Consider the following 56,116-nt stretch of genomic DNA (forward strand, 5'->3'; position numbering starts at 1 on the left):
CGCCGGCATCCTCTTCGCCGGATTGATGATCACCGATAAGGGGCCGAAGCTGATCGAATACAACACCCGCTTCGGCGATCCCGAATGCCAGGTGCTGATGATGCGGTTGAAGGACGATCTCCTGGTGCTGCTCAACGCCGCCGTCGACGGCCAGCTCGCGCATACCTCGATCCGCTGGCGCGACGAGGCGGCGCTGACCGTGGTGATGGCGGCGAGGGGCTATCCCGGCACCCCGGAAAAGGGTTCGGTCATTCGCGGTCTCGAGGAGGCCGCCAGCGACGGCGCCGAGATCTTCCATGCCGGCACCGCCATCAACGGCGGCGCGCTGGTCGCCAATGGCGGCCGCGTGCTCAATGTCACGGCGACCGGCGCCACCGTCGGCGAGGCGCAGCAACGCGCTTATGCCGCGCTCGATCGCATCGACTGGCCGCAGGGCTTTTGCCGCCGCGATATCGGCTGGCAGGCCGTGGCGCGCGAAAAGGCCGGCGCCTGATCCTAATCCCTGCCGCCAGCGCGATCAGGCGGCCTGTGTCTTGCGATCCGCACGCGCCCAGGCCGGCAGCCAGTCGCCGTGAGCGGCAAGCAGATCGTCGACAAGCGACCAGATCTGGTCGAGGTCGAGTTCGGCCGCGGTGTGCGGATCCATCATCGCCGCGTGGTAGATGTGCTCGCGGTTTTCCGTCATCAGCGCCCGCACCGTCAGCTCCTGCACGTTGATGTTGGTGCGGATCAGTGCAGTCAGCTGCGGCGGCAGGTCGCCGATATAGGTCGGCTGGATGCCGGAGGCGTCGACCAGGCATGGCACTTCGGCGGCGCAATCGAAGGGCAGCGAGGTGATGCAGCCATTGTTGCGGACATTGCCGTAGATCACCGAGGGCTCGCCGGTCCAGACCGAGTTCATGATCGAGGAGGCGTACTCCTTCGACTGCTCGACCTCGATCCGGTCGGCCGAGCGGTAGGCTTCGGCCTGCCCCTTCCAGCGCTCGATCTGTTCGATGCAGCGCTTCGGATACTCGTCGAGCGGGATGCCGAACTTCTCGATCAGGTCGGGGCGGCCATCCTTGATGAAATAGGGCGTGTATTCGGCGAAATGCTCCGAGCTTTCGGTGACGAAGTAGCCTAGCCGCGTCAGCATCTCGTAGCGCACCTTGTTCGGGCAGCGCGGGTTCCAGCCGGGCTTCGGCGCGCGGCCTTCGCGATAGGCGCGCACGAGATCGGGATAGAGGTCGCGGTAGGAACCGTCCGGCTGGCGATGCTCGAACTTCAGATAGAAGGCCATGTGGTTGATGCCGGCCGAGCGATAGCGGATCTCCTCGTAGGGAAGGTCGAGGTCGTGCGCCAGCTCCATCGCCGTGCCCTGCACCGAGTGGCAGAGGCCGACCTGCCTGATGGCGGGATATTTCTCCGATATCGCCCAGGTGTTGATCGCCATCGGGTTGACGTATTGCAGCATGATCGCCTCGGGGCAGACCGCGAGCATGTCCTCGCAGATCTGCCACAGATGCGGCACGGTCCGCAGGCCCCGCATGATGCCGCCAACGCCCAGCGTGTCGGCGATGGTCTGGCGCAGGCCGTATTTCCTTGGCACCTCGAAGTCGGTGACGGTGCAGGGTTCGTAGCCGCCGATCTGGAAGGCGACGACGACGAAATCGGCCCCGGCAAGCGCCTTGCGCTGGTCGGAATAGGTCTCGGCCTTCGCCTTGACGCCGAGCGTCGCGATCAGCTTGTTGACGACGACGGCGCTTTCTTCCAGCCGCTGCGGGTTGATGTCCATCAGCGCGATCGTCGCGCCGGACAGCGCCGGGCGCTGCAGCACGTCGCCGACGATGTTCTTCATGAACACTGTCGAACCGGCACCTATGAACGTGATCTTGGGATGTCTTGCCACTGAAACCTCCGGCACTTTGTCTAGGCCACCTCGAAAGCGGCCCGGACGAGCCGTTCGGTGTAGGCGGTCTTGGGATTGGTGAGGACCTCGTCGACAGGTCCCTGCTCGACGACCTTGCCGTGCTGCATGACGATGACGCGGTGGCACAGCGCGCGCACCACCTTGAGGTCGTGCGAGATGAAGAGGTAGCTCAGGCCGCGCTCGTCCTGCAGCTTCCGCAACAGGTCGATGATCTGCGCCTGGACGGAGAGGTCGAGCGCCGATGTCGGTTCGTCGAGCAGGATGAATTCGGGCTCCAGCGCGATCGCCCGGGCGATCGCGATGCGCTGCCGCTGGCCGCCGGAGAATTCATGCGGGAACCGCGAAAGGATGTCGCCCGGCATGCCGGCGCTGACCAGCGCCTCGCGCACCCGTTCGACCCGCTCGGGCCGTGTCGCCCCGATGCTGTTGACGACCAGCCCTTCCTCGATGATCTGCCCGATCGTCATGCGAGGATTGAGCGAGGAAAAAGGATCCTGGAAGACGATCTGCATGCGTGAGCGCAGCGGCCGCATTTCGTTGCGCGACAGGCCATGGATCGGCCGGCCGTCGAAACGAATCTCGCCGCGTTTCGGATCGAGCAATCTGAGCAGAGCCTGGCCGAAGGTGGTCTTGCCGGAGCCGGATTCGCCAACCAGCCCCAGCGTCTCGTGGCGGCAAAGCTTGAGGTCGAGGTCGTCGACGGCGACCAGTTCGCGCCAGTCCGGTTTCAGGAAGCTGCCATGGCGCAGCATGAAGCAGACGCGTACGCCGTTCGCTTCGAGAATGGTGCCGCAGCCCTCCGGCAGCGGTTGCGGTCGCCCGCGCGGCTCGGAGGCGAGCAGGCGCTGCGTATACGGGTGCTGCGGATCGGCGAAGAGCCGTTCGGTGACGTTGTGCTCGCGCATCTCGCCATGCTGCATCACATAGACGTAGTCGGAGAACTTGCGCACCACCGTGAGGTCGTGGGTGATCAGGATCACCGCCATCCGCAGTTCTTTCTGCAGATTGCGGATCAGGTTGAGGATTTGCGCCTGGACCGTGACGTCGAGTGCCGTCGTCGGCTCGTCTGCGATCAGCACGTCGGGATCGTTGGCCAAAGCCATGGCGATCATCACACGCTGGCGCTGCCCGCCGGAGAGCTGGTGCGGGTACTGCTTCAGCCGCGCCTCCGGCTCAGGAATCTGGACATGCCGCAACAATTCGAGCGCTCGCGCCCAGGCCTCCCTGCGGCCCACCTTGCGATGCACCCTGATTGCCTCGACGATCTGGCTGCCGACCGTGTAGATCGGGTTGAGCGAGCTCATCGGCTCTTGGAAGATCATCGAGATGCGGTTGCCGCGCAGCTTGCGCCGGGCGTGCTCGGGGAGTTTCAGGATGTTCTGCCCATCGTAAGAAACGCTCGACCTCGGCGACACCGTGGCCCGCCGCGACAGCAGCCCCATGACGGTGCGCGCCGTCACCGACTTGCCGGAGCCGGATTCCCCGACGATGGCGATCGTTTCGCCGCGATAGAGCTGGAACGAGACGTCCTTGACGGCTTCGACGACGCCGTGTTCGACCTTGAAGGCCACCTCGATGTTGCGGGCGTCGATGATTGGCTGGTCCGCGCGTCCGTCATGGTCGTGGCGGAAGGCTGGCGCGAAGGGCTCGGCGAGTGCGAGGGTCATCCCGGCCACCTCAATAGGGGTCTACGGCATCGCGCAGGCCGTCGCCCAGCGCGTTGAAGGCAAAGACGGTGATCAGCACGAAGCCGACCGGCGACAGGATCCATGGATAGGTGCCGATGACCGAATAGGTCGCCGTGTCCTGCAGCATCAGGCCCCATGAGATCAGCGGCGGCTTCACTGCGAAGCCCAGGAAGCCGAGGAAGGATTCCAAGAGCACCACTGTCGGGATCGCCAGCGTCACGGCGACGATCACATGGCTCATCACGTTGGGGAGGATGTGCTGCATGATGATGCGCCGGTCTGTGGCGCCGACTGCCATGGCGGCGCGCACATAGTCGACCCGCGCCAGCGCCAGGGTCTTGCCGCGCACCTCGCGCGACATCTGCGCCCAGCCGAGCGCCGACATGACGATGATGACAAAGGCGAGGAAAACGTTGGTCGGCGCGGTGACCGGGATCAGCGTCGTCAGCGCCAGGTACAGCGGCAGTTGCGGGAAAGCGAGCACCAGTTCGACGAAACGTTGCACCCACACGTCGAACCTGCCGCCGAAATAGCCGGAGACCATGCCGACCGTGGTGCCGATCATGGTGATGATGAAGACGACCGTCAGCGCGATCATCAGCGAGACGCGCGAGCCGTGGATGGCCCGCGAGAGCACGTCGCGACCGAACTTGTCGGTGCCGAGGAAATGCACCGGCTGGCCATCCATCGAGCCGAAGAAATGCCGGTCTGCCGGAAGGAGCCCGAAGAGCCTATAGGGCGAGCCCTCGACGAGGAACCCAAGCAGCCTTGGGTGTTCGTAGTCGGGGCCGACGATAGGCTGGAAGGTGATCGGATCGAGATCGGCCGAATCGGCCAGCGCATACACCCTCGGCCGCGCGACGAAGTTGCCGTCCTTGTCGTGGAAGCTTGGCAGTTGGGGCGGCGCGAAGGCGATATCGGTTGCCTTCGGGTCCATCGGCGCCAGGAATTCCGCGAACACGGCCATCAGGAGCAGCAGCACGACGAGCCAGAGCCCGGCCATCCCGGTCCACGAACGCTTGAGCCGCCGCCAGACCAGCGCGATGTAGCTCTCATTGCCGCGCGCGGGCTTCTCGATGGTTCCCTCGGCGGGCGGCGGTGGCAGTGATGTGTCGCGCGCCAGCATCTAGTTCTCTCCGAACTGGCGGATGCGCGGGTCGAGCAGGACGAGCAGCATGTCGGCGATGATGTTGCCGACGATCAGCGTCGCCGACAGCACCATCATGAAGGTGGCGGTAACATAGACATCGCCTACCGCCATCGAGCCGACGATCGCCGGTCCGACGGTCGGCAGCGCGAAGATGATCGCCGTCTCGATCTCGCCGGTCAGCATGTAGGGCAGCACCACGCCCTGGTACATGACCAGCGGGTGCAGTGCGTTGGGCACGGCATGACGCAGGACCACGGCGCCGCCGGTCAGCCCCTTGGCCTTGGCCGTCTCGACATATTGGGCGTTCAGCGTGTCGAGCAGATTGCCGCGCATGACGCGCATGTTGTAGGCGAGCCCGCCGAAGGTCGCGATCGCCACCACCGGCCAGACATGCTTGACGAGGTCGACGAATTTTGCCCACGACCATGGCGCGCCGCCATATTGCGGCGAGAAGAAGCTGCCGATCTCCGACACGTTGAACTGGAAGACCAGCAGGTAGACGATGATCAGCGCCATCAGGAAGCGCGGCACCGTCATGCCGAGGAAGGAGATGGCCGAAAGTGTGGAGTCGATCCAGGAATACTGCCGGGTCGCCGCCCATATGCCGAACGTGATGCCGAGGACGGAAGCGAGCAGGTGGCAGACCAGTGCCAGAAGCAGCGTGCGCGGCAGGCGCTCGCCCACCACATCGGCAACCGGCTTGTTGTAGTAGAGGCTGTAGCCGAAATCGCCGCGCGTGACGATGCCGCCGATCCAGTTGAGATACTGGACGGGCAGCGGCTTATCCAGGCCGTGCTCGATCCGATAGGCCTTGGCCTGCGCGTCGGCCTGGGCGAAAGACGCGCCGCCCTGGTTGATCAGCTGCGAACGGATGTAGTCGGCATAGTCACCCGACGGCGCCTGGATGATGGCAAAGGTGACCAGGCTCAAGATGGCGAGGACCGGGATCGCCGACGCTATGCGCGTGAGCAGGAATCGCAACATCGAACGGCCCGTTTCCTTGTCTCGCCGGTTGCGCCCGCTCAGGGCCTGTCCGGAGGGTTTGCTTTGTCCGGCCGCGCCAGCGGCGCGGCCGGAGTTCTCTTCGTCAGGGAGGGTAAACCTTAGTTCATCGGCCCCTTGTCTCCGGGTTTGCCGGGAAGCTCGTCGGGGAACAATTCGTACTTGGCTTGTTTGTCGGCCGCGACAAACACCCGTTCGCGGACGATCGAATCCTCGGCCCAGTTGAACATGAAGATCGGCGTGCCTTGCGGAATGTTGGAGAAGCGCTTGTTGATGATCAGCGCGCCGGGATATTCCGTCAGGCCGACATTGTAGACGTGCTCCGTCGAGATCTTCTGGAAGTCTCTCATCAGGCCGGCGCGCTGGTCGTTGTCCTGCGTCGAGACGAACTTGTTGACGATGTCGACGAGATCCTTCTCGAACGGCATCAGATCGACTTCGCCGCTTTCCGGTGCACGGTGGTTCCAACTGGTCTTGGGGCCAACCGGCGCAAGCTGCTCGGTGTTCTGCACGACGGAGGTCAGTTCCTGGTCGTTGCGCCTGATCAGCCAGTCGAAGCGGCCGGAATATTGCGAGGCGTCGCGCTGGGTACCGTTGAGGCCGTTGAGCACGACCCTGAGCCCCAGCTTTTCCATCTGGGCGACGACGCCTTCGGCAAGGCTCTTGTCCGTGGTGTAGTCATTGTTGACCAGCATCACGATCTCGACGTCCTTGCCGCCGGCGGTGCCGGCTGGGAAGTTCACGATGCCATCGCCGTCGGTGTCCTTGAGGCCAGCCTTGGCGAGCTCGGCCTTGGCGCCCTCGAGGTCGAAGGGATAATAGACGGTCGACTTGCGGTCGTAGAAGCTGGTGCCGGATGAGAAACCGCCGGCGTAGATGGCGGTGAACGGCCCCTTGACCAGGGAGTCGCCGAGCGCCTTGCGGTCGAACGCCATGGTGACGGCCTTGCGGAAGTCCTCGTTGCGGTTCAGCTCGCGGATGGCCTGGCCGCGCTCGTCGGGATTGCCCCAGCCATTGGCGGAAAAGTTCATGCGCAGATTGTAGCCGATGAGCCGGGGTCCGAAGGCAAGCCTGGCGGGCGCGTCCTTTTCCGCCGCGCGTTTCAGCGAGGCGACGAAGTTTTCCGGCTGTTCCAGGTTCGAGAAGTCGCCCGAGCCCGCCACCGCCTGGACGTCGCGGTCGGCCCAGGTCGAGAGCTTGTATTGCAGTTCGTTGAGGTAAGGCAGCTGGTTGCCCTTCTCGTCGACCTTCCAATAGTAAGGGTTGCGGCGCATGACGATGATGTCGTCAGGCCGGTACTCGACCGGCACCCAGGCGCCCATCACCGGCATGTTCATGTATTCCGGCGGAAAGGCGTTCTTGAACTGGTCGTAGGTGTTCTTCGAATATTTCGGATGCTGCGGCTTCAGAATGTGCGACGGGCCGGGGCAGAACGTGCCGTAGGCCATGGCGTAGAGATACTGTCTCGGGAAGGCTTCCTTGAAGGTCCATTCGACGGTGTAATCGTCGATTTTCTTCAGCGTCGTGCCGACGCCGAAGGTTTCCGGTGGCGCCATTGAGCGGCGAAACGTTCGGATCGACGACTTCGTCGTCCCAGTAGAACATGACGTCGTCGGCGTTGAAGGGCGCGCCGTCCGACCATTTGGCGCCTTCGACCAGGTGCATGGTCAGCTTGTGGCCGTCCTTCGACCACTCCCAGCCCTTGGCGAGGTTGGGCAGCGGCTCGGTGTCCTTGGCCTCGACCTGGAACAGCGGCGCGGTACGCGTCAGGCATTCTGAAAGGCCGATATCGATGCCGCCCCAGCCTTGCGTCTGGCCGGCGCCGTAGTTCCAGCCCTCCGGCCTGCCGCCGATGACATGGCGCATGGTGTCGCCGTAGACGCCGATGCCATCAGGCATGTTGCCCGTCTTGAAGACCAGTGGCTCCTTCGGCAGCCTGTCTTTCAGCGGCGGCAGCTTGCCAGTCTTGACGAATTTCTCGGTGACCCAGTCAGGCTCGTGATATTCCGGCAGCGCCTTGAACTCCAGGATGGAGTCGCGCGCCACATACTTGATCTTGCCCTCGGCCGGGAACGTTGCCGGCTCCGGTGGGATCGTCGGTTCGGAAGCGAAAGCATTGAGCGCGGGGATTGAAACGCTCAGCGCCAGTCCCGCCGCTATGCCAAGTCTGTGTAAGTTCCTCATAGTCTCCTCCCAGGTGTTGGACGTCTGCTGCCCGCCTTCTATGCAGTGCGGCTGAATTGGCGGACCGCCGTGCGGCGGATCCGCGTTGGTGCCTGACTGTCTCAGCCGGCCTGTTTCAGTGCCGCCTTCTCGGCGCGCAATTCCTCGATCGAGCGCACACTGCGGCGCGCGGCACCGGCCCATTCGCGGGTCTTGACCTTGGATTTCGAAAGCCGCTCCTTTGCTGCCGGAACCGCATGGGCATATTGCGGCAGCCAGGCGGCCTGGGCGACGACCATCTCGTCCACCATCTGCCAGACCTCCTCCGGCGTCGAAACCGCGCCGACCAGCGGGTCATGCAGTACGGCGAGCTTCAAGAGGTCGATGTCGCCTGATATCGCGGCATGCACCGACATGCGCTGGACGTTGATCGAGGAGATGCAGGTGGCGGCGCAGGCCTCCGGCAACGTGATGCCGGCGGCCATGTTGATGCCGAACCGATCGACGAAGCCGGGCGACTCGATGATGGCGTCCTGCGGCAGATTGGTGATCACGCCGTTGTTCTTGACGTTGAAATGGCCGCGATAGACGCGGTTCGTCTCCAGCGCCTCGAGGATGTGGCTGGCGTGCTCGTTGGAGCGCTTGGCCGGGTCGATCGGCTTCGACGCCGCTTCAAGGAATTGCGGATATTCCGTTTCGAACCAGTTGCGGGTCTCGGTCGAGTAGCGCAGGTAGCCGCCAGTCTCGCCGTGGATCCAGTCGGACATGTCGATCCAGCGCGTGATCTCGTCGGGGCGCTTGCGGTACCAGGGCAGATACTCGGAAAGATGCCCGTTGCTTTCGGTCGAATAGACGCCGAAGCGCTTCAGCACGTCGATGCGCAGCTTTTCCTGCTTCGAATAGACCGGGTGCGCCTCGAAGGCGGCGACCAGTTCGTCCTTGCCGATCGGGCGGCCGTTGAGGCGCAATTCGATGAACCAGGTCTGGTGGTTGATGCCAGAACAGACATAGTCGAGTTCCCCGGGCGATTTCGCTCCCAGCACCTCGGCAATCTGCTCGGCGCCGTGCTGCACGCCGTGGCAGAGCCCGACCGTGTCGACCTTGCCATACTCGATCGCGGCCCAGGTGTTCATCGCCATCGGATTGGCATAGTTGAGGAATTTGGCGTTCGTGTCGGCCACCTCGCTTATGTCCTTACAGAAATCGAGGATCACCGGGATGTTGCGCTGGCCGTAGAGGATGCCGCCGGCGCAGATCGTGTCGCCGACGCACTGGTCGATGCCATATTTAAGCGGAATGCGGATGTCGTCGGCATAGGCCTCCAGGCCGCCGACGCGCACGCAGCTGATAATGTAGCGCGCGCCCTCGATCGCCTTGCGCCGGTCGGTCGTTGCCGTCACCTTGGTCGGCAACCTGTTCGCTTCCACGATCCTGTCGAGGATAGCCTTGATCATGCCGAGATTGTGCTCGCTGACGTCGGTCAGCGCGAATTCGATGTCGCTGAATTCGGGGACACACAGAATGTCGGTGAACAGCTTCTTGGTGAATCCGACGCTGCCGGCGCCAATAATAGCGATTTTGAAGCTCATCACCTTCACCTTGGTCCAATCGAATGCTAGGCAAGGAGCAGCAAGGGAGGGTATGGCCGCACGCCATGGCGTGCATGCCACTCAGGCCGGAAATCCGGCCTTTTCTCCTCCCGCCCGCTCCTCGACCGCGGGTCATTCCCGTTCTCTGGAGCTGGATTATGCGCTTATTCGTAGGCACGAACAGAGAAGGATTATGCTTTCGAGGGTAATTTTGTGCTGCAGGACCTGATCGCCAACGGGCCATCGATGCGGACGGTCTCGCTGCCGCGTGGCCGCCAGCGCCTCCATGCCATGCCGACCAGCACCGGCTATGAGGTGCGCGAGGACGAAACCTATGACTGGGACGGGCGAAAGCGCGGCCAGACCCCGTTCACCGTCCTCCAGCACACGATCGGCGGCACCGGGCAATTGCGCTACGAGAGCCGCAACTACCGCCTGCAGGCGAACGACACGCTGCTGGTGCTGGTGCCGCACAACCATCGCTACTGGCTGGCCAAGGGTGATCGCTGGGAATATTTCTGGATCTCGATGAACGGCGAGGAGGCGCTGCGCATCCACAAATCGATCCTAAGCGTCTCGGGCCCTGTGTTTCGGCTGCAGCCAACGACGATCGACCATCTTGCCGACTGCAGCCTGCGCCTCATCACGGGGGCCGGTTCGCCGGGTGCCGCTTCCGCCGTCGCCTACGAAGCTGCCATGGCCCTTTACGACGATGTTTTCGGGTCGCACGCCTTCGCGGAAAAACAAAGCGCCATGCAGCCGGTGATCGACCACATCAACGCCAATCTCGACAAGCCGCTGCCGGTGGCGGACCTCGTCCACATCAGTGGCCTCAGCCGCGCGCACTTCTCGCGCTGCTTCGCCGAGAGCGAAGGCATCCCGCCCGCCGAATTCGTCTTGCAGCAGCGGTTGCAGCGCGCGGCAAAACTGCTGACCAAAGCGGATTTCCTGCCGGTCAAGGAGGTCGCCGTCCTGTGCGGCTTCGAGGACGCGAATTACTTCTCCAAGGTTTTTCGCCGTTCCTACGGCACGACCCCGACGCAATTTCGCACCACTGGCATGTATGCCAGCCTGGGAAATCATCGCTGACCCGGTTGCCGGTTGCTCAGCGCCGCCTGCGGTCGATCGCGGTCGAAGCGGTGCTCACGGGATCGGCCGCCGCGAAGGCGGCCTCGAGCTGCAAGGGCGAGCGCTGCTCGGTGCGCTTCCAGGCAACATATTCGGCAATGCCGAAGCGCGGCCGCCGTGGCACCGTCTTCACCACCGGCATGCTGAAGCCGTCGCGGAATTTCTCCCAGCGCTGGCCGAGCACCGAGACCATTTCCTCGAAGGTCGGCGGCGTCGCGACATCGGCATAGGTGATGGTGAATTTGCCGGCGAGCCCGGCCTCGCGCGAGACCGGCACCGGGATCGAGGCGAGATAGTCGGACGGCACGTCGATCAGGCCGCCAAAGGCCCATTGCTGGCGCAACCGGTCGGCATTCATCGGTGCGACGGAGACGTCGATGTCGTTGGGCGTGCCCGGCACGCGGTAGGGGCATTTGAAGCGGCCGCAATTGGTGTGTGCCGAAAACTGCCAGAGTGCGTAGCCCTGCCAGTTGCCCATCGGAAAATGCACCTCGATGTCGGGCTTGTAGCGCGCATACCAGAGCGGCAGCCGCGACAGGAGCCGGTACTGATAGCGGTTGTCGGCGATAAATTGCGCAGTCCTGCCGTTGGTGTAGAGCACCGGGAAGCGGCCAAGGCGCCGATGCACCTGGCGCACGAACTCCTCGGCATCCTCCAGCGACATCCACTGCGTCGGATCGTTGCCTTCGATATCGAGGGCAACGAGGTCGTCCGGCGCCGGTTCGGCGAAATCGATGAAGTTATTGGCCTGCTCGACCGGGTTGCCGGGGCGGGCAAGGTGATAGGCGCCCCATTTCAGGCCGAGCGCCTTGGCCACCACCTTGCGCGTCTGAAACAGTTCGCGCGTCACCGCGAAGCGCTTCCACAACGCCTTGCAGAGCCGGACCTCGGTCTCGTCGCCCGAACAGAAATAGGCCGGCGGCAGCCCGTCGGAGGCCTTGTTGATGAAACCGACGATGCGCTTGTCGGTGGCAAGCTCGGCCCAGTCGATGGAATTGTATTCGTAGGCGTCGATGACCAGCGCGCGGTCAGCGTTCTTCCACGGCTCGGAGAAATCCGAGGCCTGTGCCGCCGTGCCGAGCACCATCGCAGCCGCGAGAAGTGCCAGGCGGCGAAGAGGGCGCGCCGGCTCTTTCAATCAGGGTTGTCCCCACTGACCAGGCATCGATCCTGAACCGCTATGGTTAAGGAAGTGCTTTCAAAACCAATGAGACTCTTTGCGGCAAAAGAGCGACGAAACATCGAACCCATCGGGCCGCTGGGCTGCTGCGGGGTGTCGTTGCGATTGCAAAATCCACGTGACAAAGTTTGACGTTTACGTAAAAAGAAGATTGGAGGCCGCCCAAAGGCGGATGGTTTTGCATCGGCCAGAGTCCTACGATCAAGCGGCTGAGGCAGCGGAGGAGCAAGCGGCATGTATAAGGCACCCGTCAAGGACATTTCGTTCACGCTGAAGCATGTCGCCGGTCTCAAGCCTGCGCTGGACGCCGGCACGTTCGGCGATCTCGGCGAGGATATTGTCGACGCCATCCTGGCCGAAGCCGGCCGCTTCGCCAGCGAGGAGGTGGCGCCGCTCTACAAGATCGGCGACGAGCATGGCGCGGTGCTGCGGGACGCGGCCGTCACCATGCCCCCCGGCTGGAAGGAACTCTACCGGCGCTGGATCGACGGCGGCTGGAACGCGCTGTCAGGGCCGGAGGAATTCGGCGGCCAGGGCCTGCCGACCATGCTGGCCGTCGCCGCGCTCGAAATGTGGAACTCCGCCGCCATGGCTTTCGGCATCGGCCCGACGCTGAGCATGGGCGCGGTCGAGGCGCTCGACAAGCACGCCTCCGAGGCACTGAAGGAAAAATATCTGGCCAAGCTCGTTTCCGGCGAGTGGATGGGCACGATGAACCTGACCGAGCCGCAGGCGGGTTCCGACCTCGCCGCGCTGCGCACGCGCGCCGAACCTGCCGGTGACGGCACCTACCGCATCTTCGGCCAGAAGATCTTCATCACCTATGGCGAGCACGACTTCACCGACAACATCGTCCATCTGGTGCTGGCGCGGCTGTCCGACGCGCCGGCCGGCACGCGCGGCATTTCGCTGTTCCTGGTGCCGAAATTCCTGGTCGGCGACGATGGCGCTCTCGGCGCCCGCAACGACGTTTTCTGCTCCGGCCTCGAGCACAAGCTCGGCATCCACGCCTCGCCGACCTGCACCATGATCTATGGCGACGGTTTTCAGGGCACGACTCCCGGTGCCATCGGCTGGCTGATCGGCGAGGAGAACAAGGGCCTGGCCTGCATGTTCACCATGATGAACAATGCGAGGCTTGCCGTCGGCATGCAAGGCGTTGCGGTGGCCGAGACAGCGACGCAGAAAGCGATCGCCTACGCCAACGAGCGTCGCCAGGGCAAGGCGTCGGACTATTCAGGCTCCGGCATGGCGCCGATCGTCCATCACCCCGACGTGCAGCGCAATCTGCTCACCATGAAGGCGCTGACCCAGATCGCGCGCGCCATCAGCTATTCTTGCGCCCATGCCCTCGACCGCGCTCGCGTCGGCGAAGGTGAGCCCGCCGCCAATTGGCGCGATCGCGCCAATCTTTTGACGCCGCTGGCAAAAGCCTTTTCGACCGATGTCGGCGTCGAGGTCGCCTCCTTGGGCGTCCAGGTGCATGGCGGCATGGGCTTCATCGAGGAGACAGGCGCGGCCGCGCTCTACCGTGACGCTCGCATCGCGCCGATCTACGAAGGTACCAATGGCATCCAGGCGATCGACCTGGTGGCGCGCAAGCTGCCGCTCGGCGGCGGCGAACATGTGCATCAGTACATTGGCGAGTTGAAAGCGATGGCGGACGCGGTGCGTACGTCCAACATCGAAGGCTTCGGCCGCACCGCGGACAATCTCGATAGGGCGCTTACCGATCTCGACGAGGCGACACGCTTCCTGCAGACGCTGATGGCCGATGGCAAGGCTGATGCCGCCATGGCCGGGGCCACGCCTTATCTGCGTCTGATCTCGCTTGCCGCCGGCGGCGCCTATCTGGCGCAGGGTGGGCTTGCCGATCGCGGCCGCATCGCGCTCTGCCGCTTCTTTGCCGAAAACCTGCTCGGCGAGACGCGCGCCTTGAAGGAACGCGTCATCGACGGGTCCGAAAGCCTCGCCGCCGCAGGCAAGGCACTGATTTCCGCCTAGAGCATCCTGACATGCGAAGGAACTGACCGTGACAGACCACATCCTCGTCGAGCGCCAGAGCGCCGTGCAGATCATCCGCATGAACCGGCCTGACAAGAAGAACGCGCTGACCCGCGCCATGTATGCGAAGATGTCGGCAGCCCTGGCCGAGGGCGACGCCGATCCGGCGGTGCGCGTGCATGTCTTCCTCGGCGTCCCCGGCGCCTTTTCTTCCGGCAACGACCTTGCCGACTTCCTGGTCATCGCCACCGGCGGCGAAGGCGGCACCGAGGTCTGGGATTTCCTGATGGCGCTGGCCAAGGTTGAAAAGCCGATGGTGTCGGGCGTCGACGGCATCGCGGTCGGCATCGGCACGACGCTCAATCTTCATTGCGACCTGACCTTCGCCACACCGCGCACCATCTTCCGCACGCCTTTCGTCGACCTCGGCCTGGTGCCTGAGGCGGGCTCCAGCCTGCTCGCGCCGCGGATCCTCGGCCAGCAGGGCGCCTTCGCCCTGCTCGGTCTCGGCGAAGCTTTCTCAGCCGAGCGTGCGAAAGCCGCCGGCCTGATCTACGACGTCGTCGAGGAAGGCGCGCTGGAAGCCGCGGTTCTGGCCGCTGCCAACGAGATCGCCGCCAAGCCGCCGCAGGCGCTGAAGATCGCGCGCGACCTGATGCGCGGCTCGCGCGACGATCTCGTCGCCCGCATCAAGGTCGAAAGCGAGCATTTCCGCGAGCGCCTGAAATCCGAGGAAGCGCGCGCCGCGCTCACCGCCTTCATGACGCGCAAGAAAGCGAGCTGATCCACGACACTGTCAGGTTGTGGCGGCTTCACGCGAAACTCGCGTCAAACGCGATTTTTGATCTGTACACCGCGGTTCTCGCGTCCTATCCCACGAACCGACGGGGCGGGGGCCTGGTCGGTGGAGAGGACATGGCCCGCAACATCGCTGCCAAGACGCAACCTTCCGAAACGATCTGGGGCATGCATTTGACGGATTGAGCGTCCGACATGTTTGCCGATGCCGCAAAGCCGCTGGCGCTGACCCTAAAACTCTGGTGGCGCTTCTGGCCGCAACTGGTCGCCATGGTGCTGCTGGGCATCGTGTTCGGTGACCTGTTCATGCAGATCGCCGCCCGCGCCGCCTTCCTCAACCACATGGCGGGGCTTGCGCTGCTGACGTTGGTCGCCCTGACGCAGCTCACCGTCACCGTCGCCATGTTCCAGACGCTGCTGCCTGCCCTGCCGGCGACACGTGCCGCGCAGCAGGCGGCACGCAGCGAAGCTTCCGGCGAGGTGCCCAGCGGAGGCGCGCGGCTGGCGCGCATGGTCACCGTCGCGCTGCCGCCGTTCTTCGCCTACTACGCGGCCTGGGGGTTCCTGGGCGACACGGTGCGGCAATATTCGCGCGTCACGCTCGACATGGCGCCGTTCGGCGAAAGCGCGGGGAACGTGCTCGATGTGCTGGATTCGCGATGGCTTGTCCTGTCCGTCGCGATCTCATGGTTGATCCGGCGCTTCGCCAACGCAATGCAGAAGCGCGGCGAGGCGCGCTCCTTCTGGCAGATCGTCGTGGTGATCTGCGAGACAAACTGGATTTTCATCGGACTCTACGTCATCTCGCGCTGGAAGGACGACGTCGTCGGCTGGTTGATGAGCCGCAACATCTTTTCCGTCCTGCAGGCCGCGGCGGACGGCATGGCCGCTCCCATCGCAAGCGCCTTCGCCGATCCCATGGTTCCCGTCGAGGTCACGTCCGTCGACACGACGGCCAGGCTGGTGAACCTGTTCTTCTATATGCTGCTGCCGGTGATCTGGCTGGTGCTGGCCGCGCTCATCTACGGCTACGACGTGCGTGACGACAAGGAACTGATGCGCGCGCATCAGCGCGTCGAACGCCTGGGCGCGCGCTACAGCACCATTCCGAAATTCCTTCGCGATTTCGTCGAACACTTCATCAGCGGCTATCGCTCGCGCTATCTGCCGATCGCCAACGGTGTGCGCATCACGCTGAGCTCGGGCGTTGTGCTGGTCGTCACGCTGATCGTCGGCTACCGGCTGGTCGACTGGCTTGCCGCCTGGGCGTGGCTGGGCACGACGCGCCTCATCGGCCCGCATGAGCTCGACACCTGGCAGGTTCTCTCGCATGGCGTTTCCTTGCTGTTCGGCAGTCCGTTCCAGGACTCATCGACCGGCATCCTCGTCGAGCCGCTGCGCATCTGCTTCCTCGCCGCGATCCTCGAAACCGCATTCGCGTTGCCGAAGCGCCAGACCAGTGGAGGCGCGCAGCCCACCGGTCCGAAAGGCGCGGCGGAAGTCGAGGCGCAAAATGCTTGAGGCCGCCCGCTCGCGTCTGAAAGCCGGGATCGTTGCCGGTATCGGCACCGCGGCGGCGATTGCCGTTGCCGGTGTCCTGGGCGCCTTCGGCGCAAGGCACGAGCCGATGCCCGTTCTGGCGCAAACCAGTCGGATCGAAACCGGCCAGTGGCTGCTGCAACCATTGAAGGCCTACGTCACCGACGGGAAGCATGCTTATGGCGCGCCGCTCAAGCCTGGCGGGAAAGCGCTCGTCCTCGAAGTCGAAATGACCAACCGCACGGCAAAGTCCTCGAAGGATTATTTCGAGATCCTGCGAGCGAGCCAAACAGCGGTCGATGCCGCGACAAAGCCTTTCATCGTGCTGATGCGCGACTCGACGCTGTCGCCGGAACTGCATCCCGGCATGCCGGAGCGCATGGCCTACATCTGGGAAATGCAGCCTGGCGTGGTGTCGCCGACGAGCTTCGACCTGATGGTCATCGGCAAGACCTATAAGCAGCGTGACAACCTCTACGGGTTGCCCGGCTGGTTCAATCCGACGCCGATCGGCACGCTGACGCTTGCGGTCGGTGCCGGGCCGGACAAGGCGCAGGTCCAGCCATGATGCGGAAGATGGCCAACGTCATCCTGCTGCTCCTCGCGACCGCCCTCTGTTACGGCCTGCAAGTGTCGAAGCCGCACTATGCCGAACTGATCGGACCGATCCCGGCCTACGGCAAGCTGGGCGATGCGGTTGTCGGGCGCGGCTTCGAGGCGCGCGCCGCAAAGGTGGCCTTCTCGCGCAACCTGAAGGTCGACAGATATGGCCAGACCAAAGTGTTCACGACTGGCGGCATCTGGGCGGTGGTGACGGTCGAGTTTGCGGCAAGTGCGCAATCGACGACGGTAGCGGTCGCTTCCTGGCGCGGTCCTACGGGCCTCGCCTATGACCAGACCGAACGGCTGTCCTTTGCCGATGGCCTGCTTCCCGTGGCCATCGATCCCGGCCTGCCGAAAAAGGCGAGGCTGATCTTCGAAGTACGGCCGGACGAGGTGAGCAATGCCACATTGCTGATCTCCGAGAAACTGATGTCGGCGCTCGACTCGCAGGCCGAGATCTCGCTCGGGCCGGTTGCTGCCGGAGCTGACGGCTTGCCCGCCGAGACTGTCGACACGCTCGATCTGACGCAGCCGATCTGAAGGGGATGGCGCCAAATGACGGCAAGGAGTCTGGATTGGGAGAGCGGGCAGGGCGAACGGAAATGGCGTCGCCGCAGCCTTTGGGCTCTCCTCCTGCTCGTTCCGCTGGCACTGGCCGGGCAGGCCTATGACAGCGTCAAGACGCTGCTGGGCGGCGAGGATCTGTTTCCGCGCCAGGTCGCCTGGGGACAGAGCGCGCATTTCGGTGGCAGCGACTGGAAACTGACCGATCTGCGCGGCGCCTTCGGCATGTCGAGCCTGCCGCCGGATTCGGTGCCGGTGCTGGCCGACTTCTCCGTAAAGGTTGGCGATCCCGATCTCCAGAAACTCTGGCTTGGGTGCAAGGTGATGCTGATCGATGCCGAAGGCCGGCGCTGGTCGCCGACATCGGCGGTGTCGCTGAAAGCGCCGGGCGATGTCCACACCTGCGTGTCGGCGATCTTCTCCGGCGCCAGACGCGGCGATACGTTGAATTTGCGTGAGACGTTCCTGGTGCCGAGGCAGGCGACCAAGACGATACGCCCGGCGGTCGGCCTCGCCAGCGAGAGGCCGCATTTCCTGTTCTTCCAACTAGAGAAGGATTGATCTCCGGCGCATCCAGCTAGGGATAGAGCCGCGCCTTGTCCCAGCCGCCTTCCGCGTTGCGCGAGAAGACCAGCCGGTCATGCAGGCGGAACGGCCGGTCGTGCCAGAACTCGATCGACTGCGGCACGATGCGGAAGCCCGACCAGTGTTTTGGCCGAGGGATCTCGCCGATCGGGTAACGCGCGGTGTATTCGGCCACCGCCTTCTCCAGCGCGAAGCGGCTTTCCAGCGGCCGTGACTGTTTCGAGGCCCAGGCGCCGATGCGGCTGCCGCGCGGCCGCGTCGCGTAATAGGCGTCGGCCTCGGCGTCGCTGACGATCTCCACCGGGCCGCGCACGCGCACCTGCCGGCGCAGCGACTTCCAGTGGAAGCACATCGCCGCCTTCATGCTGCCAAGAATCTCGCGGCCCTTGGCGCTTTCGAAATTCGTGTAGAAGACGAAACCGCCTTCATCGAACCCTTTCAGCAGCACCATCCGCACGTCAGGCATGCCATCGGCATCGACGGTCGCCAGCGCCACGCCGTTGGGGTCGTTGGGCTCGCTCCTGGTCGCGTCCTCCAACCAGGCGGCAAACAGCCGGAACGGCTCGGCTGCTTCGGTAAAGTCACTCGTTGTTAACTCAGTTTCGCTCATAGTTTTCCAAATTCTTACCGTAGCCGGAGGACATTGCCTGTTGTCGCGCATCATGCAAGCTTTTGACAGCAGGCAAAGGGGCGTTATCGCTTCGGCCAGCGTCAGGCTGATGGTCGCGGCCATGGCCCTGCCGCTAGCCGCTTGCGGCGCCGGCGGCTTCAGTCTGGAGAAGGCGGAAATCGACCGCTCGATCGTCACCGCCAGCGCGCCTTCCTCGCCCGCCGCGCCGGCGAGCGGCGATGAGGACTCGGATCAGACCACCATCGGCAATGCCGTCTCATCGGCCGACATCCGGGAACTTGGCGGCCAGGGGGTGCCATGGGCGAATGTCGGCACCGGGTCGCGCGGCTCGATCACTGAAATGGTCGAACTGAAGGACGCCGGCCTGACCTGCCGCCGCTTCACCGCCTCGCGCGAGAGTTTCGACGGCGTGTCGCTGTTCAAGGGCCAGCTCTGCATGGCCGCCGCCGGCGGCTGGCACATGCAGGAATTCAAGGCGCTCTGAATTCAGTCGCCGATCGCGTCTTGCGCCACTGGAATTTCTTCCTATGCGAGCGCATATAGGAAGCGACCATGAACTCATTTTCTCTTGCAGGCAGGATTAATGCGCGACCCCTATGAGGTGCTGGGCGTTGCCAAAAACGCATCGGCGAAGGACATAAAATCGGCGTACCGCAAGCTCGCCAAGAAGCATCATCCGGACCAGAATCCGAATGATCCCAAGGCGAAGGACCGTTTTGCCGCCGCCAACCAGGCCTACGAGATCGTCGGCGACGAGAAAAACCGCGCCGCATTCGATCGCGGTGAGATCGACGCCGACGGCAAGCCGAAATTCCAGGGTTTCGAGGGCGCTGCCGGCGGTGGCGACCCGTTCGCAGGCTTTCGCCGACAGCAAGGCCCGGGCGGCGCGCATTTCGAATTCCGCTCGGGCAGGCCGGGCGGCGATCCGTTCGATGGCAACAGCGACATCTTCAGCCAAATCTTCGGCGACGCCTTCTCCGGCGCCCGCGGCGCCGGCAGGAGCGGCGACCGCCGTCAGCCGGTCCAGGCCGCCGACCTCAACGTCACGCTCGACGTCACCATCGAGGAGGCCGCCACCGCCGACAAGGTGACGGCGATGTTCCCCGACGGTCGCAAGATGGCGGTGAAGCTGCCGGCCTATGTCGAGGACGGCCAGACCATCCGTCTGAAGGGCCAGGGCGAGCAGGGACCGGGCCAGCCGGGCGACGCGCTGGTCAAGATCCATATCCGCCGCCATCCGCGCTACCGTGTCGAGGGTCGCGACCTGCATGCCGATCTGCCGGTGGCGCTGGCCGACGCGGTGCTGGGCGCCAAGGTGGCGGTCGAGACACCAACCGGCCGCCTCGCGGTCAATGTCCCGGCATGGTCGAGCTCCGACAAGGTGCTGCGGCTGAAAGGCAGGGGTTTGCCGGAGAAAACCGGCGGCCATGGCGATCTCTATGTCCATGTCAGGCTGATGCTGCCCGAGGGCGGCGACAGCGAGCTGGAAGCGCTGATGCGTCGCCAAAAGGGCTGAGCTTTGGAGTTTTCTCCCCCGGACAGTCCGCTTTGAGCGCTTGAAGGGGCTCTGTGCCTGTGCGATAGGCTCTCCACAAAGCAGACATTCTTGCGGAGAACGCTCACATGGCGGGTGGACAGGGCCTGATGGCCGGCAAGCGCGGGCTGATCCTCGGCGTTGCGAACAATCGGTCGATCGCCTTCGGCATCGCCAAGGCGTGCGTCGATCATGGCGCCGAGATCGCGCTGACCTATCAGGGCGAAGCCTTCAAGAAGCGCGTCGAGCCGCTGGCGGCGGAGCTCAACGCCCATGTCGCCGGTCATTGCGACGTCACCGACCCGGCAAGCCTTGATGCCGTCTTCGCAGACATCGCCAAACATTGGGGCAAGCTCGACTTCCTCGTCCACGCCATCGCGTTTTCCGACAAGGACGAATTGACCGGCCGTTATGTCGAGACGACGCGCGACAATTTCCTGCGCACCATGGACATCTCGGTGTTCTCTTTCACCACCATCGCCAAGCGCGCCGAGCCGCTGATGACCGATGGCGGCTCGCTGTTGACGCTGACCTATTACGGCGCCGAAAAGGTGATGCCGCACTACAACGTCATGGGTGTGGCAAAGGCGGCGCTGGAAGCGAGCGTGCGTTATCTCGCCGTCGATCTCGGCGCCAAGAAGATCCGCGTCAACGCCATCTCCGCCGGCCCGATCAAGACGCTTGCCGCCTCCGGCATCGGCGACTTCCGCTACATCCTGAAGTGGAACGAGTACAACGCGCCGCTGAAGCAGACGGTCACCCAGGAAGAGGTCGGCGATTCCGGCGTCTATTTCCTGTCGGATCTGTCGCGCGGCGTTACCGGCGAGGTCCATCACGTCGATTCTGGCTACCACGTCGTCGGCATGAAGGCGGTCGACGCGCCCGACATCTCGACCGTCAAGGAATAGTTCTCTCCGCCGGCCCTCCGCCCAGACCCTGGCCCGACCTCCGGAAGACCTGATGTATCCGCTCGTCTATCTCGTGCGCCACGGCCAGACGCAATGGAACACCGAGCGTCGCCTGCAGGGTCAGGCCGATACCGACATCAATGCACTTGGACGCCAGCAGGCGACTGGCAATGGCCGGCGCTTGGCCGCGATGATCGGCAAGGGTGAGGATTTCGACTTTGTCGCCAGCCCGATGCGGCGCACGTGCGAAACGATGGAACTGCTGCGGGCGGCAATGGGGCTCGACCCGCTCGCTTACCGGACAGAACCGCGTCTGGTGGAATTGAGCTTCGGCGACTGGCAGGGTTTTACGTTTCGTGAGCTCGAAGCCCGGCTTCCGGGATCGACCCGCGGGCGCCGCTCGGCCAAATGGGATTTCCAGCCGCCCGGAGAGGGCGCGGAAAGCTATGAGATGCTGCTCGAGCGGATCAAGCCATGGTTCGACGCGCTCGACCGGCAGACGGTCTGCGTCACCCATGGCGGCGTGATGCGCTGCCTTTTCCGCTTCGTCATGGGCGTGTCAAAACAGGAGGCGGCGGGCCTGGAAATCCCTCAGGACCGCCTGCTCCGGCTGCAAGGGCGGAGCCTGGAGTGGCTGTGAAGGCTGCAGCCTGTCGAATTCAGATCAGGCCGGCCTCATCTTAGATTTAGTTGGCGTCGCTATCCGGCAGCTGCATGTCGGTGACCACATTCTCGCCATTGGTCACGTCAAAGGCGATGACGATGTCCATGCCCGGCTGCAGCGCGTCGAGATCGGTTTCGGCGTTGAGCTTGTAGGACTTGCCGTCGTCCAGCGTCAGCGTCAGCGTGTCCTTGTCGACCTTCTTGATCAGGCCCTCGGTCTGGCCGGCGAACGCGGCGGCGGTGGAAATCATCAGCATGGCGGCAACAGCGCCAATCAGGGTACGCATCGTCGTCCTCATTATCATTGCGCCGGCATGGCTAGCGGCGGGTCCTCAACGGCGGATGGAAGAAAGCAGAAACCAAGCGAATGTGTCAAAAGTAAAACTGGCTTCGTCACGACCTATTTCGCTCAAGGTGCGATCGCGAGTTCCAACGACGGTTCCTTTCACGAGAAATGAGTGGCAGCCACTCGCGCGGCGTGCTCTTGATCATTGCGGCAGGGTGGGGCAGCAGCCCTGGCCGTTCGTGGCAGCGCAGGTCTCCCCGCACACACAGTTTGACCGCTTTGCAAAACGCCAATAGAAGGCAGCGTGCAGCGCTGCGCGTGTTTTTTGACGCGCAAGGGACGCCGCACCACTTTGGACTTCCGGCTCCGCCGCCGGGCAGGGCGTTTTCCATGTCTCACAACACTTTCGGCCACCTGTTCCGCGTCACCACATGGGGTGAGAGCCATGGGCCGGCGCTCGGCTGCGTCGTCGACGGCTGCCCGCCCGGCATCCGTTTCAAGCGTGAGGACATCCAGACCGAACTCGACAAGCGTCGCCCCGGCCAGTCGCGTTTCGTGACGCAGCGCCGCGAGCCGGACGAGGTCAAGATACTCTCCGGCTTCATCCTCGACGAGGACGGCGAGACGATGATCACCACCGGCACGCCGGTGTCGATGCTGATCGAGAATGTCGACCAGCGTTCCAAGGATTATGGCGAGATCGCCCGCCAGTACCGGCCGGGCCATGCCGACTACACCTATGAGGTCAAATACGGCCTGCGCGACTACCGCGGCGGCGGCCGTTCCTCGGCCCGCGAGACGGCAGCTAGAGTGGCGGCAGGCGCCTTGGCCCGCAAGGTAGTGCCCGGCATGGTGGTGCGCGGCGCGCTGGTCTCGATGGGCGAGAAATCCATCGATCGCGCCAATTGGAACTGGAACTTCATCGGCGATGCCGACAATCCGTTCTTCACGCCGGACCCGGCATCGGTCCCCGTCTTCACCCAATATCTCGACGCCATCCGCAAGGCGGGCTCGTCGGTCGGCGCCATCATCGAGATCGCCGCCGAAGGCGTGCCGGCCGGCCTCGGCGCGCCGATATATGCCAAGCTCGACCAGGACATCGCGTCCGGCCTGATGTCGATCAATGCCGTCAAGGGGGTCGAGATCGGCAACGGTTTCGAGGCAGCCCGCATCACCGGCGAACAGAATGCCGACGAGATGCGCATGGGCAATGACGGCAAGCCGGTGTTTTTGTCCAACCACGCCGGCGGCATCCTGGGCGGCATCTCGACCGGGCAGGCGATCGTCGCCCGTTTCGCCGTCAAGCCGACATCGTCGATCCTGACCCCGCGCAAATCGATCGACAAGGACGGCAACGACGTCGAGGTGATGACCAAGGGCCGCCACGACCCCTGCGTCGGCATCCGCGCCGTGCCGATCGGCGAGGCCATGGTTGCCTGCGCCATCGCCGATCACTATCTGCGGCACAGAGGACAGACGGGGAAGGGAATAGGGGAGTAAGGCAATAGGGGAATATGTTACGTCGCGTTTCGCCACGCCAAACATTTTCCTTTTCCATACTCCCTTACTGCCCTATCCCCTACTCCCTGGCGAGCGAAGCGAGCATTTCCATGCCATACGACCAGAAGAAGATCGTCGAAGCCATCCGCGCCTTCGAGCGCGGCGAGATCGTCGTCGTGATGGACGATGACGGGCGCGAGAACGAGGGCGACCTGATCGTCGCCGCCGTCCACTGCACGCCGGAGAAGATGGCCTTCATCGTCCGCAATACCTCCGGCATCGTCTGCACGCCGATGCCGCGCGAGGAGGCAAAGCGCCTCAACCTTGCGCCGATGGTGGCCGACAACGATTCCGCCCACACCACCGCCTTCACCGTCAGCGTCGATTTCAAGCACGGCACCACGACCGGCATCTCCGCCGACGATCGCACGCTCACCGTGCGCAACCTTGCCAACGGCAATGTCGGCGCCTCCGATTTCGTCCGTCCCGGACATATCTTCCCGCTGGTCGCCCGCGAGGGCGGGGTGCTGATGCGCTCCGGCCATACCGAAGCGGCCGTCGACCTCTGCAAGCTTGCCGGCCTGCCGCCGATCGGCGTCATTTCCGAACTGGTCAACGACGACGGCACCGTCAAGCGCGGGCCGGAGGTTCAGGCCTTTGCCGAGCAGCATGGCCTGAAACAGGTCTCGGTCGCCGATCTCATCGCCTACCGGCAGCGCAAGGAAACGCTGGTCGAGCGCGTCGCCTGTTCCGACATCGACACGCTTGGCGGCAAGGCGCAGGTCTTCACCTACACGCTGCCCTGGGATTCGATGCATCACGTCGCGATCGTCTTCGGCGATATCCGCGACGGCGAGGAGGTGCCGGTGCGCCTGCATTCGGAGGATGTCGTCACCGACGTGTTCGGCACCAGCCACCGGCTCGACGCCATCATGAAGGCGATGGGCGAGCGAAAGCGCGGCGTCATCGTCTATCTGCGCGAGGGTTCGGTCGGCGTCGCCCATCAGGAGCGCAAGCGGCCGGTGAGCGGCGAGCGCGAGGATCATGAGGAAGCCCGCCGGCGCGAAAGCGAATGGCGCGAAATTGGCCTCGGCGCGCAGATCCTGAAAGATTTGGGCATTTCGTCGATCAACCTGATCGCCTCGCGCGAGCGCCACTATGTCGGCCTCGAAGGTTTCGGCATCCATATCGCCAAGACCGAGATCCTCTAAGGCGCCCGGCCCCTTGCAGGACCGGACGCGCACGACATCACTCCGCGGGAACCGCCTCCGCCTCACATCCGGCAAGATCGCAATCCGGACCGGCCAGGCTGCGCTGGCCGATAAGAACCGTCGCCAGCGCGATCGCGCCCGCCGCCACCGACACAAGAAAGCCGTTCTGCGCGCCGAACGCGTCCACCACCGCGCCGGCGGCGAAGGAGCCGAGCGCCATGCCGATGCCGATTCCGGTCGTCACCCAGGTGATGCCCTCGGTCAGCATCGCTTCGGGCACGCGCCGCTCGATCAGGCCGAAGGCGGTGATGAAGGTCGGCGAGATCGCCACGCCGCTGACGAACACGGCAAGCGCCAGCAGCGGTACCGTGCCGGCGGCCAGCAGCGGCAGCGTGGTGAGCGCGATGACGGCGACGGCGACAGCCAGCTGGCGTTGCAGCGGCATTTTCAGGTTGAGCGCGCCGATGATGATGCCGAGCACGAACGAGCCGAGCGCGTAGACGCCGATGACCAGGCTTGCCGCTTCCGGTTGGCCGAGCTCCTTGGTGATCGCCACGGTGCTGACTTCCGTGGTGGCGAAAGTGGCGCCGATGAAGATCAGGGCGAACGTTATGACCTGAACCGGCCGCAGGCGGATCGCCGAGCCGCGTGAACCATGTTCCTGTGGCCGCACGTTGGGTTCGGTCGCGCGCTGCAGGATGAAGGCCGCCGAGCCGAATGCGAGGAACAGAGTGCTGGCAAGCATGCCCGCTTCCGGGAACAGCGCGGTGCTCAACCCGACCGACAGCGATGCGCCGGCGATATAGACCAGTTCATCCGCTGCAGACTCGAAGGCGAAAGCGGTATTCAGCTCCGGGCGGTCACGGAAGATCTCCGTCCAGCGGGCGCGCACCATCGCAGGTATGCTGGGCATGGCAGCGGCAAGCAGCGCCGAGGCGAACAGCGTCCATATCGGCCAGTCCTGGTTGGCCGCCGCGATCAGCACTGCGAAGGCGAGCACGGCGATCACCGTGGTCGGCACGACGATGCGCGTCTGACCGAGGCGATCCACCAGCCGCGATATTTGCGGCGCAATAAACGCGTTCACCAGCGCGAAACTCGCCGAAACGGCGCCGGCCAGCCAGTATTCGCCATGCGTCTGCGACAGCATGGCGACGATCCCGATCGGCGCCATGGCGATCGGCAGCCTGGCAACGAAGCCGGCCGCCGCGAAACCCTTGGTGCCGGGGGCTCGAAATATTTCCGTATAGGGATTTTGCATGCTCTGGCTCCTCGACAAGGGACGGATCGGCAATTACATACGTTGCGTATGAAATCAGATAGATCATACGCCGCGTATGTCAATTGGCATACGATGCGTATGTAAGTTGGGCCAGACCGTATGCACCGACCTCGCAAGGAGATGATTGCCGAGACGCGCGCCAAGCTGATCGCGGCCGCCCGCCACGCTTTCGGCACCATCGGCTATGCGGACGCCTCGATGGATGATTTCACCGCCTCGGCCGGGCTGACGCGCGGCGCGCTCTATCACCACTTCGGCGACAAGAGGGGATTGCTGCAGGCGGTCATCGCCGAGATCGACGGCGAGATGGCTGCCCGGGTGAACGAGGTGGCGGCGAGGGCGCCGACCCGCTGGCAGCATTTCGTCGACGAATGCACCACTTACATCGAACTGGCGCTGGAGCCGGAGATCCAGCGCATCATGTTCCGCGATGCTCCGGCGGTACTGGGTGATCCCGCGCAGTGGCCGAACGCCAGCGCATGCACGGCGTCGATGACCGATCACCTGACCAGGCTGCAGGAGGAGGGGGTGGTCGTGGCCGACCTCGATCCCGAGACCACGGCGCGGCTGATCAACGGCGCGAGCAGCCAGGCTGCGCAGCGGATCGCCAATTCGCAGGATCCGGAAGCGACGTCGAAAAAGGCGGTGGCTGCGTTCAAGCAACTGCTCGAGGGGCTGCGCAAGCAGCCCTGAGCACACGGTCAGCTAACCATGACGCGCGGTTTGTGCACCGGTTTTAGGTCGGCGCGGCGTCGCCAAGATTGACAATCGCCGGGGCGAGCGCATCCTCCTCAACCATCTCTGAGGCGGGAGAGTCGGGCCATGTGGGACTTCAGCATCGGCCGGTCGGTGTCCATCATGATCAGGACATGGCCTTTCATCGTCTTTCGCATGGTTGTCTATTTCGGCATCACGCTGGCCTACATCATGGCGACCGGGACCGGGGCCAGCGTCGGCTATGGCGTCGGCCACATCTCCACCGATCCCGATGGGCCGCTCTCCTTCGCGCTATGGGGTGGCGTGGTCGGCTTCGGCATCGTCTCGGTAGCCGTCTACTGGATCCGCGAATACATCCTCTACGTCCTCAAGGCCGGGCATATCGCCGTCATGGTCCATCTGATCGACGGCCAGGACGTTCCCGACGGCCAGAACCAGATCTCCTATGCCAGGGCCGTGGTGACCGAGCGTTTCGCCGAGGCCAATGTGCTGTTCGTGATCGACCAGCTGGTCAAGGGCGCCATCCGAGCCATCACCGGCCTCATCGGCGGCATCGCCGCCTTCCTGCCCATTCCCGGTCTCAACGGCCTTGTCAGCTTCATCAACACGGTGATCCGCATGTCGCTGACCTATGTCGACGAGATCATCCTCGGCTACAACATCCGCATCAATTCCACCTCGCCCTTCGAGACCGCCCGGCAAGGCGTTGTGCTCTATGCGCAGAACGGCAAGACCATGGTCAAGAACGCGGTCTGGCTGGCGGTGATCATGTGGGGCGTGTCCTTCGTCATCTTCCTGTTGATGCTGGCGCCGGCCGGCGCCATCCTCTGGGTCATGCCAGGCCAGCTTGCCGGCTGGGCCTTCGTCCTGGCCATCGTTTTTGCCTGGGCCTTCAAGGCCGCCTTCATCGAGCCCTTCGCCATCGCCTCGCTGATGCAGGTCTATTTCGCCACCATCGAGGGCCAGGCGCCCAATCCGGACTGGGACCGCCGGCTGGCGGAAGCCTCCTCGAAATTCCGCGAACTGAAGGACAAGGCGCTGGCCTCGTTCGGAGGCTCGCGCTGGACGCAGCCCGCACCCCAATAGCCGGGAAACCAGCCTAATCCCTGTTGAACGTTCCTCTTTGGCGGCGCGAAAACATGGCCAAACCGGTCTTGCGCGCCTATATCGGGGCATGGTCACCAGACTTTACACCCACCCGGTCTTCCTCGAACACCTGACCCCGCCCGGCCACCCCGAGCGGCCCGATCGCCTGCGCGCCATCGAGCGCGTGCTGGACGACGAGGCATTTTCGGCGCTCGACCGGGTCAAGGCGCCGGAAGGCGACCAGGCGACCATCCTCTATGCGCATCCCGAGAATCACGTCGCACGCGTGCGCGCCGCCATTCCGGAAACCGGCATCGCTTCGATCGATGCCGACACCAGCGCCAGCCCGAAGAGCTGGCAGGCGGCGGTGACGGCGATCGGCGCCGCCAATGCCGCTGTCGACGACGTTTTCGACGGCCGCGCCGCCAATGTCTTCGTCGCCGCCCGGCCGCCCGGCCACCATGCCGAGAAGACCACGGCCATGGGCTTTTGCCTGTTCAACACCGCGGCGATCGCCGCTCGCTACGCGCAGAAGAGGCACCAGGCCGAGCGCGTCGCCATCGTCGACTGGGACGTCCATCACGGCAACGGCACGCAGGATATCTTCTGGGATGACCCTTCGGTGCTCTATTGCTCGACGCACCAGATGCCGCTTTATCCGGGCACCGGCGCCAAGAGCGAGACCGGCGCCGGCAACATTGTCAACGCGCCGCTGGCGCCGCGCACCGGCAGCGAGACGTTCCGTGACGCCTTCCTGTCGCGCGTGCTGCCGTCGATCGACAATTTCGCGCCCGACCTGATCATCATTTCCGCCGGATTCGACGCGCACCATCGCGACCCGCTGGCCGAGATCAACCTGACCGAGGAGGATTTCGACTGGGCGACCGGCCAGCTGATGGAGCGCGCCGCGCGCCACAGCGGCAACCGGCTCGTCAGCCTGCTCGAGGGTGGCTACGATCTGCAGGGACTGGCATTTTCGGTCGCCGCCCATGTCGGGCGGCTGATGAAGGGATGAACTATGGCTGGTGAAGCTAACGAGGACGTCAAGGCGATGAGCTTCGAGCAGGCGCTCGACGCGCTGGAGAAGATCGTCGACGATCTTGAACGCGGTGACGTGCCGCTCGACCAGTCAATCAAGATCTATGAGCGCGGCGAGGCGCTGAAAGTCCATTGCGACCGGTTGCTGAAGGCGGCCGAGGACAAGGTCGAGAAGATCAGGCTGTCGCGCGACGGCAAGCCGGTTGGCACGGAGCCGCTCGACGCCGAGTAAGGTGTATTGATATTCAGCCGGCCTGCAAATGGCGGCTTCCTGAGCTTCCGGTGGTGCACAATCCGGGCAGGAGGGGATCGGGCAGCAGGTAAGGAGTTTAAGCTATGTGCCGCAACATCAAGACCCTGGCCAATTTCGAACCGCCGGCAACCAATGACGAAGTGCATGACGCGGCACTTCAGTTCGTGCGCAAGCTGAGCGGATCGACCAAACCCTCAAAGCGCAATGAGCACGCCTTCCATCACGCCGTCGAGGCGATCGCCGCCATCGCGCGTGAATTGATCGACTCGCTCGAGACCAACCAGGAGCCACGCAATCGCGAGGAAGAGGCGGCCAAGGCGAAGGCCAGGTCCGCCCTCCGTTTCGCCTGAGGTCGAGATGAGCTTCTTTCCGGGAAACGATCCTGAGCCTGGCGATGCGTTCGCCTGCGACCAGATCGAGCTGATGGTCGTACCCAACGCCAAGGACATTGGTGGCTTCGAGGTTCGCCGCGCGCTGCCCACCGCGAAGCGTCGTCTGGTCGGCCCGTTCATCTTCTTCGATCGCATGGGCCCGGCCATCCTGCGCGCCGGCCACGCGCTCGATGTGCGCCCGCATCCCCATATCGGCTTGTCGACGGTGACCTACCTTTTCGATGGCAAGATCAGGCATCGCGATTCGCTCGGCACCGAAATGGTGATCGCGCCGGGCGATGTGAACCTGATGACCGCCGGCCGCGGCATCGTCCATTCCGAGCGGACGCCGGAGGAACTGCGCGGCGCGCCGATGTCGATCTCCGGCCTGCAGACCTGGCTGGCGCTGCCGGACGGTAAGGAGGAGGTTGCTCCGGTCTTCGAGAACACGGCCGTGATCCGCTTGCCCGAGATCGATGCCGAGGGCATCAGCGGCCGCGTCATCATCGGCGCTTTTTCCGGTCTGCGCTCACCGGTAACCGCAGCCTCGGACACCCTTTATGCCGATCTGAGGCTGGCGCCCGGCGCCAGCGTCAAGATCCCGCCCGATGCCGAGGAGCGCGCCATCTACACGCTGGAAGGCGAGGTCTCGATTGCGGGCGACCGTTTCCCGGCCGAGCGGCTGCTGGTGTTCAAACCGGGCGACGAAATCGTCGTTTCGTCCGAGCGCGGCGCCCATTTCATGCTATTCGGCGGCGCCTCGCTCGGCTCCAGGCGCTACATCTGGTGGAACTTCGTTTCGTCGTCGAAGGAACGCATCGAACAGGCGAAAGAGGAATGGAAGACCGGCCGCTTCGATATCGTTCCTGGAGACGAGGAAGAGTTCATTCCGTTACCGGACAATTAACGCCAGAAGCATCCGCGTCATTGACACGCATTTACATTCGCCGGGCGGCGGCATATTTCGCCCATGATCAACGTGCATGAACGTCAGGTTTGACCAGGCCCTTAGCCGTGAACGCAAAGCCCGATACGCCGCTCCTCGACAAGGTCCGCATCCCCGCGGATCTGAGGACGCTTGACGAAAGCGAGCTGCCGCAGCTCGCTTCGGAGCTGCGCGCAGAGCTGATCGACGCCGTCTCGCACACCGGCGGCCATCTTGGCGCCGGGCTCGGCGTGGTCGAGCTGACCGTTGCGCTCCACTATGTCTTCAACACCCCGGACGACCGGCTGATCTGGGATGTCGGCCACCAGGCCTATCCGCACAAGATCCTGACCGGCCGGCGCGACCGCATCCGCACCCTGCGGCAGGAGGGCGGCCTTTCCGGCTTCACCCGGCGTGCCGAGAGCGAATACGACCCGTTCGGCGCCGCCCATTCCTCGACCTCGATTTCCGCCGGTCTCGGCATGGCGATGGGCCGCGACCTCTCCGGCGGCCGCAACAACGTCATTGCCGTCATCGGCGACGGCGCCATGTCGGCCGGCATGGCCTATGAGGCGATGAACAATGCCGGCGCGCTCGATGCCCGGCTGATCGTCATCCTCAACGACAACGACATGTCCATCGCGCCGCCGACCGGGGCGATGAGCGCCTATCTGGCGCGGCTCGCCTCCGGCAAGGCCTATCTCGGCCTGCGTGATTTCGGCAAGAAGCTGACCTCTTATCTCGGCAAGCGCGCCGATCGCGCCATCACACGAGCCGTCGAGCATGCGCGCGGCTACGTCACCGGCGGCACGCTGTTCGAGGAGCTCGGCTTCTATCACATCGGCCCGATCGACGGGCACAATCTCGAGCACCTGATCCCGGTGCTGAAGAACGTCCGCGACAATGGTGACGGCCCGGTGCTGATCCATGTCGTGACCCAGAAGGGCAAGGGCTACGCGCCGGCCGAAGCCGCCGCCGACAAATATCACGGCGTCAACAAGTTCGACGTCATCACCGGCGCGCAGGCCAAGGCGCCTGCCAACGCGCCGAGCTACACCAAGGTCTTCGCCGAAAGCCTGGTCCAGGAGGCGCGCGAGGACGACCGCATCGTCGCCATCACCGCCGCCATGCCGAGCGGCACCGGCCTCGATCTCTTCGGCGAGGCCTTCCCGGCCCGGACCTTCGATGTCGGCATCGCCGAGCAGCATGCCGTGACCTTCGCCGCCGGCCTCGCCACGGAAGGCTACAAGCCTTTCTGCGCCATCTATTCGACCTTCCTGCAGCGCGCTTACGACCAGGTCGTCCACGACGTGGCGATCCAGAAGCTGCCGGTGCGCTTCCCGATCGACCGCGCCGGCTTTGTCGGCGCCGACGGCGCCACCCATTGCGGCGCCTTCGACACCACCTTCCTCGCCTCGCTGCCGGGCTTCGTCGTCATGGCCGCCGCCGACGAGGCGGAACTTCGCCACATGGTGCGCACCGCCGCTCACTATGACGAGGGTCCGATCGCTTTCCGCTACCCGCGCGGCAACGGCGTCGGCGTCGACATGCCGGAGCGCGGCTCGGTGCTCGACATCGGCAAGGGCCGCATTCTCAAGGAAGGCACCAAGGTGGCGCTGCTTTCCTTCGGCACCCGCCTGCAGGATTGCCTGATCGCTGCCGAGGAACTCGGCGCCGCCGGGCTTTCCGCCACCGTCGCCGACGCCCGCTTCGCCAAGCCGCTGGACGAGGATCTCGTGCGCCGGCTCGCCCGCTCGCATGAAGTGCTGGTGACGGTGGAAGAGGGCGCGGTCGGCGGCTTTGCCAGCCAGGTGCTACAGTTCCTCGCTCATCAAGGCCTTCTGGAAGGCGGCCTCAAGGTGCGCCCGCTCGTGCTGCCGGACGCGTTCACCGATCACGCCAAGCCCGAGAAGATGTACGCCGATGCGGGCCTGGACGCGGCCGGCATCGTGCGCACGGTGTTCGCCGCCCTCGGCCACGCGGCCAGCGCCAGAAGCGCCTGACTCAAGATATCAGCATCCTGAATCGCTTTGCCGGCTTGCTGTCGTAATCGATTGTTTACGCTGCCATTTGGCGCTTTGCTTACCCTGTCTCTTGGCCGTTTCTCAACGGCGGCCTGCTAGAAGCCTGCCGAGGGATAGGGGCAACGACAATGAACAGGTTTCTGTGCGGCATCGCCTTTTTGGCGCTCGCCGCTGGACCGGCGAAGGCCGAGACGCGCTACGACCGCAATCTCGAAAAAGCGGCGATGGACATAGTCGCCGGCAAGATCGGCGACATCCGCGGCGGCTTCTCCTACAAGCAGGTTCCGCAGCTCGTCGTGCTGCCCGAGAACGCGCCGGCGGTGCCGGTCGAGCCGCAGCGCCGGCAAGCTTCCGGCGACGGGAATGACGGTCTGGCGCCCGCCGTCGAACGGCCGGATTCGCGGACCATCTTCTAATCCCCTTCTTGCCTTCGCGACCGGCTTTCGCCAAGGAAGGCCGATGAACTCCACTTTGCTAGCCAGCGCGCGCCTCAGGCTCGACGAACTGCTCGTCCAGCGCGGCCTGTTCGCCAGCCGCTCGCGCGCCCGCGACGCCGTCGAGCGCGGCACAGTGACGGTTGACGGCACCATCGGCCGCAAGCCCGGCCAGAGCGTCCAGGCCGATTGCCACCTCGCAATCGACGACCCAGCGCAGGCTTATGTCTCGCGCGCGGCGCTGAAGCTGATCGCCGGCCTTGACCGGTTCGGCCTCGACCCCACCGGCAGCGAAGCGCTCGACATCGGCGCCTCGACCGGCGGCTTCACCCAGGTGCTGCTCGAGCGCGGCGCCGCGCACGTCACCGCGATCGATGTCGGCCACGGCCAGATGCATCCGGGGATCTCAGGCGATCCGCGCGTGACAGTCATCGAGGGCCGCAATGCCCGCGATCTCTCGTCCGCCGACCTGGGCGGCGTTGTCCCCGATTTCATCGTCTGCGATGTCAGCTTCATCTCGCTGAAGCTGGCGCTGCCGCCGGCGCTTGCCATCGCCGGGGATGGCGCCAGGGCGCTGCTTCTGGTCAAGCCGCAATTCGAGGCCGGCCGCGAGGCGATCGGCAAGGGTGGCCTGATCAGGGATCAGGCTGACGCCGAACGCATCGCCGGCCTGCTCGGCGACTGGCTTGGCGGCATTCCCGGTTGGCGCGTGCTGGGGCGGCATCCTTCGCCGATCGAGGGCGGCGACGGCAACCGCGAGTTCCTGCTCGCCGCCATCAAGGATGAAAAATGAGCGCGCGTTTCACCATCGCCAGGCTTGGCTCGCAGGGCGACGGCATCGCCGAGGCCGACGGCGGCGAGGTCTTTGTCCCTTTCACGCTGCCGGGCGAGACGGTCACCGCCGCCCGCGAAAAGCACCGCGCCACGCTGATGTCGGTGCTGGAGGCATCGCCGCTCAGGATCGATCCGGCCTGCCGGCATTTCACCGAATGCGGCGGCTGCGCGCTGCAGCATTTCGAGGCTGAGGCCTACCGCCAGTGGAAGCGCGAAAAGGTTGAGCAGGCGTTGAAGGTCAAGGGTATCGCTTGCGATGTTGCCGCGCTGGTGCCATGCGCGCCCGAGACGCGTCGCCGGGTCGTCTTCAGCGCCCGGCGCACCGAGGCCGGCATGCTGCTCGGCTTCGTGCGCGCGCTTTCCTCGGAGATCATTCCGATCGAGGAATGCCCGATCTCGCTGCCGACGATCGTTGCCGCGCTGGGTCGCCTGCGGGCGTTGGCCGACCTGGTCTGCGCCACTTCGAAAGCCTTCCACATGACCGTCACCGTGACCGCATCCGGTCTGGATGTCGCGGTCCAGGACGGAGGCAAGCTGGGCGATCATCAGCGCCGCATCGCGTCGAATTTCGTCACCGCCGAGGGGTTGGCCAGACTATCGGTCGATGGTGAGATCGTCGTCGAGCCGAAGAAGCCTGTGGTGCAGTTTGGATCGGTCGCCGTAGCCGTGCCGCCCGGCGCTTTCATCCAGGCGACCGAAGCCGCCGAGCGGACCATGGCCGAGCTGGTCGGCCAGCACCTGTCGCGCGCAAAAAAGGTCGCCGACCTGTTCGCCGGCTGCGGCAGCTTCGCGCTGCGGCTTGCGGCGAAGTCGGAGGTTCATGCCGTCGAAGGCGACGCGCCGGCCCTTGCAGCGCTCGACCGCGCCTTCCGTTTTGCCAGCGGACTGAAGCGGGTGACGAGCGAGCGCCGCGACCTGTTCCGGCGGCCGCTGACGTTCAAGGAATTGAACGCCTTCGACGGCCTGGTCTTCGATCCGCCGCGCGCCGGAGCCGAGGACCAGTCGAAGCAGATCGCCCGCTCGGACGTGCCGCTGGTGGCCGCAGTGTCCTGCAACCCGGTGACGCTGGCGCGGGATCTGCGCATCCTGATCGATGGCGGTTACGCGCTGAAAAGTGTCGCTCCGATCGACCAGTTCCTGTGGTCGCCGCATGTCGAGGCCGTCGCACTGCTGGAGAAGCCGAAGCGAAGGCGGTAATCGCTCAAACCCTGGTGCCGCCGACCGTCATCTGGTTCATCCTCAGGTGCGGCTGGCCGACGCCCACCGGCACGCCCTGTCCGGCCTTGCCGCACATGCCGATGCCGTTGTCGAGCTTCATATCGTTGCCGACCATGGTGACGCGGTGCATGGCGTCCGGCCCGTTGCCGATCAGCATCGCGCCCTTGATCGGCTGCGTCACCTTGCCGTCCTCGATCATGTAGGCCTCGGTGCAGCCGAAGACGAATTTGCCCGACGTGATGTCGACCTGGCCACCGCCGAAGGAGACCGCGTAGATGCCGTTCTTGACCGAGGCGATGATCTCTTCCGGCTGCATGTCGCCGGCGGTCATGTAGGTGTTGGTCATGCGCGGCATCGGCTGGTGCGCATAGCCTTCGCGCCGTCCGTTGCCGGTCGCCTTCATGCCCATCAGCCTCGCGTTCTGGCGATCCTGCATGTAGCCGACCAGCTTGCCGTCCTCGATCAGCACGTTGCGCGCCGAGGGCGTGCCCTCGTCGTCGACGGTCAGCGAGCCGCGCCGTTCGGGTAGCGTGCCGTCGTCGACGACGGTGACGCCTTTCGCCGCCACCTGCTGGCCCATCAGCCCGGCGAAGGCCGAGGTCTTCTTGCGGTTGAAGTCGCCCTCCAGCCCGTGGCCGACGGCCTCGTGCAGCATGACGCCCGGCCAGCCACTGGAGAGCACGATGTCGAATGTGCCGGCCGGCGCCGGCACGGCCTCGAGATTGACCAGCGCCTGCCTCAGCGCCTCCTTGGCTGCGTGCTTCCAGCTCTCCTCGACCAGGAACTCGCCGAAGCTCTTGCGGCCGCCCATGCCGTAGGAGCCGTTTTCCTGGCGGTCGCCGCTGCCGACCACGACCGACACGTTGATCCTGACCATCGGGCGGATGTCGCGCACCATCTGGCCGTCGGCGCGCACGATCTCGACATGCTGCCAGGAAGCCGCCAGCGAAGCCGTCACCTGACGCACGCGCGGATCCTCCGCGCGCAGCCAGGCGTCGATCTCCTGCAGCAGCTTCGCCTTGGTCTCGAAGGAAGGCGAGGGGATCGGGTTTTCCTCGCCATAGAGATGGCGGTTGGTGCGGGCGGGCGGCGCGGCAAGCGTGCCGGAATAGCCGCCCTTGACAGCCGAGACGGCGTCGGCCGCGCGCAGCAGCGAGGCTTCGGAAAGATCGCTCGAATGCGCATAGCCGCTGGCCTCGCCGGCCACCGCGCGCAGTCCGAAACCCTGGTCTGTGTTGAAGTTGGCGGTCTTCAGCCGGCCATTGTCGAACATCAGCGCCTCGCTCTCGCTGTATTCGAGGAAAAGCTCGCCGTCGTCGGCGCCGCTGATGGTCTCGGCGACGATCTTCTTGATGCGATCGTCGGAAATGTCGAATTGGCCGATCAGGCTGTTCATGGCAGGTCCGTCCGCAGGATTGGTCGTTTCCCCCGATGTAGGGGCGAAGGCGCGCCGAGACAATCGGCAACAGCGCCGATCACCGGCGGTGTCAGGCCCCCGACGTCGTCGAAGCCTTGCCGGCCAGGATCAGGGGAGGGCGGCAAAACCGTCGGCGAAACCCTTGAGGTCGACGGGAATGCCGATGCCTTCTTCCGGCGTCTGGAAGACGATGAAGGTGGCCGAGGTGCCGGTCTTCAGCGTATCGAGCAGCGGCTTTTCGAGGATCACCTCGGCATAGCAGCCGTCCTGGAAGCAGCGCACGAAATAGGCCCGCCCGATGTCCTTGCCGTCGACGTTGAGGCCAAGCCCGTTGGGCAGGAGAACGCCGAGCGGCGCCAGCACGCGCAGGATCTCGGCCTTGTTGTCGGCGGTGCGCAGCACGACCACCGACAGCCCCATCTCCGGACGGTCCTCGGCGACGACGTTCTGCATCATCACGCATTGCTCGGAGGTCGCGCCGGCCGGCGTGTCGCAGATGATCGACCACGCGCCATGCGTCGAGCGCACCGTGCCGCTCGGTTGCTGCGCGGCATTGGCCTGGGCAGCATTCGACGCGCCAGTTCCGGACAGGCCGGCGCCAAGCACGGCGGCGAGAAAGATGACCTTCGCCAAGGTTCTCGAAAGCCAGGGTCTCATGACGGCTCCATTGCGAATCACGGCACTTTGAAGCCGCGCGACTGCCAAGTAAAGGACGGGACCGGGGCCGGCCCGCCCGGATATGGGCAATCAAGCGCTTTTCCAAGCCAATTTCGCCCGAATTGCGACCGTCCGGCGGACTGCCCCGGGGTGTTCGTCGCCGATCACGCGGCGGTGATCGGCAGAGGCCGCTTTGCCCTCTTCAAGGCGCGGCTGCACTTGCGCGCAAAAATGCCGCACGGTTTCCTCCGCTCCTTTCTTGCGGAGGCAATTAGAGTATGGTTTGAACCACCCTTGGGACTGTCCGGGATTCCCGTCCCGGCGCTATTCGATATTCTTGCGCGCACGGCCGCGAGGAAATGGGAGATGATGAGGGCGATGAGAAAATTCCTAGCAAGCGCCGCTGCCGCCGCCGCAGTCTTTGCCGGCGCATCCGCCCATGCGGCCCAGCCGCAGCCGTGGGAGATGACCTTCCAGCCCGCCGCCACCGACATCATGCGGCAGGTCACCTGGTTCGAGCACTACACGCTGTGGTTCATCGTGCCGATCACGCTGTTCGTGCTGTTTTTGCTCGCCTATTGCATCGTGAAGTTCCGCGCCAGCGTCAATCCGGTGCCCTCGCGCACCAGCCACAACACGCTGATCGAGGTGATCTGGACGGTCGGGCCGGTCGTCATCCTGCTTTGCCTTGCCATCCCTTCCTTCCAGCTGCTGACCGCGCAATACACGCCGCCGGAAGAAGCCAAGCTGACCCTGAAGGCGACCGCAAACCAGTGGAACTGGGACTATGAGTACCAGGTCGACAAGACGCTCACCTTCAACTCCGCGATCCTCCAGGACGCCGACCGCGCCGCCGCCGGCAAGGAAGACCGCAAGCTTTATCCGCGCCTGCTGGCCGTCGACAATGAGATGGTCGTGCCGGTCAACACCATGACCCGCGTCCTGGTGACGGCGACCGACGTGATCCACGCCTTCGCCATGCCGTCCTTCGGCGTCAAGACCGACGCCGTGCCCGGCCGCATTAACGAGATCTGGTTCAAGGCCGAGAAGGAAGGCCTCTACTACGGCCAGTGCTCGGAACTGTGCGGCAAGGATCACGCCTTCATGCCGATCGCCATCCGCGTCGTCTCCGACGCGCAATACAACACCTGGCTGGCCGCAGCCAGGACCGACCTGCCCGGCGCCAACAAGGCGCTGATGGCCGAGGTCGATGCTCAAGACAAGGTAGCGGCCGCCGGCAACTGATGCCGCGGCCAGGAAAGATCAGGGAACGGAGCGGAACATGGCAGAGGCTGCAGCTCACGACGATCACGACCACAAGCCCTATCATGGCTGGGTCCGCTGGGTCTATTCGACCAACCACAAGGACATCGGCACGCTCTATCTGATCTTCGCGATCTGCGCGGGCATCATCGGCGGCGCGCTCTCGGTCGTCATGCGCATGGAGCTGCAGGAGCCGGGCATCCAGATCTTCACCGGTCTGGCGCAGATGGTCTACGGCATGAGCGGTGACGCCGCCATCGAAGGCGGCAAGAGCATGTACAATGCCTTCACCACCGCGCATGCGCTGATCATGATCTTCTTCATGGTCATGCCGGCGCTGATCGGCGGCTTCGCCAACTGGATGGTGCCGATCATGATCGGCGCGCCGGACATGGCCTTCCCGCGCATGAACAACATCTCCTTCTGGCTTCTTCCGCCGGCCCTGATCCTGCTGCTCACCTCGATGTTCGTGCCGAGCGCGCCGGGCGCCTTCGGTGTCGGTGGCGGCTGGACGATCTATCCGCCGCTGTCGACATCCGGTCAGCCTGGGCCCGCCATGGACCTGGCGATCCTGTCGCTGCACATCGCCGGCGCTTCGTCGATCCTCGGCGCCATCAACTTCATCACCACCATCTTCAACATGCGCGCGCCGGGCATGACGCTGCACAAGATGCCGCTGTTTGCCTGGTCGGTGCTGATCACCGCCTTCCTGTTGCTGTTGTCGCTCCCGGTCCTGGCCGGCGGCATCACCATGCTGCTCACCGACCGCAATTTCGGCACCACCTTCTTCACGCCGGATGGCGGCGGTGACCCGATCCTGTTCCAGCACCTGTTCTGGTTCTTCGGTCACCCGGAAGTCTACATCCTGATCCTGCCGGGCTTCGGCATCGTCAGCCACATCGTCTCGACCTTCTCGAAGAAGCCGGTGTTCGGCTACCTCGGCATGGCTTACGCCATGGTCGCGATCGGCGCCGTCGGCTTCATCGTGTGGGCGCACCACATGTACACGACCGGCCTGTCGCTCGACACGCAGCGCTACTTCGTCTTCGCCACCATGGTCATCGCGGTGCCGACGGGCGTGAAGATCTTCTCCTGGGTCGCCACCATGTGGGGCGGGTCGATCTCGCTCAAGACCCCGATGCTGTGGGCGATCGGCTTCATCTTCCTGTTTACGCTGGGCGGCGTCACCGGCGTCCAGCTCGCCAATGCCGGCCTCGACCGGCCGCTGCATGACACCTATTACGTCGTCGCGCACTTCCACTACGTGCTGTCGCTCGGCGCCGTCTTCGCCATCTTCGCCGGCTGGTACTACTGGTTCCCGAAGATGACCGGCTACATGTACTCGCCCGTCATCGCCAACACCCATTTCTGGGTCACCTTCGTCGGCGTCAACCTGATCTTCTTCCCGCAGCACTTCCTCGGCCTGTCGGGCATGCCGCGCCGCTACATCGACTATCCGGATGCCTTCGCCGGCTGGAACATGGTCTCGTCCTACGGCTCCTACATCTCGGCTGTCGGCGTCGTGATCTTCCTCTACGGCGTGTTCGAAGCCTTCCAGAAGAAGCGGGTGGCCGGCGCCAATCCGTGGGGCGAGGGTGCGACCACGCTGGAATGGCAGCTGCCGTCGCCGCCGCCGTTCCACCAGTGGGAACAGCTGCCGAAGATCAAGTAGGCGGCAGCCTTGCTTGAATACGAGACCGCCGGCTCGTCCGGCGGTCTTGGCCAACGGAAATAGTGGACTTTAAGTACGCATGGCCCTTGTCGACGAGAGATTGATTGACGAAGCGGGCTTTCGCATGTCGGAAGCGACGGCGGGTGATTTCTTCGCCCTCCTGAAGCCGCGCGTCATGTCGCTGGTGGTGTTCACCGCCTTTGTCGGCCTGGTTGCGGCGCCCGTCACCATCAATCCGCTGCTGGCGGTGATCGCCATCCTGTCGATCGCTATCGGAGCGGGCGCCTCCGGCGCGCTCAACATGTGGTACGACGCCGACATCGATCGGGTGATGACCAGGACCAAGAGCCGTCCGGTTCCGGCTGGCCGCGTCACGCCCGGCGAGGCGCTGAGCTTCGGCCTGGTGCTGTCGGTGCTGTCGGTGATGACGCTGGGCGTGCTGGTCAACTGGCTATCGGCGTCGCTTCTTGCCTTCACCATTGTCTTCTACGCAGTCATCTACACGATGTGGCTGAAGCGCTGGACGCCGCAGAACATCGTCATCGGCGGTGCCGCCGGCGCCATCCCGCCCGTCATCGGCTGGGCGGCGGTGACCGGCAATGTCAGCCTGGAAAGCCTGATCCTGTTCCTGATCATCTTCCTGTGGACGCCGCCGCATTTCTGGGCGCTCGCGCTGTTCAAGTCCGAGGACTATCAGCGCGCCGGCATCCCGATGATGCCGAACGTCGCCGGGCAGGCCTCGACCCGCCGCCAGATCTTCGCCTATTCGGTCATCCTGGCGCCGGTTGGCGTGCTGCCCTGGGCGCTTGGTTTCACCACGGCAGCCTATGGCGCCGTTGCCGCCGTGCTTGGCGCCGGCTTCGTCTGGTACGCCTGGAAAGTGCTTGGCATGGCCGATGACGACAAGGAGATGAAGCCGGCCAAGGCGCTGTTCGGTTATTCGCTGCTCTATCTCTTCGCCATCTTCGCCGTCTACCTCGCCGACTGCGTGGTCGGGCGCGCGCTCGCCATGGGGGGGATGTGATCGTGGCCGACAAGAACCTCGAGCTCGTAACGCTGACCGAACGCCAGCAGAAGGCGCGGCGCAGCCGCTCGGTCGCCATCGGCGTGGCGCTGGCGGTGCTGGTCATCATCTTCTACATCGCGACCATCGTTAAGTTCGGCCACAATCTCTCCGGGACGATGTGAGGTCGATCATGGCGCGCGAAACGGTCACCGATCCCACCAAGAAGAACACCAACCGCGTCGTCGCCGGCGTCTGCATCGCCTTCTTCGGCGGCATGATCGGCATGGCCTATGCCGCTGTGCCGCTCTACACCATGTTCTGCCAGGCCACCGGCTATGGCGGCACGGTCAAGCGCGCCACCCAGCAATATGCCGACCGGGTGCTCGACCGCGACATCACCGTCCGCTTCGACGCCAACACCGCCGGGGTTCCTTGGGAGTTCCAGCCGGTCGCCCGCTCGGTCACCATCAAGATCGGCGAGACGGTGCAGGCGCATTTCAGCGCCACCAACAAGTTCGACCGCCCCTTCACCGGCCGCGCCACCTTCAACGTGCAGCCTGAACTGGCCGGTCCCTACTTCAACAAGGTGGAGTGCTTCTGCTTCACCGACACGACGCTGAAGCCCGGTGAATCGCTGGACATGCCGGTCGTGTTCTATGTAGATCCCGACATCGTCAACGTGCCGGAACTGAAGGACTTGAAGACCATCACCCTGTCCTACACCATGTTCCCGGTCGACAAGAACAAGCCCGTCGCATCGTCGGCGCCGGCCCAAAGCACCAACAAAGTTCCGAATACCGAAGCAAGCCTCGGGGGTTGATATGGCAGACGCACACGCAAAACCACAGCACGACTACCATCTCGTCGACCCCAGCCCGTGGCCGTTCCTGGGCTCCGTCGGCGCCCTGGTGACCGCCATCGGCGGCGTCTGCCTGATGCAGTATCTGAAGGCCGGCAGCTTCCCGATCTTCGGCCACAACATCGCCAATCCGTGGCTGTTCTTCATCGGCCTCCTGATCGTGATCTACACCATGTTCGCCTGGTGGTCCGACACCATCAAGGAAGCGCATGAGGGCCATCACACCCGCGTCGTGTCGCTGCATCTGCGCTACGGCATGATCATGTTCATCGCTTCCGAGGTGATGTTCTTCGTCGCCTGGTTCTGGGCCTTCTTCGACGCCAGCCTGTTTCCGGGCGAGACGCAGCAATATGCCCGCACCGCCTTTACCGGCGGCGTCTGGCCGCCGAAGGGCATGGAGGTCCTCGACCCCTTCCACCTGCCGCTCTACAACACCATCATCCTGCTTTTGTCGGGCACGACGGTGACCTGGGCGCACCATTCGCTCATCCATGGCGACCGCAAGGGCCTGATCAACGGCCTCGTGCTGACCGTCGGCCTCGGCATGCTGTTCACCATGGTGCAGGCCTACGAGTACATGCACGCGCCGTTCGGCTTCAAGGATTCCATCTACGGCGCCACCTTCTTCATGGCCACCGGGTTCCACGGCTTCCACGTCATCATCGGCACCATCTTCCTGCTGGTCTGCCTGGTGCGCGCGATGAAGGGCGACTTCACCCCGAAGCAGCATTTCGGCTTCGAGGCGGCTGCCTGGTACTGGCACTTCGTCGACGTGGTCTGGCTGTTCCTGTTCAGCGCCATCTACGTCTGGGCCTCGAACGGCGCGATGATCGAAGCCCACTGACAGCAGTCCGAGGAATGTGACGAGGCGGCTGCGGCGACGTGGCCGCCTTATCTTTTGCTCGTAATGATCTAGGATGCCTGCAATGAGCGAGGACAAGGCCATCTGGCCACCGATCGAGCCGATCTCGGCCGGCCTGCGCGGCCGCTGCCCGCGCTGCGGCGAGGGCCGGCTGTTTTCGGGCTTCCTCAGCGTTGGCAAGCGCTGCGTCAATTGCGGCCTCGACTATTCCTTCGCCGATGCCGGCGACGGGCCTGCCGTGTTCGTCATCCTGATCATCGGATTCATTGTCGTCGGCCTGGCGCTGTGGATGGAGGTGACGCTCGGGCCGCCGCTCTGGGTGCACCTGCTGCTTTGGATACCGCTGGCCCTGGCGCTGTGCCTGACGGCGCTCAGGCTGATCAAGGGCGTGCTCGTGACGCTGCAATACCGCAACAAGGCCGCCGAGGGCAGGCTGGACACCGACCAATGAGCGAGGCATCCGGCGTGGCGGCGGGCCGCTCGCGGCCGAAGCGGGCGTTGCTGCTCATCCTCGGCATGGCGCTGTTCGCCGTCCTGATCGGCCTTGGCACCTGGCAGGTCCAGCGCCTGCACTGGAAGGAAGGCCTGCTCCAGACCATCGAGCAGCGCACGCATTCGGCGCCACGCCCTCTGGCCGAGCTCGAAAAGCAGTTCGCAGCCACAGGCGACGTCGACTACACGCCGGTCACGGTGACCGGCACCTTCCTGCACCTGGGCGAGCGCCATTTCTTCGCCACCTGGGAAGGCGCCTCCGGCTTCGACGTCTTCACGCCCCTGCAGCTCGACGATGGCCGCTTCGTGCTCGTCAACCGCGGCTTCGTCCCCTACGACCTGAAGGATGCTGCCAAGCGGCCGCAAGGCGAGGTCGCCGGCAAGGTCACGATTACCGGGCTCGCCCGCAATCCGCTGGCGGGCAAGCCCTCGATGATGCTTCCCGACAATGATGTGCAAAAGAACATCTTCTACTGGAAGGACCGCGATGCGATGGCTGCGAGCGCCGGCCTGCCCGCCGGGGCCGGACTGGTGCCGTTCTTCATCGATGCCGACAAGACGCCGAATCCCGGCGGTCTGCCGGTCGGTGGCGTCACCATCATCGATCTGCCGAACAGCCACCTGCAATACGCCGTCACCTGGTACGGCCTTGCCGCCGCGCTTGCCGGCGTCCTGCTGTTCAGGCTTCGCCGCCCGGCGAAAGCAGGGTGATGGAGACGCTGCCCTTGACAGGGCAGGGGTGCGCGCCTCATTTCGCGCCCTAGGTATTCGCGCTTGAGTTAGTTCCGATCAACCGGTCCGCAATCATGCTTCAGACAAAGCCACCGCTGACGATCAGGCTCTGCCAGCCGCGCGGCTTCTGCGCCGGCGTCGACCGCGCGATCCAGATCGTCGTGCTGGCGCTGAAGAAGTATGGCGCGCCGGTCTATGTCCGCCACGAGATCGTGCACAACCGCTATGTCGTCGAGGGGCTGCAGAGCCTGGGCGCGGTGTTCATCGAGGAACTGTCCGAGATACCTGCGGAGCATCGCCAGAGCCCGGTCGTTTTTTCCGCGCATGGCGTGCCGAAATCGGTGCCGGCCGATGCCCAGGCGCGCAACCTCTTCTACCTCGACGCCACCTGCCCGCTGGTGTCCAAGGTGCACAAGCAGGCAATGCGTCACCAGCGCCTTGGCCGCCACGTGCTCCTGATCGGTCACGCCGGCCACCCGGAGGTGATCGGCACGATGGGCCAATTGTCGGACGGCGCCGTCACGCTGATCGAGACCGAGGCCGATGCCGCCGTCTTCGAGCCGGCCGACCCCGCAGCCCTCGGCTTCGTCACCCAGACGACGCTCTCGGTCGAGGACACCGCCGGCATCATCCGGGCGCTCGAGCAGCGCTTTCCAGAGCTGCACGCGCCGGCCGCCGAATCGATCTGCTACGCCACCACCAATCGCCAGGAAGCGGTGAAGGAGACCGCCGCCGGCGCCGATCTCTATCTCATCGTCGGCGCCCCCAACTCCTCCAACTCGCGGCGTCTTGTCGAGGTCGCCGAACGCGCCGGCGCCAAGATGTCGCTTCTCGTGCAGCGTGCCGCAGAGATTCCGTGGAATGACATCGCCAGTATCTCGACGCTCGGCCTGTCGGCGGGCGCCTCGGCGCCCGAGATCATCGTCGACGAGATCATCGATGCCTTCCGGCAGCGCTTCGACGTGACGATCGAACTGGCGGTGACGGCGACCGAAACGGAGGACTTTCCGGTGATGCGGGTTCTGCGCGATGTCGAACTGACGGCGGCCGACATGGCCTTCGTCAACGGAGCCGCGTGAACAGCCCATGGCCGTCTATACCGATGTCAACGAGGGCGAGCTCGGCGCGTTCCTGAAGGCCTATCCGGTCGGCGAATTGCTGTCCTATAAGGGCATCGCCGAAGGCACCGAGAATTCCAACTTCCTGCTGCACGCCACCAGCGGTTCCTACATCCTGACGCTCTACGAAAAGCGCGTCGACAAGGCCGACCTGCCGTTCTTCCTCGGCCTGATGGGCCATCTCGCAAGGAAAGGTATTTCCTGCCCGCTGCCGGTCACCGCGCATGACGGCACCGTCATCGGCCAGCTCGCCGGCCGGCCCGCCGTCATCATCACCTTTCTCGAAGGTCTGTCGCTGCGGCGGCCGACAGCGGCGCATTGCGGCGAGGTCGGCAAGGCGCTGGCCGAACTCCATCTTGCCGGCCGGGATTTTGCGATGCGGCGACCGAATGCGCTCGCCATCGATGGCTGGCGCAAATTGTGGGACGCTTCTCGCGACCGTGCCGACGAGGTTGAGCCGGGCTTGGCGGCCGAGGTCGATGCCGATTTCGCCGATTTTGAGCGCAACTGGCCGAAGGACCTGCCGCAAGGCATCATCCATGCCGACCTTTTCCCGGACAATGTCTTCTTTCTCGGCGAGAAACTGTCCGGCCTGATCGATTTCTATTTCGCCTGCGACGACCTCTACGCCTATGACGTTGCCACCTGCCTCAACGCCTGGTGCTTCGAGAAGGATTTTTCCTTCAATCTGACCAAGGGCACGGCGCTGCTCGCCGGTTACCAGAGCGTGCGGCAGCTTTCCGGCGACGAGAAGGCGGCGCTGCCGATGCTGGCGCGCGGCTCGGCGCTGCGCTTCATGTTGACCCGGCTCTACGACTGGCTGACCATTCCCAATGGCGGGCTGGTGATGAAGCGCGACCCGACCGAATACATCCGCCGCATGCGCTTCCATCGGGCGATCAGATCTCCTTCCGAATACGGATTGCTATGACCAAGCATGTTGAAATCTTCACCGACGGCGCCTGCTCGGGCAATCCGGGCCCTGGCGGCTGGGGCGCCATCCTTCGCTTCAACGGCAAGACCAAGGAACTGTCGGGCGGCGAGGCCGAGACCACCAACAACCGCATGGAACTGCTGGCCGCCATCTCCGCGCTTGAAGCGCTGAAGGAGCCCTGCGCGGTCGAGCTTCACACCGACAGCAAATACGTCATGGACGGCATTTCCAAGTGGATCCACGGCTGGAAGAAGAACGGCTGGAAGACCGCCGACAAGAAGCCGGTCAAGAACGGCGAGCTCTGGCAGGCCCTCGATGCTGCAAATAGACGCCATCAGGTGACCTGGAACTGGGTCAAGGGTCATGCCGGCCATGTCGAGAACGAGCGCGCCGACGAGCTCGCTCGCGAAGGCATGGCGCCATTCAAGAAGGGCCCGATCAGGCCTGCTGCCGCGCCGCAGCCGGCGGCACAGCCAACACGACCGACGGTCGCAAAAGCACGGCGCTCGACGCAGAGCTATTGATTGCGGGAGCGGTCCGCTCGCCGGCAGGAAGAACCTCTATCGTGCCGATCGCATACTACATCACGCATCCCCAGGTTCAGGTCGATGCCAACGTTCCGGTGCCGGAATGGGGGCTGTCCGACATCGGAAAGGCAAGGGCGGTCGCAATGCTCGATCAGCCCTGGATCGGGTCGATCCGGCGTATCGTGTCGTCGGCTGAACGCAAGGCGATAGAGACCGCCGAAATCCTCGCGACGCGTCTGCGCCTCGCGGTCGAGGTAAGGGAGCGGATGCATGAGAACGACCGGTCGGCGACGGGTTTCCTGCCGCCGCCGGAGTTCGAAGCCGTCGCCGACCAGTTCTTCGCCAATCCAAACGACAGCATTCGCGGATGGGAGCGGGCCATCGATGCCCAGCGCCGCATCGTGAGCGAGGTCGACGCGGTGCTCGGCAACGACGATCCCGGCGATACCGCTTTCGTCGGCCATGGAGGCGTGGGGACGCTCCTGCTGCTTTCTCTGACCGGGCGGGCAATCAGCCGCGAGGCGGATCAGCCGGCGGGCGGCGGCAACTATTTCGCCTACGATATCGGCGCTCACAGCCTCATCCACGGATGGCGGCCGATCGACAGGGCCTCACCGCGCCTCGATGATTGAGTTGGCCGGACCGGGACAAATCGAGGCTTCGGATTAAATTCAATTTTACGCGTGACGCGATAGACTGCCGCGATCGACCTGGCACGAGGTATTGCGAAGATGTTCGGGCGCAGGACCTTCGGCAAGCAAAAGCACAGCTTTGCCGACCTCAAGAAGATGATGCGTCCGACGCCCGATTCCGATGGCGTGACGCGCGTCTTCTCCAAGGAACTCTGGAACGATCCGAAAATCGGCTCGATGCTGCGCGAACTCGGCTTCGCGCCGGACGACCAGCGCAACATCATGCGCACGGCCGACGACTACATCGCCCTTTTTGCAGCTGCCCGGTACCGGCTTCAGCAGCGCACCGAAACCTTCAACAGCGAGATGACGGCACGCCACGGCTATTGCCGTGCCGCTCCCTTCCTGGTCATCGGCGACACGATCTGGGACGGCGAGCACGGGGCGTTCCTCTATGCCCAGATGGATCTGATCGGCTTCGACGACTGGAATGTCGTCATGCTGGCTGCGGATGCGCGGACCACGCAATTGTGCGGCCTGCCGGCGCATCCGGGCTCGGTGCCGGCGCACACCCAGGCGATGACCGGGCATGTGATCAGATGGAAGACGCGCTACGAATTCGCGCTGGAGGAATTCGGCGTCACCGCCACCGGCGGTCAGGGCGTCACGCGAGAGCAGTTCGAGGCGCAGAAGGGCGCGCTGCGCCAGGAAATCATCGACACTGTCGCCTCGATGAAGCCACGCGCCGCCAGCGGATCGTGACCATTCGCGCCGTCCCTCAGCGGATCAGCAGGGCGGTGCCGTAGAGCCCCAGCGCGAACACCGTGTGCGCGACGAGGTTGAGGGCGCGGATCTGCATTGGATTTGGCCGCTTCGAGGCGGCCCAGCCGGCGCCCATGCCAGGCGCAAGCAGGAACCAGCCGGCGCCGACGGTGACGATCCCCAGGATGAAGGCCGGCAGGAAAGTCGGCTGGGTGAGCCAGGCCGTTCCGGCCAGCACGACCAGGATGATGCCGTAGACGATGCCAACGAAATAATGGAAAGCCCAGCCCAACGCCGCTTCATGCCGGTAGGGCACGGCATCGCCGATGTCGTCGTGGAAGATTTTGCTCCTGAGGTGCCAGACCCAGCGGCCGACCGGCCCCCAGTTCGGCCGCGGCTGGGCAAAGGCCTTGTGGAGGAAAATGGCCCAGACATCCATCAACGCCGTGGCGCCAATGCCGATCGCCACGCTGCGCCAGATCACGTCGAGCATCGGTCAGGTCCCCCAATAGGCAAGAAACGCCAAGCGCTGTCGGGCGCGATCCTTGGCGGTGTGTGGCTCGTCCCGGCTGCGGGCTAGAGCTGTTCCAGGATGTGAGCAGCGCCCGACGTGTCGACACCGGGCTTGGTCTCGACGTTGAGAGCGGTGACCTTGCCGTCTTCGACGATCATCGAAAAGCGCTTCGAGCGCAGCCCCATGCCGCTTGCCGAAAGGTCGTTGTCGAGACCGACCGACTTGGCGAAGTCGCCACTGCCGTCGGCCAGATAGAGGATCTTGTCTTCGCCGCCGGTGAAGCGCGCCCAGGCGCCCATGACATGCGCGTCGTTGACAGAGACGACGGCGATCGTGTCGACGCCGCGCGCCAGAATGGCGTCACGGTTTTCCAGATAGCCGGGCAAATGGTTGTTGCTGCAGGTCGGCGTGAAGGCGCCGGGCACGCCGAACAGCACCACCTTCTTTCCTGCGAAGATCTCGGCCGCCGTGATCGGCTTGGCGCCGTCGGCGGTCATCGTCTTGAAGGTCGCTTCGGGCAGTTTGTCGCCAACGGAGATCATGGAATACCTCGTTCGATGATTGGGAGAGATGGAGGGCAGGACGTGCCCCTGCGATAGCGAAGTCGGATGCTGCCCGCAACTGCCGGGCCGCCTGGAGCAAGAGATGTTGCGATCTGCGTCACGGGAAAGGTAGCAGACCCTCGACCGCGCCGTCGGCGCTGGTCAGCGTGTAGTGCAGCCCGCCATCGGTTGGCGTCGTCGACGGCCGGTCGAGGATCGGCACCGTGAACACCAGCTTGCCGTCCTTCTGGCTGCGCAACGGGGCGCCGAACATATAGTCCCGCTCGCCGGCGACGAAGAAGTCGGCCGCTTCCGGATCGCCCGGGAAGCTCGCTTCGACGACCAGCGTCTCATGGTCGCCCGGCAGCACGTTGACGCCGAAATCGGGCCGTGGCGGCGCCGGCAGCGCCGCGAATGCCGCCTTCACCTGCGCCGCATCCTTGGCGTTGTCCGCGTCGGAAGCCGGGTCGATGGTCAGTCGCGTCTGCACAGGAATGCAGATCGTCTCGCAGATGCCGAGGAAGACATCGGCCACGATGATGGCCGGCTGGTCGGCGGCCGACAGCGTGAAGGTCACCGGCAGCGACACCGGATGGTCGTAGCCGGCCCATTTGCCGTAGCCGTCGTCATGGCGCTGCGGTGGCGGAAACGAGAAGGCGGCGCTCGCCACGTTGGTGCTCGGCGAAATGTCGATCTGCGGCGGCACGCCAGCATCGCCAGGGTCGCGCCAATAGGTTTTCCAGCCGGGCTTCAGCGCAATGTCGAGCACGCCCTGGACGCGCCCGGCCTCGTCGGGCTTGCCGCTGGTGACGAGCCGCACCTGGCCGCCTTCGCTGTTGTACCAGATCGAGGAGGAGGCCGAGGCGGGAACGCTCGTTCCCAATCCAAAGGCGGAGCAGAGCAGCAGGATCTTCAAGCTTTGCATGGCGGTGATTTGATCGTCAGTTCATGGCTGCGCAATGATTTCATCAGCCATTCGGTATCATATTTGCGTGACATCGTGCGCGTGCCAAAAAGCGCGCGGCGCAATCGGCAGCGGCACGCCGGCCGCAAATCGCGCGCGGCGCATCTTTCCGACGCCCGGGAAACGCGTTACCCTCCCATCCATGGACTTGTTGCGCCACAAGAAGACGGCCGCCGGACGCGGCTTTCTCGACGATCAGTTCCTGATTGCCATGCCCGGCATGAAGGACGACCGCTTCACGCGCTCCGTCATCTACATCTGCGCCCACAGCGACGAGGGCGCGATGGGCCTGATCATCAACCAGACGCAGCAGATGCTGTTTCCGGACCTCCTGGTGCAGCTCGGCATCATGAACGAGCAGGAGGCGATCCGCCTGCCGGCGCATGCGCGCGATTTCGTCGTGCGCAACGGCGGGCCGGTGGACCGCAGCCGCGGCTTCGTCCTGCATTCCGGCGACTACCGGGTGGAATCCTCGCTCAGCGTTTCCGACGACATCTGCCTGACCGCCACCGTCGACATATTGCGCGCCATCTCGTCCGGCCGCGGTCCCCGCCATGCGCTGATGGCGCTCGGCTATTCCGGCTGGGGCGCAGGCCAGCTCGAAAGCGAGATCGCCGAGAATGGCTGGCTGACCTGCCCGGCGACGCCGGAACTTCTGTTCGACGCCGACATCGAGCGCAAATACGACCGCATCCTCGCCTCGATCGGCATCGATCTCGCGCATCTCAGCCTGGCCGCCGGCCACGCCTGATCAGGCCTGCGTCAGCGGATACTGTTCCTTCAGCGTCTTCAGCACCTGGTCGCCGGGCATCGGCGCGCCGAACATGAAGCTCTGCACATATTCGCAGCCCATCTGGCGCAACTCCAGCGCATCGCTTTCGTCCGAGATGCCTTCCGCCACGACGGACAGGCCAAGCTCGTGCGCCATATTGACCATGGACTTGAGCAGCACGGCGCGTTTCGGCGTCGCGTCGTCGACGAAGCTCTTGTCGATCTTGATCGTGTCGAAGGGGAAGCGCGTCAGATAGGACAGCGACGAATAGCCGGTGCCGAAATCGTCGAGCGACAGCCCGATGCCGAGCTGCTTCAGCTTGGTCAGCACATGCGAGGTCTGCTCGGGGTTGTCCATCACCAGCGATTCGGTGAGCTCGAGGCGGAAGCAGCGCGGCTTCAGATTGGCGCGCGCGATGACCGAGCGCACGTCGCTGACCAGGTCGCGGCGGATCAGCTGGCGGCTGGAGAGGTTGACCGAAACCGACAGCGGCGCGTCGCCGATCTGCTTCTGCCAGGTCGCCAGGTCCTCGGCCGCCTGCTGCATGGCGAACAGGCCGAGCTGCACGATCAGCCCGCAATTCTCGGCGACGGGAATGAAATCCGCCGGCGGGATCATGCCGCGGCGCGGATGGTCCCACCTGAGCAGCGCCTCGAAGCCGGCGACGCTGCCGTCCTCCAGCCGCACGATCGGCTGGTAGGCGAGGGTGAACTCACGCCGTTCGATGGCGCGGCGCAGGTCGGATTCGAACTGCAGCCGGTCGGTGCCGACGGTGCGGAAGGCCGGCCGGAACGGTTCGATCCTGTCGCCGCCGAAGCGCTTGGCCTGGTGCATGGCAAGCTCGGCGTCCTTGACCATGTCCTCGGACGAGGTCTGCGCCGTCGTCCAGGTGATCAGCCCGATCGAGGCGGTCAGCACGATCTCGCGCTTGGCGAAGGTGATCGGGTTGTTGATTGCATGCTTGATGGCGTCCGCCACCGCGGCGATGCGGGCCGGATCCTGTTCCGACAGCAGCATCAGCGCGAACTGGTCGCCGGCAAAGCGCGACAGCGAATCCTTCGGCTTCAAGAGCCGGTGCAGACGGCGCGCGATGGTGAGCAGGATGGTGTCGCCGGCCGAGATGCCGAGGCCGTCATTGACCTGCTTGAAGCGGTCGATGTCGATGACGAAGACGGTCGGGCGCACCTTGTCTTCGGTGCGGGCGATCGAGATGATCGCCTCCAGCCGGTTCATGAACAGTTCGCGGTTCGGCAGGCCGGTCAGATTGTCGTGCACGGCATCGTGCAGCAGCCGTTCCTCGGATTTCTTCTGCTCGGTGACGTCGACCATGGTGCCGACGCAGCGGATCACCTCGCCGTCCGAGCCGATCACCGGGCGGGCGCGCAGCGCGAACCAGTGATAGTGGCCGTCGGCGCCGCGCAGGCGGAAATTCTGCGCCACCCGGCCGCGACGGTGCTCCAGCACAACGTCGAGCGTGGTGCGGAAGGTGTCGCGGTCGTCGGCGTGCAGTACCGGCAGCCAGTTGCGGGCCGCCCCGCCTAGGCTGTTGGGGGCAAGGCCAAGCTGCAGGCTGACATCCGGCTTGGTGACGACGCGGTCGCGCAGCACGTCCCAGTCCCAGACGATGTCGCCCGATCCGGCGACGGCGAGCGCCTGCCGTTCGAGATCGGAGAACAGGCCCTGATGGGCGCCACCGCCGGCGAAGGCGTGCTGCATGACGGTGAAGCCGATCAGAAGGATGATCAGGATCAGGCCGCCGCCCAGCGCTGGCTGGGCGATATCGTTGTCGAGCATGCCGGTGATCGCCATCCACGACCCGCATAGCCACAGCAAGACCATAACCCAACTCGGCACCAGCATGATCGCACGGTCATAGCCACGAATGCCGAGGAAGATGATCAGGCCGAGCCCGGTCAGCGCGGTTGCCGCGAACGAGATGCGGGCAATGCCGGCCGCCACCGCAGGATCGATGATGGCGACGCCGGCGATCAAGAGCAGGCCGAGGATCCAGACCAGCGCGCCGTAGCTGAAATGGCCGTGCCAGCGGTTGAGGTTGAGATAGGCGAACAGGAACACAACGAAGGTCGCCGCCAGCGCCACCTCCGTTCCGGCGCGCCACATCTGTTCATTGCCGGGCGATATCTCGATGATCTTGTTGAGGAAGCCGAAATCGACGCAGATATAGGCAAGCACCGCCCAGGCAAGCGCGGCCGTCGCCGGGAACATCGAGGTGCCCTTGACGACGAACAGGATGGTCAGGAACAGCGCCAGCAGGCCGGCGATGCCGATGACGATGCCGCGGAACAGCGTGTAGGAATTGACCGAGTCCTTGTAGGATTCCGGATCCCAGAGGTAGACCTGCGGCAGTTTCGGCGAGGCAAGCTCGGCGACAAAGGTGACCACAGTGCCGGGGTTCAGCGTCACCCGGAAGACGTCGGCATCGGGGCTGGTCTGGCGGTCGAGCGCGAAGCCTTCGCTGGGCGTGATCGCGGCGATACGTGTCGCGCCGAGATCGGGCCAGAAGATGCCGGAATTCACCAGCCGGAAATGCGGCGCCACGATCAGCCGGTCGAGTTGCTGGTCGGTGGTGTTGGCGAGCGCGAACACGGCCCAGTCGCCACTCGATCGCGAATCCTTCGCTTCCACCTCGATGCGCCTTACGATGCCGTCGGGGCCGGGGGCTGTCGAGACCTGGAAATTCTCGCCCTGATTCGGGTACAGATCGAAGGCGCGCGAGAGATCGAGCGCCACGTCGTCGCGGGCGATCTTGATCGGCTCGACGGCGAACGCCGGCGAGGCTGCGCAGAGCGCAACGACCATCGCCAGGACAAGGGCGAGCAGCGACGCGAATCGCAAAAAATTCGTCAACTATCAGCCCTTCGTTCCAGCGCCCGGCGGATCGTCCGCGATCCGGGCGTAGAGGTAATGATCCTGCCAGATACCATTGATCCTGAGGTAGGATCGCAGAAGTCCTTCGCGCCGGAATCCGGCTTTTTCAAGCACGCGGATCGACCGGGCGTTGTCGGGAATACAGGCCGCTTCGATCCGGTGCAACCTCAGCGTATCGAAGGCGAAGCGCGACACCAGCTTGACCGCCTCAGTCATCAGACCGCGGCCGCCATAGCGCTCGCCGATCCAGTAGCCGATATGGCCGCTTTGCGCGACGCCATGGCGGATGTTGCCGAGGGTGATGCCGCCGGCGAGCTTGCCGCTCGACTTCTCGAAGATGAAGAAGGCGATCGCGGTGCCTTGCGCGTAATCCTCGCGATAGCGGCTGATGCGCAGCCGCCATGCCGTGCGGTCGAGCTCATCCGGCGTCCAGCGCGGCTCCCACGGCTCCAGGAACGCGCGGCTTTCACCGCGCAGCGTCGACCAATCGCGATAGTCGTTGGTCAGCGGCACGCGCAGCGTGACCTTGTCGCCCTTCAGTGCCGGCAGGTCGCGGCGAAAGAAAGGGAGCGCGAACATGGCGCTTGAGCAGGACTAGACGGCGAGCTTGCGGGCCGTCGTCTGCGGACCCGAAAGCGAATCGAGAATCGCCTCATAGGGCGCCAGCGTCCCCACGGGTCCGACGGCGGTGAGCGTCGGCTTGGTCGAAAACAACCGCGACGAGAGATCGGTGAGCCGCTCGGTGGTGAGCGCCGCCAGCCGTTCCATCAGCTCTTCCTTGGCGATCGGCCGGCCGAACAGAAGCAACTGCCTGGCGATCTGCGAGGCGCGGCTGGCCGGGCTTTCGGCCGACATGATCAAACCGGCGCGGTATTGCGCGCGCGCCCGGTCGAGCTCCTCCTGCAGGATGTTCTCGCCGGCCTTCTGCAATTCGTCAATGATGACCGGCACCAGCTTGGCGATATCGCTCTGCCCGGTCGCGGCGTGCACGCCGAATATGCCGGTGTCGGAAAAGCCCCAGTGGAACGCGTAGACCGAGTAGCACAGGCCGCGTTTCTCGCGCACCTCCTGGAACAGCCTCGACGACATGCCGCCGCCAAGGATCATCGACAGCACCTGCGAGGCGTAGAAATCGCGCACATGATAGGCGCGGCCCTCGAAGCCGAGCACGATCTGCGCGTCCATCAGGTCGCGATCCTCGCGGAAGTCGCCGCCGACATATTGCGCGTATTGCGGAATGCTGCTCTCGGCCTTGGCGCGGAAGCCGCCGAGCCGCTTCTCCACCTCGCGCACGAAATTGTCGTGCTTGATGTCGCCGGCGGCCACGACCACCATGCGCTCGGCGCCGTACTGGCGCTCGATGAAATTGTGCAGCTGCTTGGAGGTGAAGGATTTGACCGTTTCCGGGGTGCCGAGGATCGAGCGGCCGATCGTCTGGTGGCGGAAGGCGGTTTCGGTGAAGCGATCGAAGACGATATCGTCGGGCGTGTCGTGCGCGGCGCCGATTTCCTGCAGGATCACATGCTGTTCGCGCTCGAGTTCTTCAGGGTCGAATTCGGACTCCTGCAGGATGTCTGCCAGGATGTCGACCGCCAGCGGCACGTCGTCGGAGAGCACCCTGGCGTAATAGGAGGTGGTCTCGACGCTGGTGGCGGCGTTGATCTCGCCGCCGACATTCTCGATTTCCGAGGCGATCTCGAAGGCGGTGCGCCTTTTCGTGCCCTTGAAGGCCATATGCTCGAGCAAATGGGCCATTCCGTGCTCTTCCTCACGCTCATTGCGTGCGCCCGACTTGACCCAGGCACCGAGGGCAACGGATTCGAGGCTTGGAAGGGTTTCGGTTGCGACTGTCAGGCCGTTCGACAGACGGCTTACCTCAACACCCATATGGCAAGTACTCCTTAACGCGCCGCCCGCGTGTGGCGTCCGACGTAATCTTCCACCATTTTCAGGTCGGAGGGAAGTACCGTGTATTTTTCGTCGGCTGTCATCAATGCGCCCAGCCATGCCGGCAGGGCCGGCGTGATGCCGCTGGCGGCCTCGACCGCGGCCGGGAACTTGGCTGGATGCGCGGTGCCCAGCACCACCATGGGGACTGCGCCATCGACCTTGCCGGCGGCAACGTGCACGGCCGCCGCCGTGTGCGGGTCGAGCAGATAGTTGCTCGCCGCGAGCGTCGAACGGATGGTGGCGGCGACCTCGTCGACGCTTGAGCGGCCGGCGTCGAATTCGGCGCGGATCTTCGCGATTTCGCCCGCCTCGATGGTGAAGGCGCCGGACTGCTTCAGCCCGTTCATGTAGCGCCGCACGGTCTCGGCATCGCGGTCGGCCGCCTCGAACAGCAGGCGCTCGAAGTTCGACGACACCTGGATGTCCATCGACGGCGAGGTCGTGGCGAACACGCCCTTGGTGTGGTATTCGCCGCTCGCCAGCGTGCGCGCCAATATGTCGTTGTCATTGGTGGCGATGATCAGCCGATCGATCGGCAATCCCATTCTTTTCGCGGCATAACCGGCGAAGATATCGCCGAAATTGCCGGTCGGCACGGTGAACGACACCGGCCGGTCGGGCGCGCCGAGCGACAGCGCCGAGGAGAAATAATAGACGATCTGGGCCATGATGCGTGCCCAGTTGATCGAATTGACGCCCGACAACGAGACCCGGTCGCGAAAACCGTGGTCGTTG

At 64.6% G+C, this 56,116-nt stretch carries 56 protein-coding genes and 1 pseudogene (2 of these 57 only partly in view); 38 read left to right on the top strand and 19 right to left on the bottom strand.

Annotated elements, in window-relative coordinates; translation table 11 throughout:
• Positions 1 to 493: the final stretch of a phosphoribosylamine--glycine ligase gene (purD, locus tag EN857_RS11120; protein ID WP_127392701.1), read on the top strand. It extends 788 nt beyond the left edge of the window; 493 of the gene's 1,281 nt are visible here — the last part of the coding sequence; its start codon lies off the left edge, out of view; the stop codon is at positions 491 to 493.
• A 24-nt stretch (positions 494 to 517) separates the two neighbouring features.
• Here purD and EN857_RS11125 read toward each other — a convergent pair whose 3' ends face one another.
• The 6 genes and pseudogenes from EN857_RS11125 to EN857_RS11150 form a co-directional block, all read right to left on the bottom strand.
• On the bottom strand, positions 518 to 1,888 hold the full coding sequence (locus tag EN857_RS11125; RefSeq protein WP_127392700.1) for an alpha-glucosidase/alpha-galactosidase: 1,371 nt from the start codon (positions 1,886 to 1,888) through the stop codon (positions 518 to 520).
• A gap of 20 nt (positions 1,889 to 1,908) precedes the next feature.
• On the bottom strand, positions 1,909 to 3,576 hold the full coding sequence (locus tag EN857_RS11130; protein ID WP_127392699.1) for an ABC transporter ATP-binding protein: 1,668 nt from the start codon (positions 3,574 to 3,576) through the stop codon (positions 1,909 to 1,911).
• Positions 3,577 to 3,586: 10 nt separating this feature from the next.
• Positions 3,587 to 4,723 carry an ABC transporter permease gene (locus tag EN857_RS11135; RefSeq protein WP_127392698.1) on the bottom strand — a complete coding sequence of 379 codons (1,137 nt, stop codon included), beginning with the start codon at positions 4,721 to 4,723 and terminating at the stop codon, positions 3,587 to 3,589.
• Complete coding sequence (locus EN857_RS11140; RefSeq protein ID WP_128346196.1) at positions 4,724 to 5,731, bottom strand: ABC transporter permease; 1,008 nt, start codon at positions 5,729 to 5,731, stop codon at positions 4,724 to 4,726.
• A 119-nt stretch (positions 5,732 to 5,850) separates the two neighbouring features.
• Positions 5,851 to 7,933: pseudogene (locus EN857_RS11145) on the bottom strand (ABC transporter substrate-binding protein).
• Positions 7,934 to 8,034: 101 nt separating this feature from the next.
• Positions 8,035 to 9,501: an alpha-glucosidase/alpha-galactosidase gene (locus EN857_RS11150; RefSeq protein WP_127283558.1), complete on the bottom strand. Its 1,467-nt coding sequence runs from the start codon at positions 9,499 to 9,501 to the stop codon at positions 8,035 to 8,037.
• 246 nt (positions 9,502 to 9,747) lie between these two features.
• Between EN857_RS11150 and EN857_RS11155 the strand changes: the two genes are divergently transcribed.
• The gene (locus tag EN857_RS11155; protein ID WP_127283568.1) at positions 9,748 to 10,590 is read left to right on the top strand and encodes an AraC family transcriptional regulator; all 843 of its coding nucleotides are present in this window, start codon (positions 9,748 to 9,750) and stop codon (positions 10,588 to 10,590) included.
• A gap of 16 nt (positions 10,591 to 10,606) precedes the next feature.
• Here EN857_RS11155 and EN857_RS11160 read toward each other — a convergent pair whose 3' ends face one another.
• On the bottom strand, positions 10,607 to 11,716 hold the full coding sequence (locus EN857_RS11160; RefSeq protein ID WP_127310181.1) for a glycoside hydrolase family 25 protein: 1,110 nt from the start codon (positions 11,714 to 11,716) through the stop codon (positions 10,607 to 10,609).
• A gap of 327 nt (positions 11,717 to 12,043) precedes the next feature.
• Between EN857_RS11160 and EN857_RS11165 the strand changes: the two genes are divergently transcribed.
• The 6 genes from EN857_RS11165 (at position 12,044) to EN857_RS11190 (ending at position 17,878) form a co-directional block, all read left to right on the top strand.
• Entirely contained in the window at positions 12,044 to 13,813 is a 1,770-nt protein-coding gene (locus EN857_RS11165; protein ID WP_127310176.1) for an acyl-CoA dehydrogenase, read from the top strand.
• A 28-nt stretch (positions 13,814 to 13,841) separates the two neighbouring features.
• The gene (locus EN857_RS11170; protein ID WP_127391322.1) at positions 13,842 to 14,597 is read left to right on the top strand and encodes a crotonase/enoyl-CoA hydratase family protein; all 756 of its coding nucleotides are present in this window, start codon (positions 13,842 to 13,844) and stop codon (positions 14,595 to 14,597) included.
• A 209-nt stretch (positions 14,598 to 14,806) separates the two neighbouring features.
• A complete protein-coding gene (locus EN857_RS11175; RefSeq protein WP_135858549.1) occupies positions 14,807 to 16,132 on the top strand; it encodes a hypothetical protein in 1,326 nt (441 codons plus the stop codon).
• Positions 16,125 to 16,718 carry a hypothetical protein gene (locus EN857_RS11180; RefSeq protein WP_127391320.1) on the top strand — a complete coding sequence of 198 codons (594 nt, stop codon included), beginning with the start codon at positions 16,125 to 16,127 and terminating at the stop codon, positions 16,716 to 16,718. The genes EN857_RS11175 and EN857_RS11180 overlap by 8 nt, the downstream gene beginning before the upstream one ends.
• The gene (locus tag EN857_RS11185) at positions 16,715 to 17,293 is read left to right on the top strand and encodes a hypothetical protein (RefSeq protein WP_127391319.1); all 579 of its coding nucleotides are present in this window, start codon (positions 16,715 to 16,717) and stop codon (positions 17,291 to 17,293) included. Before EN857_RS11180 ends, EN857_RS11185 begins: the two co-directional genes overlap by 4 nt.
• Positions 17,294 to 17,308: 15 nt before the next feature.
• A complete protein-coding gene (locus tag EN857_RS11190; RefSeq protein ID WP_127391318.1) occupies positions 17,309 to 17,878 on the top strand; it encodes a hypothetical protein in 570 nt (189 codons plus the stop codon).
• 16 nt (positions 17,879 to 17,894) lie between these two features.
• On the opposite strand, the gene pdxH is transcribed toward EN857_RS11190, so the two are convergent.
• Positions 17,895 to 18,512, bottom strand: coding sequence for a pyridoxamine 5'-phosphate oxidase (pdxH, locus tag EN857_RS11195; RefSeq protein WP_127283565.1), 618 nt, complete (start codon positions 18,510 to 18,512; stop codon positions 17,895 to 17,897).
• A gap of 40 nt (positions 18,513 to 18,552) precedes the next feature.
• Here pdxH and EN857_RS11200 point away from each other — a divergent pair, with 40 nt between their 5' ends.
• From EN857_RS11200 to EN857_RS11215, 4 genes are all read left to right on the top strand, one after another.
• Positions 18,553 to 19,017, top strand: a complete 465-nt coding sequence (locus EN857_RS11200; protein WP_127283566.1) for an RT0821/Lpp0805 family surface protein — start codon at positions 18,553 to 18,555, stop codon at positions 19,015 to 19,017.
• A 99-nt stretch (positions 19,018 to 19,116) separates the two neighbouring features.
• Positions 19,117 to 20,049 (top strand): J domain-containing protein, encoded by a 933-nt coding sequence (locus tag EN857_RS11205; RefSeq protein ID WP_127391317.1) that lies wholly within the window; start codon positions 19,117 to 19,119, stop codon positions 20,047 to 20,049.
• A gap of 107 nt (positions 20,050 to 20,156) precedes the next feature.
• Positions 20,157 to 20,975 (top strand): enoyl-ACP reductase FabI, encoded by an 819-nt coding sequence (gene fabI / locus EN857_RS11210; RefSeq protein ID WP_127282527.1) that lies wholly within the window; start codon positions 20,157 to 20,159, stop codon positions 20,973 to 20,975.
• 52 nt (positions 20,976 to 21,027) lie between these two features.
• Complete coding sequence (locus EN857_RS11215; protein WP_127282526.1) at positions 21,028 to 21,615, top strand: histidine phosphatase family protein; 588 nt, start codon at positions 21,028 to 21,030, stop codon at positions 21,613 to 21,615.
• A 46-nt stretch (positions 21,616 to 21,661) separates the two neighbouring features.
• Here EN857_RS11215 and EN857_RS11220 read toward each other — a convergent pair whose 3' ends face one another.
• On the bottom strand, positions 21,662 to 21,925 hold the full coding sequence (locus tag EN857_RS11220) for a DUF1344 domain-containing protein (protein WP_127282525.1): 264 nt from the start codon (positions 21,923 to 21,925) through the stop codon (positions 21,662 to 21,664).
• A 389-nt stretch (positions 21,926 to 22,314) separates the two neighbouring features.
• On the opposite strand from EN857_RS11220, the gene aroC reads away from it, so the two are divergent.
• Positions 22,315 to 23,424: a chorismate synthase gene (aroC, locus tag EN857_RS11225; protein ID WP_127282524.1), complete on the top strand. Its 1,110-nt coding sequence runs from the start codon at positions 22,315 to 22,317 to the stop codon at positions 23,422 to 23,424.
• Between the two features lie 110 nt (positions 23,425 to 23,534).
• Positions 23,535 to 24,635, top strand: coding sequence for a 3,4-dihydroxy-2-butanone-4-phosphate synthase (gene ribB / locus EN857_RS11230; protein WP_127310679.1), 1,101 nt, complete (start codon positions 23,535 to 23,537; stop codon positions 24,633 to 24,635).
• 37 nt (positions 24,636 to 24,672) lie between these two features.
• Here ribB and EN857_RS11235 read toward each other — a convergent pair whose 3' ends face one another.
• Positions 24,673 to 25,896, bottom strand: a complete 1,224-nt coding sequence (locus EN857_RS11235; protein WP_127310678.1) for an MFS transporter — start codon at positions 25,894 to 25,896, stop codon at positions 24,673 to 24,675.
• 120 nt (positions 25,897 to 26,016) lie between these two features.
• Between EN857_RS11235 and EN857_RS11240 the strand changes: the two genes are divergently transcribed.
• The 10 genes from EN857_RS11240 to EN857_RS11285 all read left to right on the top strand — a co-directional run bounded on the left by EN857_RS11240 (position 26,017) and on the right by EN857_RS11285 (position 34,796).
• Positions 26,017 to 26,610: a TetR/AcrR family transcriptional regulator gene (locus EN857_RS11240; RefSeq protein ID WP_126055934.1), complete on the top strand. Its 594-nt coding sequence runs from the start codon at positions 26,017 to 26,019 to the stop codon at positions 26,608 to 26,610.
• 129 nt (positions 26,611 to 26,739) lie between these two features.
• Positions 26,740 to 27,720, top strand: a complete 981-nt coding sequence (locus EN857_RS11245) for a hypothetical protein (RefSeq protein ID WP_127282521.1) — start codon at positions 26,740 to 26,742, stop codon at positions 27,718 to 27,720.
• Between the two features lie 88 nt (positions 27,721 to 27,808).
• On the top strand, positions 27,809 to 28,735 hold the full coding sequence (locus EN857_RS11250) for a histone deacetylase family protein (protein WP_127310677.1): 927 nt from the start codon (positions 27,809 to 27,811) through the stop codon (positions 28,733 to 28,735).
• A 3-nt stretch (positions 28,736 to 28,738) separates the two neighbouring features.
• Positions 28,739 to 28,990, top strand: coding sequence for an exodeoxyribonuclease VII small subunit (locus tag EN857_RS11255; RefSeq protein WP_127282519.1), 252 nt, complete (start codon positions 28,739 to 28,741; stop codon positions 28,988 to 28,990).
• A gap of 104 nt (positions 28,991 to 29,094) precedes the next feature.
• The gene (locus tag EN857_RS11260; RefSeq protein WP_127282518.1) at positions 29,095 to 29,361 is read left to right on the top strand and encodes a DUF2277 domain-containing protein; all 267 of its coding nucleotides are present in this window, start codon (positions 29,095 to 29,097) and stop codon (positions 29,359 to 29,361) included.
• Between the two features lie 7 nt (positions 29,362 to 29,368).
• Positions 29,369 to 30,289: a pirin family protein gene (locus tag EN857_RS11265; RefSeq protein WP_127391315.1), complete on the top strand. Its 921-nt coding sequence runs from the start codon at positions 29,369 to 29,371 to the stop codon at positions 30,287 to 30,289.
• 107 nt (positions 30,290 to 30,396) lie between these two features.
• A complete protein-coding gene (dxs, locus tag EN857_RS11270; RefSeq protein WP_127391314.1) occupies positions 30,397 to 32,310 on the top strand; it encodes a 1-deoxy-D-xylulose-5-phosphate synthase in 1,914 nt (637 codons plus the stop codon).
• Positions 32,311 to 32,459: 149 nt separating this feature from the next.
• Complete coding sequence (locus EN857_RS11275; RefSeq protein WP_127391313.1) at positions 32,460 to 32,747, top strand: hypothetical protein; 288 nt, start codon at positions 32,460 to 32,462, stop codon at positions 32,745 to 32,747.
• A 43-nt stretch (positions 32,748 to 32,790) separates the two neighbouring features.
• Positions 32,791 to 33,558, top strand: coding sequence for a TlyA family RNA methyltransferase (locus EN857_RS11280; protein ID WP_127391312.1), 768 nt, complete (start codon positions 32,791 to 32,793; stop codon positions 33,556 to 33,558).
• Entirely contained in the window at positions 33,555 to 34,796 is a 1,242-nt protein-coding gene (locus EN857_RS11285) for a class I SAM-dependent RNA methyltransferase (RefSeq protein WP_135858553.1), read from the top strand. The genes EN857_RS11280 and EN857_RS11285 overlap by 4 nt, the downstream gene beginning before the upstream one ends.
• A gap of 4 nt (positions 34,797 to 34,800) precedes the next feature.
• Here the strand turns inward: EN857_RS11285 and tldD are convergent, their stop codons facing one another.
• The gene (gene tldD / locus EN857_RS11290) at positions 34,801 to 36,213 is read right to left on the bottom strand and encodes a metalloprotease TldD (protein WP_127392057.1); all 1,413 of its coding nucleotides are present in this window, start codon (positions 36,211 to 36,213) and stop codon (positions 34,801 to 34,803) included.
• A 129-nt stretch (positions 36,214 to 36,342) separates the two neighbouring features.
• Positions 36,343 to 36,891 (bottom strand): invasion associated locus B family protein, encoded by a 549-nt coding sequence (locus EN857_RS11295; RefSeq protein WP_127282511.1) that lies wholly within the window; start codon positions 36,889 to 36,891, stop codon positions 36,343 to 36,345.
• Positions 36,892 to 37,269: 378 nt separating this feature from the next.
• Between EN857_RS11295 and coxB the strand changes: the two genes are divergently transcribed.
• The 13 genes from coxB (at position 37,270) to EN857_RS11360 (ending at position 47,750) form a co-directional block, all read left to right on the top strand.
• Complete coding sequence (gene coxB / locus EN857_RS11300; RefSeq protein WP_187331211.1) at positions 37,270 to 38,136, top strand: cytochrome c oxidase subunit II; 867 nt, start codon at positions 37,270 to 37,272, stop codon at positions 38,134 to 38,136.
• Between the two features lie 37 nt (positions 38,137 to 38,173).
• Positions 38,174 to 39,826: a cytochrome c oxidase subunit I gene (gene ctaD, locus EN857_RS11305; protein ID WP_135858555.1), complete on the top strand. Its 1,653-nt coding sequence runs from the start codon at positions 38,174 to 38,176 to the stop codon at positions 39,824 to 39,826.
• Positions 39,827 to 39,905: 79 nt separating this feature from the next.
• A complete protein-coding gene (locus EN857_RS11310) occupies positions 39,906 to 40,850 on the top strand; it encodes a heme o synthase (RefSeq protein ID WP_127392058.1) in 945 nt (314 codons plus the stop codon).
• A 2-nt stretch (positions 40,851 to 40,852) separates the two neighbouring features.
• The gene (locus EN857_RS11315; RefSeq protein WP_127282507.1) at positions 40,853 to 41,014 is read left to right on the top strand and encodes a hypothetical protein; all 162 of its coding nucleotides are present in this window, start codon (positions 40,853 to 40,855) and stop codon (positions 41,012 to 41,014) included.
• Positions 41,015 to 41,022: 8 nt separating this feature from the next.
• Positions 41,023 to 41,652 (top strand): cytochrome c oxidase assembly protein, encoded by a 630-nt coding sequence (locus EN857_RS11320; RefSeq protein WP_127392059.1) that lies wholly within the window; start codon positions 41,023 to 41,025, stop codon positions 41,650 to 41,652.
• 1 nt (position 41,653) lies between these two features.
• Entirely contained in the window at positions 41,654 to 42,535 is an 882-nt protein-coding gene (locus tag EN857_RS11325) for a cytochrome c oxidase subunit 3 (protein WP_127282505.1), read from the top strand.
• Positions 42,536 to 42,617: 82 nt separating this feature from the next.
• Positions 42,618 to 43,004, top strand: a complete 387-nt coding sequence (locus tag EN857_RS11330) for a DUF983 domain-containing protein (protein ID WP_127392060.1) — start codon at positions 42,618 to 42,620, stop codon at positions 43,002 to 43,004.
• Positions 43,001 to 43,756, top strand: coding sequence for an SURF1 family protein (locus EN857_RS11335; RefSeq protein ID WP_187331210.1), 756 nt, complete (start codon positions 43,001 to 43,003; stop codon positions 43,754 to 43,756). Before EN857_RS11330 ends, EN857_RS11335 begins: the two co-directional genes overlap by 4 nt.
• 95 nt (positions 43,757 to 43,851) lie before the next feature.
• The gene (gene ispH / locus EN857_RS11340) at positions 43,852 to 44,856 is read left to right on the top strand and encodes a 4-hydroxy-3-methylbut-2-enyl diphosphate reductase (RefSeq protein WP_127392061.1); all 1,005 of its coding nucleotides are present in this window, start codon (positions 43,852 to 43,854) and stop codon (positions 44,854 to 44,856) included.
• Between the two features lie 7 nt (positions 44,857 to 44,863).
• Complete coding sequence (locus tag EN857_RS11345; protein WP_127392062.1) at positions 44,864 to 45,826, top strand: homoserine kinase; 963 nt, start codon at positions 44,864 to 44,866, stop codon at positions 45,824 to 45,826.
• The gene (rnhA, locus tag EN857_RS11350; protein WP_127282501.1) at positions 45,823 to 46,353 is read left to right on the top strand and encodes a ribonuclease HI; all 531 of its coding nucleotides are present in this window, start codon (positions 45,823 to 45,825) and stop codon (positions 46,351 to 46,353) included. The genes EN857_RS11345 and rnhA overlap by 4 nt, the downstream gene beginning before the upstream one ends.
• 41 nt (positions 46,354 to 46,394) lie before the next feature.
• On the top strand, positions 46,395 to 46,988 hold the full coding sequence (locus tag EN857_RS11355; RefSeq protein ID WP_127282500.1) for a histidine phosphatase family protein: 594 nt from the start codon (positions 46,395 to 46,397) through the stop codon (positions 46,986 to 46,988).
• A 99-nt stretch (positions 46,989 to 47,087) separates the two neighbouring features.
• Entirely contained in the window at positions 47,088 to 47,750 is a 663-nt protein-coding gene (locus EN857_RS11360) for a hypothetical protein (protein WP_127282499.1), read from the top strand.
• A 16-nt stretch (positions 47,751 to 47,766) separates the two neighbouring features.
• On the opposite strand, the gene EN857_RS11365 is transcribed toward EN857_RS11360, so the two are convergent.
• The 3 genes from EN857_RS11365 to EN857_RS11375 all read right to left on the bottom strand — a co-directional run bounded on the left by EN857_RS11365 (position 47,767) and on the right by EN857_RS11375 (position 49,731).
• Positions 47,767 to 48,243, bottom strand: a complete 477-nt coding sequence (locus EN857_RS11365; RefSeq protein ID WP_127282498.1) for a DUF2938 domain-containing protein — start codon at positions 48,241 to 48,243, stop codon at positions 47,767 to 47,769.
• Between the two features lie 83 nt (positions 48,244 to 48,326).
• Entirely contained in the window at positions 48,327 to 48,806 is a 480-nt protein-coding gene (locus EN857_RS11370; RefSeq protein WP_127282497.1) for a peroxiredoxin, read from the bottom strand.
• Between the two features lie 118 nt (positions 48,807 to 48,924).
• Entirely contained in the window at positions 48,925 to 49,731 is an 807-nt protein-coding gene (locus EN857_RS11375; RefSeq protein WP_135858558.1) for a protein-disulfide reductase DsbD domain-containing protein, read from the bottom strand.
• 181 nt (positions 49,732 to 49,912) lie between these two features.
• Here EN857_RS11375 and EN857_RS11380 point away from each other — a divergent pair, with 181 nt between their 5' ends.
• Positions 49,913 to 50,521 carry a YqgE/AlgH family protein gene (locus EN857_RS11380; protein WP_127282495.1) on the top strand — a complete coding sequence of 203 codons (609 nt, stop codon included), beginning with the start codon at positions 49,913 to 49,915 and terminating at the stop codon, positions 50,519 to 50,521.
• Here EN857_RS11380 and EN857_RS11385 read toward each other — a convergent pair whose 3' ends face one another.
• The 4 genes in view from EN857_RS11385 to thrC are tightly spaced (at most 15 nt apart) and all read right to left on the bottom strand, a layout consistent with a single transcriptional unit that may run on beyond the window.
• Entirely contained in the window at positions 50,522 to 53,410 is a 2,889-nt protein-coding gene (locus tag EN857_RS11385) for an EAL domain-containing protein (protein WP_128346056.1), read from the bottom strand. It abuts the gene before it with no gap.
• Between the two features lie 3 nt (positions 53,411 to 53,413).
• Entirely contained in the window at positions 53,414 to 54,010 is a 597-nt protein-coding gene (locus tag EN857_RS11390) for a GNAT family protein (RefSeq protein WP_127282493.1), read from the bottom strand.
• A gap of 15 nt (positions 54,011 to 54,025) precedes the next feature.
• Positions 54,026 to 55,318: a pitrilysin family protein gene (locus EN857_RS11395; protein ID WP_127282492.1), complete on the bottom strand. Its 1,293-nt coding sequence runs from the start codon at positions 55,316 to 55,318 to the stop codon at positions 54,026 to 54,028.
• Positions 55,319 to 55,332: 14 nt separating this feature from the next.
• Positions 55,333 to 56,116, bottom strand: the 3' portion of a protein-coding gene (gene thrC, locus EN857_RS11400) for a threonine synthase (protein WP_127392248.1). 614 nt of this gene lie beyond the right edge of the window; the window shows 784 of its 1,398 coding nt (coding positions 615-1,398); the start codon falls outside the window, past its right edge; its stop codon occupies positions 55,333 to 55,335.

The sequence above is a fragment of the Mesorhizobium sp. M4B.F.Ca.ET.214.01.1.1 genome, from assembly GCF_004791545.1.
In the GTDB taxonomy this organism is placed as follows: Bacteria; Pseudomonadota; Alphaproteobacteria; order Rhizobiales; family Rhizobiaceae; genus Mesorhizobium; species Mesorhizobium abyssinicae.

Bases quoted from the DNA above. Each gene is read 5' to 3' on its own strand.
- EN857_RS11130 (WP_127392699.1), bottom strand. From the start codon at position 3,576: ATGACCCTCGCACTCGCCGAGCCCTTCGCGCCAGCCTTCCGCCACGAC.
- EN857_RS11135 (WP_127392698.1), bottom strand. From the start codon at position 4,723: ATGCTGGCGCGCGACACATCACTGCCACCGCCGCCCGCCGAGGGAACC.
- EN857_RS11140 (WP_128346196.1), bottom strand. From the start codon at position 5,731: ATGTTGCGATTCCTGCTCACGCGCATAGCGTCGGCGATCCCGGTCCTC.
- EN857_RS11150 (WP_127283558.1), bottom strand. From the start codon at position 9,501: ATGAGCTTCAAAATCGCTATTATTGGCGCCGGCAGCGTCGGATTCACC.
- EN857_RS11155 (WP_127283568.1), top strand. From the start codon at position 9,748: ATGCGGACGGTCTCGCTGCCGCGTGGCCGCCAGCGCCTCCATGCCATG.
- EN857_RS11160 (WP_127310181.1), bottom strand. From the start codon at position 11,716: ATGGTGCTCGGCACGGCGGCACAGGCCTCGGATTTCTCCGAGCCGTGG.
- EN857_RS11165 (WP_127310176.1), top strand. From the start codon at position 12,044: ATGTATAAGGCACCCGTCAAGGACATTTCGTTCACGCTGAAGCATGTC.
- EN857_RS11175 (WP_135858549.1), top strand. From the start codon at position 14,807: ATGTTTGCCGATGCCGCAAAGCCGCTGGCGCTGACCCTAAAACTCTGG.
- EN857_RS11180 (WP_127391320.1), top strand. From the start codon at position 16,125: ATGCTTGAGGCCGCCCGCTCGCGTCTGAAAGCCGGGATCGTTGCCGGT.
- EN857_RS11185 (WP_127391319.1), top strand. From the start codon at position 16,715: ATGATGCGGAAGATGGCCAACGTCATCCTGCTGCTCCTCGCGACCGCC.
- EN857_RS11190 (WP_127391318.1), top strand. From the start codon at position 17,309: ATGACGGCAAGGAGTCTGGATTGGGAGAGCGGGCAGGGCGAACGGAAA.
- pdxH (WP_127283565.1), bottom strand. From the start codon at position 18,512: ATGAGCGAAACTGAGTTAACAACGAGTGACTTTACCGAAGCAGCCGAG.
- EN857_RS11205 (WP_127391317.1), top strand. From the start codon at position 19,117: ATGCGCGACCCCTATGAGGTGCTGGGCGTTGCCAAAAACGCATCGGCG.
- fabI (WP_127282527.1), top strand. From the start codon at position 20,157: ATGGCGGGTGGACAGGGCCTGATGGCCGGCAAGCGCGGGCTGATCCTC.
- EN857_RS11215 (WP_127282526.1), top strand. From the start codon at position 21,028: ATGTATCCGCTCGTCTATCTCGTGCGCCACGGCCAGACGCAATGGAAC.
- EN857_RS11220 (WP_127282525.1), bottom strand. From the start codon at position 21,925: ATGCGTACCCTGATTGGCGCTGTTGCCGCCATGCTGATGATTTCCACC.
- aroC (WP_127282524.1), top strand. From the start codon at position 22,315: ATGTCTCACAACACTTTCGGCCACCTGTTCCGCGTCACCACATGGGGT.
- ribB (WP_127310679.1), top strand. From the start codon at position 23,535: ATGCCATACGACCAGAAGAAGATCGTCGAAGCCATCCGCGCCTTCGAG.
- EN857_RS11235 (WP_127310678.1), bottom strand. From the start codon at position 25,896: ATGCAAAATCCCTATACGGAAATATTTCGAGCCCCCGGCACCAAGGGT.
- EN857_RS11240 (WP_126055934.1), top strand. From the start codon at position 26,017: ATGCACCGACCTCGCAAGGAGATGATTGCCGAGACGCGCGCCAAGCTG.
- EN857_RS11245 (WP_127282521.1), top strand. From the start codon at position 26,740: ATGTGGGACTTCAGCATCGGCCGGTCGGTGTCCATCATGATCAGGACA.
- EN857_RS11250 (WP_127310677.1), top strand. From the start codon at position 27,809: ATGGTCACCAGACTTTACACCCACCCGGTCTTCCTCGAACACCTGACC.
- EN857_RS11255 (WP_127282519.1), top strand. From the start codon at position 28,739: ATGGCTGGTGAAGCTAACGAGGACGTCAAGGCGATGAGCTTCGAGCAG.
- EN857_RS11260 (WP_127282518.1), top strand. From the start codon at position 29,095: ATGTGCCGCAACATCAAGACCCTGGCCAATTTCGAACCGCCGGCAACC.
- EN857_RS11265 (WP_127391315.1), top strand. From the start codon at position 29,369: ATGAGCTTCTTTCCGGGAAACGATCCTGAGCCTGGCGATGCGTTCGCC.
- EN857_RS11275 (WP_127391313.1), top strand. From the start codon at position 32,460: ATGAACAGGTTTCTGTGCGGCATCGCCTTTTTGGCGCTCGCCGCTGGA.
- EN857_RS11280 (WP_127391312.1), top strand. From the start codon at position 32,791: ATGAACTCCACTTTGCTAGCCAGCGCGCGCCTCAGGCTCGACGAACTG.
- EN857_RS11285 (WP_135858553.1), top strand. From the start codon at position 33,555: ATGAGCGCGCGTTTCACCATCGCCAGGCTTGGCTCGCAGGGCGACGGC.
- tldD (WP_127392057.1), bottom strand. From the start codon at position 36,213: ATGAACAGCCTGATCGGCCAATTCGACATTTCCGACGATCGCATCAAG.
- EN857_RS11295 (WP_127282511.1), bottom strand. From the start codon at position 36,891: ATGAGACCCTGGCTTTCGAGAACCTTGGCGAAGGTCATCTTTCTCGCC.
- coxB (WP_187331211.1), top strand. From the start codon at position 37,270: ATGAGAAAATTCCTAGCAAGCGCCGCTGCCGCCGCCGCAGTCTTTGCC.
- ctaD (WP_135858555.1), top strand. From the start codon at position 38,174: ATGGCAGAGGCTGCAGCTCACGACGATCACGACCACAAGCCCTATCAT.
- EN857_RS11310 (WP_127392058.1), top strand. From the start codon at position 39,906: ATGGCCCTTGTCGACGAGAGATTGATTGACGAAGCGGGCTTTCGCATG.
- EN857_RS11320 (WP_127392059.1), top strand. From the start codon at position 41,023: ATGGCGCGCGAAACGGTCACCGATCCCACCAAGAAGAACACCAACCGC.
- EN857_RS11325 (WP_127282505.1), top strand. From the start codon at position 41,654: ATGGCAGACGCACACGCAAAACCACAGCACGACTACCATCTCGTCGAC.
- EN857_RS11330 (WP_127392060.1), top strand. From the start codon at position 42,618: ATGAGCGAGGACAAGGCCATCTGGCCACCGATCGAGCCGATCTCGGCC.
- EN857_RS11335 (WP_187331210.1), top strand. From the start codon at position 43,001: ATGAGCGAGGCATCCGGCGTGGCGGCGGGCCGCTCGCGGCCGAAGCGG.
- ispH (WP_127392061.1), top strand. From the start codon at position 43,852: ATGCTTCAGACAAAGCCACCGCTGACGATCAGGCTCTGCCAGCCGCGC.
- EN857_RS11345 (WP_127392062.1), top strand. From the start codon at position 44,864: ATGGCCGTCTATACCGATGTCAACGAGGGCGAGCTCGGCGCGTTCCTG.
- rnhA (WP_127282501.1), top strand. From the start codon at position 45,823: ATGACCAAGCATGTTGAAATCTTCACCGACGGCGCCTGCTCGGGCAAT.
- EN857_RS11360 (WP_127282499.1), top strand. From the start codon at position 47,088: ATGTTCGGGCGCAGGACCTTCGGCAAGCAAAAGCACAGCTTTGCCGAC.
- EN857_RS11365 (WP_127282498.1), bottom strand. From the start codon at position 48,243: ATGCTCGACGTGATCTGGCGCAGCGTGGCGATCGGCATTGGCGCCACG.
- EN857_RS11370 (WP_127282497.1), bottom strand. From the start codon at position 48,806: ATGATCTCCGTTGGCGACAAACTGCCCGAAGCGACCTTCAAGACGATG.
- EN857_RS11375 (WP_135858558.1), bottom strand. From the start codon at position 49,731: ATGCAAAGCTTGAAGATCCTGCTGCTCTGCTCCGCCTTTGGATTGGGA.
- EN857_RS11380 (WP_127282495.1), top strand. From the start codon at position 49,913: ATGGACTTGTTGCGCCACAAGAAGACGGCCGCCGGACGCGGCTTTCTC.
- EN857_RS11390 (WP_127282493.1), bottom strand. From the start codon at position 54,010: ATGTTCGCGCTCCCTTTCTTTCGCCGCGACCTGCCGGCACTGAAGGGC.
- EN857_RS11395 (WP_127282492.1), bottom strand. From the start codon at position 55,318: ATGGGTGTTGAGGTAAGCCGTCTGTCGAACGGCCTGACAGTCGCAACC.